The sequence below is a fragment of the Mesorhizobium sp. M2E.F.Ca.ET.209.01.1.1 genome (genome assembly GCF_004010375.2).
Taxonomy (GTDB): domain Bacteria; phylum Pseudomonadota; class Alphaproteobacteria; order Rhizobiales; family Rhizobiaceae; genus Mesorhizobium.
Window position 1 is genome coordinate 1 of record NZ_SADP02000011.1, and the last position, 56838, is coordinate 56838.

Consider the following 56838-nt stretch of genomic DNA (forward strand, 5'->3'; position numbering starts at 1 on the left):
TCGGCCAGCGCTCACCCAAGGCGATCGCCGCGCTCGTCGGCCTTGCCCCGTTCGACAACAAGAGCGGCAAGCTCAACCGCAGGAGCCAGATCCAGGGCGGGCGATCACGCGTGCGCCGCGCCCTCTACATGGCAGCCCTCACCGCCATCAGAACCTGTGAGCGCTTCAAGACATTCTACACAGCGCTTGCTGCCCGCTCGGGGTCCAAGAAACTGGCCATCATCGCCGTCGCAAGGAAGCTCCTGGTCGTCCTCAACGCCATCATTCGCGACAAAACCGCATTCGCGTGAACACAGTTGCCATTCCGTGACCTTGGTCGAAGAATGCAGCGGAGCAGAATTCTGCACCGCGGCGACGCCTCAACTTCACGGAATGGATTCTAGGGTCTGCGCGCGTCGCTTCGCTCCTTGCTCCGCCCTAAAATGACGAGGTTTGGAGGGCTTAAGCCAATTCCGGACGTTTGTGACGGTTCACCGAAATAGCTGCGACCTATTTGCCGTTGCGCGCCGAGCCGAGGATCATCTCGGAAGCCTTCTGGCCGATCATCATGCTTGGCGCGTTGGTGTTGCCGCCGATCAGTTTCGGCATGACCGAAGCATCCGCGACGCGAAGCCCTTCGACGCCCCGCACCTTGAGCGTCGCCGGATCGACGACGGCCATATCGTCGGTTCCCATCTTGCAGGTTCCGACCGGGTGATAGACGGTCAGCGCCTCGGCGCACAGATAGGCCAGGATCTCGTCGTCGCTGCTTACATCCTTGCCCGGAAGCATCTCCTTGCCGCGCACGCTGTCGAACTCGGGCGAGGCAAAAATCCGGCGCGCGATCTTGATGCCTTCAACCAGCACCATGGCGTCGTCTTCATGCGTGAAGAAGCGGTGGTCGATGAGGACGTCGCGGCGGGAATTGTCGCGCGACAGCCTGATCTCGCCCACGCTTTTCGGCCTCAGAACGCAGGTGTGAATGGCGTAGCCGTGACCGTATTCGATCAGCCTGCCGCGATGGCTGCGATATCCAGGCACGAAGTGGAACTGGATGTCGGGCAGGCCATTCGTGTACCTGGTTTTGGCAAAGGCCGGCTTCGACATAGTTGGTGGTGAGCATGCCCTTGCGGCGCGCGAAATACTGGAAAGGCGCCGCCGCGATGCGCGGCAGATTGGCAAGCGACAGGCCGAGCGTCCTGGTGCTCCTGGAGCGCACGGTGATCATGCCGTCGACATGATCCTGCAGGTTCTTGCCGACGCCCGGCAGGTCGAGCACCGGCGCGATGCCGATCGCTTGGAGTTCGGCAGCGGAACCGATCCCCGAGGCCATCAATATCCTGGGCGAGTTGATGGCACCGGCCGAAAGCACGATCTCGCGGCTGGCCGAGAGCGTCTTCTGCTGGCCCTGATGCCGAATGCGCAGTCCCGTGGCGCGACCCTCGGCGATGACCAGATCGATCACCTCGCATTGGCTGAGCAATGTCAGATTCTTGCGATGAAGCACCGGACGCATAAAGGCGCTGAAGCTGCTGAAGCGCTGCCCGCGATCCTGCGTGACGTTGTAGATGCCAAGGCCAAACTGGCTTTCGGCGTTGAAGTCGGCGTTGGCGGGGAGGTCGGCGTTCTTGCCAGCCTTGACGAACATGCTTGAAAGCACGTTCGGATCGCGCGGATTGTCGACCAGCAATTCGCCGTCGCTGCCGTGATAGCGCGAGTCCTGGCCAAGCAGGTTGCGCTCCAGCTTCCTGAACACGGGCAGCACGTCGCGGTAGGCCCAGCCGGCGCAGCCGAGACCGGCCCATTCGTCATAATCCTCGGCGGCGCCGCGGATATAGACCATCGAGTTGATCGAGCTCGATCCGCCCAGCGCCTTGCCGCGGTTGACTGGAATGCTGCGGTTGTTGAGCTGCGGTTGCGGCACGCCGACGAAACAATAGTCGTAGTTTGGGTTTCCATAGAGCGAATGCCCGCCGGCACCTTGACCCGCAGGCTGTTGTCGCTGCCGCCGGCCTCGATCAGGCACACTTTGACCGATGGGTCGGCGCTCAGCCGATTGGCCACCACGCAACCGGCCGAACCGGCGCCCACGACAATGTAGTCAAAGCTCTCAGTCTGCATCCCAGCCCCTCGAGAATGCCGGAACTCTAGGTGCGTCCATGGGGGCGAGAAATTCGGAAATGGTTACGCGTGACTTCGGAGATTCGTTATGGGCTCGCGCCGGCACGTGCTGCTACTTGTGAGCGCCAGTAAGAAGCGGTCGGATGGCGCAGCCTATCTGCATCCACCCACTGCCCAAGATCGGGTTTCATCCCGCGCAGCGGAAGCTGTCGGATGATCAAAAAAGGACTGAGCATGTCGGTTGAAACGGTAGACACGCTTGTCGTCGGTGGAGGCCAGGCCGGGGTGGCCATGAGCGAGCACCTGAGCAAATGCGGCGTGCCTCATCTGGTTCTCGAGCGCGGCCGGATTGCCGAGCGCTGGCGCTCGCAGCGCTGGGACTCGCTGGTCGCCAACGGTCCGGCCTGGCATGACCGATTCCCGGGCCTGGAGTTTCCTGTGACCGGCCCCGACGGCTTTCCGTCGAAGGAGGAGGTCGCCGACTATTTCGTCGCCTACGCAAAGCAGATCAACGCGCCGATCCGCTGCGGCGTCGAGGTCAAGCTCGTGCAGAGAAATGTCGGCCGTCCGGGATTTCGCGTCGAGACGTCGGATGGCGTGATCGAAGCCAACAGCGTCGTCGCCGCGACCGGACCTTTCCAGGTCCCCGTCATCCCATCTCTCGTTCCTGCCGATGCCGGTCTCCTGCAAATCCACTCCAGCGCGTACCGCAATCCGGCGCAATTGCCAAAGGGCGCGGTGCTGGTGGTCGGCGCGGGATCTTCGGGCGTGCAAATTGCCGATGAGCTCCAGCGCGCCGGACGGCGCGTCTATCTTTCCGTCGGCGCGCATGACCGTCCGCCGCGCTCCTATCGCGGGCGCGACTTCTGCTGGTGGCTAGGCGTGCTCGGCAAATGGGACCTCGAAACGCCAGGACCCGGCACGGAACATGTCACGATCGCTGTCAGCGGCGCGCGCGGCGGCGAGACGATCGATTTCCGTCGCCTGGCCGCGCAGGGGCTCACGCTGGTCGGCATGACCAAGGCGTACCAGGATGGCGTGATGCGTTTCGCGCCGGATCTTGCAAAGAACATTGCCCGAGGCGACGCCAATCTGATGTCGCTGCTGGACGAAGCCGACGCCTATGTCGCGCGCAACGGCCTCGACCTTCCGGAAGAGCCCGCCCTCCGCAAAATCGGCCCGGACCCTGACTGCGTGACCAATCCGATCCTCGAGCTCGATCTGGCCGAGGCCGGGATCGCGACGATCCTGTGGGCGACAGGCTTCGCCGTCGACTACAGCTGGCTGAAGGTCGATGCCTTCGACGAGAAGGGCCGGCCAAGGCACCAGCGCGGCGTCTCGACCGAACCCGGGATCTATTTCCTGGGACTGCCCTGGCAGTCGCGCAGGGGGTCGAGCTTTATCTGGGGCGTCTGGCATGATGCCAAGCATGTGGCAGACCGTATTTCGACGCAGCGTAAATATCTCGCCTACCACGCCGCCGCACAACGCGAGCCCGTGGACGCCTGACCAAAGCTGCGAGCCCGATCCAATTGGAGACCAAGATGGCGCATACGCGAATTCGCAAATTCAACACCAAGGAAACCTATCCCGAGCAGAAGCTCGACAACGACCTCTGCCAAGCCGTCGTCACGCGTGGCGGCCGCACCGTCTATCTGCGCGGCCAGTGCCCGCAGGATCTCGACACGGCCAAGAACATCGACAGCCACGATCCGGCCGAGCAGACGCACAAGGTCATGCAGAACATCAGGCAGCTCATCGAGGAGTGCGGCGGCACGATGGAGCATCTTGTGAAGGTGGTCGTCTACATCACCGACGTCCGCCATCGCGAGGCCGTCTATCGGACGATGGGCGAATACATCAAGGGCGTGCATCCGGTGTCGACCGGGCTGGTCGTGTCGGCGCTGGCGCGGCCGGAATGGCTGGTCGAAATCGACGGCACCGCCGTCATTCCGGACTGAGCGTCATGACCTTTTCCATCGTCGCGCGCTGCAGGCGCACGGGCATGTTCGGGGTGGCGGTGTCCTCGTCGTCCCCCGCGGTCGCGGCGCGCTGCGCCTATGCGCAGGCCGGCGTCGGCGCGGTCGCCAGCCAGAACGTCACCGACCCGACGCTCGGGGTCCGGGCGCTGGAGCTGATGGCGCGCGGCGCCTCCGCCGCCGAGGCGGTCGCGATCATCAAGCGCACGGCCGCCTTCAGCGAATACCGGCAGGTGCTGGCGGTCGACGCGGCCGGCGGCAGCGCGATCCATTCCGGGCCGAAGGCGCTCGGCATCTGGGCCGAGGCGCGCGGCGAGGCCGTCGCGTGCGGTGGCAACCTGCTCGCGAACGCCGGCGTTCCGCAAGCTATGGTCGACGCATTCCTTGCCTCCGAGGGCGACCTCGGTGACCGGCTGATTGCCACGATGCGCGCCGCGCTCAAGGCGGGCGGGGAGGCGGGACCTGTCCGCTCCGCCGGCATGAAGCTGGTGCGCGATGTGTCCTGGCCCGTCGCCGATCTGCGCTGCGACTGGACCGAGGATTGCCCGATCGAGCAGCTGGCTGCGCTGTGGGAGATCTACAAGCCTCAGCTCGATGCCTACGTCACCCGCGCCCTCAATCCGTCCGACGCGCCGAGCTACGGCGTGCCCGGTGACGAGTAATACCGGCAGTCTGGAGCAAGTCTGCGCGAACTCAGCCACAAGGAGTGGGTCGGCAAGGCGTCCGTGATCCGTTTTCGTGACAAAGCTTTCATCGAGGGCAGGAGCGGCCGCGACTTGATTGCAGCGACCAAACGGGCATCATAGCAGCCCATGCCGCTCCGCTTCACGCTCAGACAGCTCGAATATTTCGTCGCCGTTGGCGAAGCCGGCTCGATCGCCAAGGCGGCCGAGCAGGTGAATGTCTCGCCGCCGTCGATCTCGGCGTCGATCGCGCAGCTCGAAGCGGAGTTCGGCGTCCAGCTCTTCGTGCGCAAGCATTCGCATGCGCTGGCGCTGACGGCGGGCGGGCGCCTGTTCCTCAAGGAGGCCGCGCGGCTGCTCAACGATGCGGACGCGCTGCACGACATTGCCGGCGATATCGCCGAAAAGGTGCGCGGACCGCTGGCGGTCGGCTGCCTGCTCACTTTCGCGCAGATCGTGCTGCCGGCGCTGCGCAGAAAGTTCGAGGACGCCTATCCGGATGTGCGGGTCCGCCAGTTCGAGCGCAACCAGGGACAATTGTTCGAGATGCTGCAGCGTGGCGAAATAGACGCAGCGCTGACCTACGATCTCGAATTGTCGCAGGACATGACGTTCGAGCCGCTGATCCAGTTGCCGGCCTATGTGATGCTGCCGGCCGCGCATCGCCTGGCGGGGAGGGCGGGTATCACGCCCGAGGAACTGGTCGACGAGCCGATGGTGCTGCTCGATCTGCCCTACAGCCGGGAATACTTCCTCTCGGCGTTCCAGGGCCTGCGGCCCAGGATCGCCGAGCGCACCGGCGACATCGCCGTGATGCGCTCGATGGTCGCCAACGGCTTCGGCTACGGCATTGCCAATATGCGGCCGCTCAACACCATGTCGCCGGACGGCAAGCTGCTGGTCTTCGTGCCCTTGCTGGGAGACATCAGGCCGCTGACCATGGGCATTGCGCTGCCCAATGCCGAGCATCGCACGCTGACCGTGCAGGCTTTCATCGACCATTGCCGCCGTTTCGTGGTCGAGCAAGGCGTCTTCGGCACCGAGCGCATCGTCAAGTAAGAGTCACGGCCAGCCTTCGGCGAGCCGCGACAGCAGTCGCTCCAGCATCTCGTCGCAGCGCCGGAATTGTTCGACGCTGACATATTCGTCCGGCTTGTGCCCCTGCGCCATGGAGCCCGGTCCGCAGACGACGGAAGGCGTGTCGAGATCACGGCTGAACAATCCGCCTTCCGTGCCGAAGGCGACCTTCATGGTGTCGTTGGCTCCGGTCAGTGATTTGACGAAAGCGACGGCTTCGGACGTCGCCGGCGTATCGAGACCCGGATAGGTGTAGGTGATCTCGATGTCGATCGCCGCTTCGGGGGCGATTGAAGCGGCGTCAGAGGCAATGCGCGCCGCGGCAGCGCGGAGCCTGTCGAGAATGCCGGCGGCATCGTCGGCGGCGACGTTGCGGATCTCGAATTCCACCTCGCAAAGGTTGGGCACGATGTTGAGCGCCACGCCGGCATTGATCTTGCCGACATGCACGGTGGTGTAAGGAATGTCGTAATCGCCGTCGCGCGGGCCTTCGCGGGCGAGCCGCTCCTGTTCGTCGCGCAAGGCGCGCACGAAATCGCAACCGAGATGGATGGCGTTGAGCGCCAGCGGAGCAAGAGCCGAATGGCCCTCGCGTCCCTTGCAGACGGCGCGTGCGGCGAGCTTGCCCTTGTGCCCCGTGGCCACCTGCATGTTGGTCGGCTCGCCGACAATACACAGCAGCGGGCGTTGGGGTGCCGCGCTCAGCATCTCGATCAGGTCTCGCACCCCGAGGCAGCCGACCTCCTCGTCATAGGAGAGCGCCAGATGCAAGGGCGTGCGAAGCGCCATCTTCGAAGCCTTGAGGCAGGCGGCGAGCGCCGAGGCCACGAAACCCTTCATGTCCGCCGCGCCGCGCCCATAAAGCTTGCCGTCGCGTTGGGTCATCGCGAAGGGCGGCAGCGTCCAGTTTTGGCCGTCAACGGGAACGACGTCGGTGTGGCCGGACAGCATGATGCCGGGCTTGTTGGCCGGACCGATCGTGGCAAAGAGATTGGCCTTGTGACCGTCGGCGCTGTGGATGATCTGGCTGGCTATGCCGTTGGCTTCCAGGAGGTTCGCCGCGTAGCCAATGAGGTCGAGGTTCGAGTCACGGCTCACCGTCGGGAAGGCGATCAGCCGTTCGAGGATCCTGATGCTGTCCATATCTCTTGCCTCGTTGCCGCTCTCGGCTGTGTAGCATCGTGGCGTGGCGGCGCTGAAGTCGCATTTGGCTCAGCCCCGGTTCATCGCAGGCTAATCCCAGATGCGCGATTAGGCGTGTCCTAATCCGCACAGAAGAATTCCGTTGTTTTCCTGCGTCTGCGCCAACTTATGAGTAGTCTCCAGAGCATCGGCAGCGCCAGCCGACGGGAAGGGAAGTACCATGCGCGACCCACGCTACGACATTCTGTTCGAGCCGATGAAGATCGGTCCGGTGACCGCCAAGAACCGCTTCTATCAGGTTCCGCATTGCAATGGCGGAGGCTACCGCGATCCGTCGGCCGCGGCCGAGATGCGGCGCATGAAATCCGAAGGCGGATGGGGCGTCATCTTCACCGAGCAGACGGAGATGCACCACACCTCGGAGATCACGCCCTTCATCGAGCTCAGGCTGTGGGACGACGCCGACATTCCGGCGCTCGCCAAGATGGCGAAAGCCATGCACGAATATGGCGCGCTCGCCGGCATCCAGCTTGCCTATTCCGGCATCAACGGCCCCAATCTCTACACGAAAGAGGTTCCGCGCGGGCCGTCGGCCCTGCCGATCCGCACCTTCACCAACGATCCGGTGCAGGCGCGGGCCATGGACAGAGAGGATATACGCGACCTGCGCCGCTGGCACCGCAATGCTTTCAAGCGCGCGAAGCAGGCAGGTTTCGATTTGGTCTGTCTCTACGGCGCGCATGGCTTCGGCATCATCCAGCATTTTCTATCCACCGCCACCAACCAGCGCAGCGACGAATATGGCGGCTCGCTGGAAAACCGCTCGCGGCTGATGCGCGAGCTGATCGAGGAAGGGCGCGAAGCGATCGGCGACACCTGCGGCCTGACACTCAGGCTGTCGCTGGACGAGATGATCGGCGAGCTTGGCTTCGCCAATTCGGAAGTCCGCGACATGATCGAGATGCATGCCGAGCTGCCCGATCTCTGGGACCTCGCCCATGGCGCCTGGGAGGATTGCTCGGGGCCGTCGCGCTTCAAGGAAGAGGCCGCGCAGGAGAGCCTCGTCTCCGGCATCAAGAAGCTCACCTCGAAGCCGGTCGTCGGCGTCGGCCGCTTCACCTCGCCCGACGTGATGGTGCGGATGATCAAGTCGGGCACGCTCGACTTCATCGGTTGCGCCCGCCCGTCGATCGCCGATCCCTTCCTGCCGCGGAAGGTTGAGGAGGGCCGCATCGAAGACATCCGCGAATGTATCGGCTGCAACATCTGCATCACCGGCGACATGACCATGTCGATCTCGCGCTGCACGCAGAACCCGACCTTCATGGAGGAATGGCGCAAGGGCTGGCACCCGGAGCGCATGCAGGCCAAGGGCGGCAGCGACAGCGTGCTGATCGTCGGCGCCGGGCCTGCCGGACTGGAGGCCGCCCGCGCGCTCGGCCTGCGCGGCTATCAGGTGGCCTTGGCGGAAGCAGGCACCGAGCTTGGCGGCCGCGTGGCGCGCGAATGCCTGCTTCCGGGCCTGTCGGCCTGGGGGCGGGTGCGCGACTATCGCCAGTACCAGCTCAGCCAGATGCCGAATGTCGACATCTATTTCGAAAGCCGGTTGTCGGCGGACGACATCCTGTCCTTCGGCTTCCAGCACGTCGCCATTGCGACCGGGTCGACCTGGCGACGCGACGGCGTGGCGCGCGCCCATGTCGTGCCGATGCCGATCGATGCCGCCATGCCGGTCTACACGCCCGACGATCTGATGGACGGCAAGGTGCCTTCCGGCAATGTCGTGCTGTTCGACGATGACCACTATTACATGGGCGGCGTGCTGGCCGAGCTGATGGCGCGGCAGGGCGCGAAGGTGACCTTGGTGACGCCGTCGGCCTATGTCTCGGACTGGACCCGCAACACGCTGGAGCAGGGGGCCATCCACCGCCGTCTGGCGGAGCTGGGCGTCGATATCGTCCTCAACAGAACCGTCACGAGCATCGCGTCGGGCGGCGTCGCCACGGCCTGCGTCTACACAGGCGCGCGTCAGGAATTGGCGGCCGATGCCGTCGTCCTGGTCACGTCGCGCAATCAGGACGACGCCGTCTGGCGCGAGCTGAAAGCCCGGGAGAGCGAGTGGGCCGGCAACGGCATCCGGTCGGTCAAGGTCATCGGTGACGCCGAGGCGCCAGGGCCTATCGCCTGGGCGACCTATGCCGGCCACCGCTTCGCCCGCGAGCTGGACGAAGCCGATATCGGCGACGCGCTGCCTTTCAGGCGCGAGGTGGCGGCGCTGGCGGCGAATTAGAGCCGGTTCAGCTCAATCACATGTCGTCGCAGCCTTGAGCGCTTCGGCACGGGAGGGCGCGGGCAAGGCGCCGATCCGTCGAACAGCGGCGTAGAACCTCGGATAGTCGCCGGAGCACAAGTCGAACAAGCGAAGAAACGCCGGGACCTCTTCGCCGTAGACGGCGGTCGCGGCGAGCTTCGCGTTGTTGATCGGGCTGTCGAACCAGGCGTCGTACCCCCGGTATCCGGCCCAGCGCTTGTCGCGCAATTGCCGGTAGCGCATCCGCAGCCTGTCGATCGTAGCTGCCTTGGCGACCGCCATCTGCTCTGGGCTACGGGGACTTCCATAGACCTGTTTCAGCTCGTCGCGGGTCTTCGAGATCAATCCGAGGAAATCCGCCTTGCGCTTTCGATCGGCTTCGTAGCTGCGCAATCCGGCGCGGTTGCCGGTGGCGCGGAGCCATTTCCGCGTGCCGGTGGTTTCGACGGAAACAGCGAAAGCCTCGTTGAAAGCGGAGTCGCCGTTCACATAGACTTTCTGATGCGCCAGCTCATGGAAGACAAGGCTGGCGAGATAGGTGTCGTTCTGGCGCAGCATGGTGCTGAGCAGCGGGTCGCTGAACCAGCCCAGCGTGGAATAGGCCGTGATGCCTGTCACATAGACGTCCAGCCCTTGCCGCTGCAGCGCGGCGGCATTTTCGAGCGCGTCCTTGCGCGAAAAATACCCCTTGTAGGGAACGCAGCCGAACACCGGAAAGCACCATGTTATCGGCGCGAGCGAGAATTGCGGCGCGGCAAAGACCGCCAAGGTCACATCGTTGCGGCCCACGTCGACATAGCTGCGGTAGCTGCTGTTGTCGGGCAGCGCCAATTCTTTTGTGGCGAAGCGGCGAATGGCGCTGGCCGACGTCAGCTTGGCGCGCAGCGCCTTGGGCGTAGAGGGATCGCGGATCAGTCTTCCAACATTTTTCCGCGCGGCCATGATCTCGACATGGCCCTCCAGCGACTGCGCATAATAGGAAATGCTGGTGCATCCGGTCACGCCGGACGCCATGATCGCAGCGGCAAGCAATCGAAAAACGCGCTTCAAAGCTTGCCCACCGCCTGCTCATCTCCTCGGGAGCGAATGTCCCCTTGCTTCCCGAGTCTCAAACAGGCGCGCCTGTTTTCGTCAAGACCTGGAGCGGGCGGCGTTTGCCGGTCCGTCAAGACTTGACGATTTCCGTCACGCAGTGGACGTAGTCCATGCGGTGGCCTTCGGGAGCTTGTGCGACGTCGGCTTCATAGGCGCCGTAGAAATCGTCGACGATCGCGGAGCGTTCGCTTGGCGGTCGCGCGGGATCCAGCGCGTTGGCGAAAACGGTCTCGGACCAGGAGCGCAGCGTCGGCACATAGGCGCGGGCGAAATCCTTCGCATTGCGGTGGGTGCGGAAGGCTTCCGCATAGGGGCAGGGCGTGACCATGGTGAACATCGTCTCCAGCCTTAGCCCGGCTTGCGACACCGGCGAAGTGGGATCGCGGAACGGCGCGGCAAACTCCTCAGGTGTCTTGTAGAACTGCTGGAACGTCGCGTTGACGTATTCCACCTCGTTGATCCGCCCGGCCCGCAGCAGGCCGCGCCAATGGCGCGCGAAGCTGTCGAACATGTCGGCGCCTGTCGTATGCCCGAGATAGCGGCCTTCCTCGTCGACGCAGAAATTGGCCAGCGCCAGCCGCCCCCCTGATCGCAATTCGCGCGCCCTGGCAAGCAGGATCGTCTCCCAGTCGCGCAGCGCCTGGGCGCGGAACTGCTCGCGCTCGGCATTGCTTGCACCGACCGCCTGGACGTGATCGGCGATCATGCAGGGCCGCTTGCTGATCCAGTGCATCGCCGTCGCGGAGAAGCCGAAGGAGAGCGAATCGTCCGGCAGGATCTGGCGGTAGAAGCTGGTGCCGCTGCCGAAGATGTAGAGCCCTGGCGTCTCGGCCAGCGGGACGTCCGTCGAGGTCCCGAGCAGTCCCTGGCTGAGCCGGAACAGAGTCGAGAAATCATTATGAGGCAGGTCGGTGTAGGTGATCGATATCGCCCGGTTCGGTTCCGCCTCCCGAACGGCACCGACCAGCCGCCGCATCATGTCCATCGAAGTGCCCCCATCGGCGGCGCCGAAATCGGCGATGGCGAAGGGCAGGCCGTCGGCCAGCCGAGGCATCCTGGCGACAGCCTCGACGACGAGATCGCCGACCTTGTCGATGACGTATTTGGCGCCGACGGTGTTGGCCGAATAATAGCCCGCGCCACGCATGGCAATCTTCTGGCCGTCGGCTGCGCTCATTTTGTTCTCCCCTTGTTATTCATCGTCCACCCGGCCGCCGCCGGCACCACGCAGGCGCGATCGTTCGCTTTCCGGCACATAGGTTCTGGCGGCGAAGGAATTGAGCGCCGCAAGCGTCCGGTCGTCGATCGCACCGCGCCGGCTTGTTGCCGGCTGCTCGGTGTCGGCGCGGCGCTCGATGACGACATCGGCGCGCGTCGCCCGCGCCATGGGCCGCGCCACGCCCATCGTCGAGCAGCGCAGCATGGCGTCGAGCCAGACCGGCAGGCCGACATCCAGGATCGTCAGCGGCATCACGTTCGCTGGAAGTGGTTCGTCGAGCAGCAGGGCCGCCGTCCGGATCGGACAGAGCGGCCTTCCAGTCGCGACGTCAATCTTGCCGCTCCGCCAGCGCGCCGCGCGGGCAGGATCGGGCGGCTCGAAGGATTGCGCGCGTTCGGCAAGGTTCAGCATGGCCAGGCCCCAGTTGTCGTCCTCGACCGCGATCCGGCGCGCCGCGCGGCCGATATCCTCGGCCAATCCCCATGAAAATCCGGCGCCCCGCGCCGCCTTGGCGCTCAGCGTTTCCACCTCGTTGAGCGACAGGTCGATCACGCGGCTTCTCCGGCCATCGTGGCGACATCCTCGATCAGCGGCTCGCCGCTGAACAGCGCGATGCGCAGCCAGCGGTCGGAGCGCGGATCGAAGCTGCGCGCGCCGAAGAACGCCAGCTTGGCGCGTAATATGTCGACGGGCCGCAATTCAGCGCCGATCAGATTGTCGTGGATCTCGGCATAGGGAAATTTGGCGACGATCTGGGCGCGTCGCACCGCATGGCGCCATTCCGGCCGGCGCAGCAGGAAGTCCGCGACACTGGCCGAGGCCGGCTCCCGCGCCAGCGCGGCCGCCAGGCCGAGCGCGTCGCGCGCGGTGGCCAAAGGTTGTTCGAGTTCGGCGCCGTCCTCCTCGAAGCGCTCGCCAAGCCTTGGCTCGAGCTTCTCCGCCGAGACGTACCAGAAGCGCGCGTTGGCGGCCGGCTCGGCGAAGTCGATTGCCCTCGCCCAGGAATAGGAGTCGAGAAGCGCCTGGCGCAGCGAACCGCAATTCATGCTGCCGTCGACGGTATGGCCCGGCGTCTCGTCGGCCTTCATCGTGTCGCCGAGCTCGTCGATCAAGGCGCCGTGCGGTTCCAGGATAAGGGAGACGCAGGCTTCCTGCCCCTCCAGCGAGAAGTGATCTTCAGCGAAGCGATAGAGCGCATCCCATGGGCGCGGCTTCGCCAGAAGCTGATCGAGATTTTCGGCCAGCGTGTCGAGGTCGCGGGCCAATATTCGGGTCGCGGCGGCCTGGCGGCTGTCGTCACTGTGCCAGCGGGCAACGCGCCGGCGCAGATCGACGAGCGCGTTCGAGAAGGCGTCTCGTTCCGCTTTCCCGGCTTGTGGTACGGCGCGCACCCGCGCCAGCGCGGTTTCGCGGGCCAGGAACCAGCTATGCGTCAACAGCGGATGGCGCACGAGGAAGGGCGCCATGCCGAGCCCGGTCGCGTTGCCCACACCAAGTGCCCGGCGCAGGTCCTGCGCCAGCCTTGCCGCGCCGGCCGGGTTGCGGCGACGGGCAATGTGATCGACGAGGTCGAGAGTGAAGGAGCGGATCAGCCAGACGGTGAGCATTTCGGCCTGGAAGGATCCGGCAAGCTCCGGACGTGCGGCGATCTCGTCGCGATCGGCGATGCCGAACTTGCCGTTGCCGTAGACCGCCGTGGTGCGAAGCAGATAGCCGACGCCGAGCAACTGCTCCTCATTCGGCTGTCGTCCCTGCGCCAGCACCGTGGCGACGTCCTCAAAGAGCCTGACACTCTTGTTCGCGCGCGCCAGCACCAGTTCGCGGCTGGTGTAGCGGCCGGCCTCCTGCAGCGGCGCATTCGCCTCCAGCCGGGCGATGTCGGCGGCGTCCGGCAAGCCGTCGTAAAGCACGTAGCTCGTGTCCCAGGCCTGCGCGATTACCCGGTCCGAGCGCTTCTCGTCGTCGAGCGGCGTCGAGAACGCGATCAGGCTGTAGGTCCTTGCCGGCGTCTCGACCGCATAGCACGCACGCCCGAACCCATTGTCGTCGAGGTCGAACAGGTGCCTGCGGACACGCCATTTCTCCCTGGTGGCGCGGCGGATCATCTGGCGCAGGAAGCTGAGCCGCGTCGGATGCGCCGCGCCAAGCCGTTGCAGGCGCATGACGACCTCCGGCGGGCGCAGCGCGATCGCCGTCATGCGGCCATCCCGGCGAGTTTTTCCAGCGTGGCGAGCGTCTCGGCCGCCACCTCGATGCCTTGGGCATTGCTCTCGCGCGCGCCGAAGCGCCTCGTGCCGGGAAGCCGCGCCTCGCCGATGAAGGCGCCGGCGACGGTTTCCAGATTGCCTGCGAACGCCCCGGCCGACGTCGCGTCGGGCGAGACCGCCAGGAAGAACTGGCCGGTTCCAGGCGGGCCCCCGGCGGTGCCGGAGAAGGGGCTCGCGACAAGTCCTGGATTCGCCCCTGTCAGGCATGCGGCGAAAATCTCCACCAAAAGCGCCGAGCCGACGCCCTTGTAGCCGCCCGCCGGAGCCATCGTGCCCTTCAGCGCTTCGCCGGCATCGGTGGTCGTCTCGCCGCTCGCGTCGAAGGCCCAGCCGGGCGGGATAGGCTCGCCGGCGCGGGCCCGCTTGATGACCTCGCTTTTGGCGACGACGCTTGCGCTCTGGTCGATGACGAAGCGCGCGCCGCCCTGTCCATCCGGGACCGCGAGCGACCAGGGATTGGTGCCCACTGCCGCCTTGCGGCCGCCCCAGGGCGCGATCGAGGCCGGCGCGTTGGTGAAACCCAGCCCGACCAGGCCGGCCTGGGCGATGCGCTCGGTGTGATAGCCCAACGCGCCGCAATTGTAGGAATTGCGGATGGCGAGCGCGGCGACGCCTTGGGAGCGCGCCGCTTCGATCAGCGGCGGCATGCCGAGGGCGATTGCCGCATGGGCAAAGCCGTTGCCGGCATCGACGGCGACAACGGCCGGCGCAGGCCGGGTCAAGCGCGGCTCGGCCAGTCCCAGCACCTTGTCGCAGGTCAAGTGCTCGCAATAGGTCGGCAGATACATCAGCCCGTGCGACTTCAAGCCGTCGCGTTCCGCCGCCGCGATGCCGGCGGCCAGCGCCACAGCCTGCCGCTCGCTAGCGCCATGCCGCGTCAGCGCTTCCCGGGCGAGCGTTTCGATGCGGGCTTGCGTCAGGCGTGTCATCCGGTCAACCACCAATCATGCCGCGGCATAGCCGAACTCTCCCTCGCTCGTCTGGGTCTGCTGGCGAATGCATTCGATGAAGCGCAGCGACGCGGGCTGCAGGTTCCGGCCTTCCTTGGCGATCCAGCCGACCGTCCGGCTCGAGCGCGGATCGGCAAGCGGGACGAAGCGCACGGCATGGCTGCATTTCCAGCGGCAGAGCCGGGGCAGGATGGTGACGCCGAGCCCGGCCTCCACCATCGCCAGGTTGGAGCTCACATTGGTCGCAGTGAGCTTCGAGCCGGCGGCAAGCGCCTCGGTCTCGGCAAGCCCGAGTGCTTCGGCCGCGCCATTGCGGATGAAGTTCTCGCCTTCCAGCTGCGCCCATTTCAACGGGCGCTTCGATTTCGCCAGGGGATGATCGGCCGGGCAGACGAAATCGAGCGGCTCTTGGAACAGCGGCTCGAAGCTGAGCTGCGGCCGTCTGGTGGCGAGCACGCAAAGGCCAACCTCAACCATGCCGTTTTCCACCGCCTCGACGATCGCGTTGGAATCGCTGTCGCGCACATGGATGTCGAAACTGCTGCCCTCGGCGCGGAGCTGGGCGATCGCGCGCGGCAGTAAGGTGACCGCGACCGAAGGAACGCTTGCAACGTCGCAGCGGCCCTGCAGGTCCGCGGCGTAGCTGGTCATCGCCAGGCAGGCGCGGTCGTAATGGGCGATCATCGCGCGCGCCTCGTCGAGCACGATGCGCCCGACCGGCGAGAGCGCGCCCTTGCGCTCGCTCTCGAACAGTGGCGCGCCGATATCGTCTTCCAGTTGCTTCAGGGTCATCGACACGGCTGACGGCGTTCGGCCGATCTGATCGGCGGCGGCACGCACGCCGCCGGTCTCGCAGACCGCGACGAAGCTGCGCATGCCGGTCAGGCTGATGGTTTTGGTCACTGTTAAGCTTGCCTGAACATTTGTGCCAAAAATTGAGCTTGATTGAAGTTCACAGCATTGCTTAGGTCGTTGTCAACCGAATTGATGCAGGTCGAACAGGATGCTGAACGGTCAGAACTTTGTTGCAGGCGAATGGCGCGACGGCGCCGACTGGATCGAGGATATCAATCCATCCGACGTGACCGATGTCGTCGGGCGCTTTGTCCAGGCGCGGCCGTCCGACATCCATGACGCCGTTGCGGCGGCGCAAGGCGCGCAGCGCGAATGGGCCGCGGCGGGCCTCGAAGCGCGAGCCACTGTTCTCGACGCCATCGGGCGCGAGTTGATGGCCCGCTCGAAGGAGCTTGGCGAACTGCTTTCGCGCGAGGAGGGCAAGACCCTTCCCGAGGGTGTCGGCGAGGTCTATCGCGCCGGGCAGTTCTTCACCTATTTCGCCGCCGAAGCCTTGCGCAATCTCGGTGCCTCCGCCGACTCGGTCCGGGCCGGCGTGGACGTGCTGATCGAGCGCGAGCCGCTTGGCGTCGTCGCGATCATCTCTCCCTGGAATTTCCCCATCGCCACCGCGTCCTGGAAGATCGCGCCGGCGTTGGCCTTCGGCAATGCCGTGGTCTGGAAACCGGCCAGCATCACGCCGGCCAGCGCCTGGGCGCTGACCGAGATCATCAGCCGGCAGGCGATCCCGAAAGGCCTGTTCAGCCTGGTGATGGGATCGGGGTCGACGATCGGCCGCGAGCTTGCCGCCAATGCCGACATCCAGGGCCTGAGCTTCACTGGCTCCGGCGCTGTCGGCTCCGGCATAGCCGCGCTGGCGGCGGCACGCTTCGTGAAGCTCCAGCTCGAAATGGGGTCGAAGAATCCGTTCGTGATCATGGACGACGCAGACCTCGACCGCGCCGTCGACCTTGCCGTGAACGGCGCCTTCGGCGGGACGGGTCAGAAATGCACGGCCTCGTCGCGCCTGATCGTGCACCGGCCGATCCATGACGCCTTCGTCGAGAAGCTGCTGGCGAAAACCCAGGCGCTGAAGGTAGGCCATGCGCTTGAGGCTGGCGTCCAGATGGGGCCGGTGGTGAGCGCAGAGCAGCTCTCGGCCGATCTCGACTATGTGACGCTCGGCATCAGTGAGGGCGCCGAGCTTGCGACCGGCGGCGAGGCGCTCGATCTAGCGCATCGCGGCCACTACATGGCGCCCGCCGTGTTCCTCAACGGCCGCTCGCGCATGCGCATCAACCAGGAGGAGATGTTCGCGCCGATCACCTGCGTCATTCCGGCCGACGATCTCGACGAGGCGATCTTCCTTGCCAACGACACGCCCTATGGGCTGACGGCCGGCATCGCCACGCGCTCGCTGGCGCGCGCGACGAAGTTCCGGCATGCCTCCCGCTCGGGCTGCGTCATGGTCAACCTTGCAACCGCCGGCACCGACTATCACGTGCCGTTCGGCGGCGTTCGTGCCTCGAGCTACGGTCCGCGCGAGCAGGGACGTTCGGCGGCTGAGTTCTACACCCAGGTCAAGACGTCCTACATTCACGCGGGCGCGGCCGAATGACCGCCGTTGCGCCGCAGGTGCTCATCGACGGGCTGCAGTACTGCAACTGGTCGCGCGAAGTTTTTGCCGAGATGCGCCAGGGCGGGCTGACCGCCGTCCATGCCACGGTCGGCTACCACGAAGGTTTTCGCGAGACGGTGCGGCATCTGGTGGATTGGCGTACCCGCTTCCGCGACAATGAGGACCTGATCCTTCTGGCGCGCGATAGCGGTGACCTGGAGCGGGCGCGGGCCACGAACCGGACGGCTATTTTCCTCGGGCTGCAAAATCCGATGCCGATCGAAGACGACATCGGCCTGATCGAAATGCTCTTCGATCTCGGCATCCGCTTCATGCAGCTCACCTACAACAACCAGTCGCTGCTGGGCTGCGGCTGGATGGAAAAGGAAGACAGCGGCGTGACGCGGATGGGCCGCGAGGCGATCGCCGAGATGAACCGGCTCGGCATGATCATCGACCTGTCGCATGCGGGCGAGCGGACCGCGCTCGAAACGATCGCGCTGTCGCAGCGGCCGGTGGTCATCAGCCACGCCAACCCGCGCTGGCTGCGCGACAGCAACCGCAATGTGTCCAAGACCGTCCTGCAGGCGCTGCGCGCAAGAGAGGGTCTGCTCGGCCTTTCGCTCTACCCGCTGCATCTTCCGAAGGGCTCGGACACGACACTCGATCAATTTGGCAAGATGGCCAGGGAAGCGGCTGAAATCATGGGAGCGGAGCATCTCGGCATCGGCTCGGATCTCTGCCAGCACCAGCCCGACAGCGTCGTGCGCTGGATGCGCGAGGGCCGCTGGACTCGCGAGGGCCAGGCCGCTGCAAGCTTCCCGGCTCAGCCGTCCTGGTTCGGATCGAACATCGATTTTCCCGGGCTCTCGCAAGGCCTTCTCGCCGCGGGCTTCGACGAGACGGGAGCATCCCTCGTGCTCGGAGGCGCCTGGCAGCGCTTCATCCGGGACAGCCTGCCTCCCGCTGGCTGAATGCCGCGCTATTCTGCCGGCTTGTCGTCCGGGTGGCCAAGCTCGCAGAACCAGCCGCCGAGATATTTCACCGAGGGCCTCTTCGGATCGGGAACAGGGGTCTTCGCCTCGACGGCGGCGCGGAACGGCTCGGCGCTGTCCTGCGGGATGAAGCCGAGATGGTCGGCGCCGCTGTTGTCGACCATCTTCAGCTTGTTGTCGGAAATGCCGAACGAGATGGTGTGGCCGACGCGCGGCGCCGTCAGCGACGCCTCGACCAACCGCACGCAGTCGGCGAAGGAGAGATAAGACCACAGCATGCGGCGATCGGCCGGTTCGGGGAAGGACGAGAAGATGCGCAGGCACACCGTCTCGATGCCGAACTTGTCCCAATAAAGCCGGCTCAGGCTTTCGACGAAATTCTTCGACACGCCATAGAGGCTGTCGGGGCGCACCGGCGCATCGACGCCGATATGCGCCTCGATCTCGTGATAGCCGATGGCGTGCACCGAAGACGCATAGATGACGCGCTTCACGCCGTGTTTCCGGGCGCCTTCATAGATGTGGTAGGAGCCGCGGATGCTGGAATCCAAGATGGTCTGCCATTCGCATTCGAGCGGAGCGCCGCCGAAATGCACGATCGCGTCGCAATCCTTGGTGGCCGCGATGGTCGCTTCCATGTCGGCGAGGTCGAAGACCGCCTCCTCCTCGTGAGCCGCAAGATCGCCGAGGGGTTCGCGGTCCGCCAGGCGGATCGTCCTGGCGAGCGGGGCCAGCCCCTTGCGCAGCTGCGAGCCGAGCCGGCCGGCGGCGCCGGTGATCAGGATACGTTCATAGTGCGGCATCGCTTACTCCACTTGCGCGACGGAGGCGGTGATCCGCGCGGTCGCCTCGGTCAGCATTCTTCGTTGGTCGCGGTCGAGATGCGGAAATGGGGTGACAGTCCATAGGCGACGCTGGGCACTGACGCCACCCTGCCTTCGTCCTCATCACTCATCCCCCTTGATGTAACCCTTGGACCGGTCATTGGCCCGAGCGGCCGCGCTGCGCCTGGCCGGATCGCCATAGCCGCCGCCGCCCGGCAGTTCCAGGATCAGCCTGCGCCCTGCCGGTACATGCTGCCAGCCTTTCGGGCGCATCTTGGTGCCGTCGTCGAGCGTGACTGAGCCGGCGACGCCAGGCTTGCCGCCCTCGCGGCCATGGGCCGGATGATTGACGCGGTCGAACATCGCCGAGAAATCGAACTCGTGGCCGTCGGTGGCGGCGATCTCGATGACCTGTCCCAGGCCGCCGCGAAATTCGCCGTCGCCACCGGAATTGGGCCGCAGCTCCTTGCGCCAGATGACGATCGGACCCGTATGCTCAGTCGCCTCGATCGGCATCGTGTGCACGCCCGACGGGAAGGCCGTCGCCGACAGGCCGTCGAGCCCGGGTCGGGCGCCCATGCCGCCGGAGTTGAACATCAGCACTTCGGCCCTGCGGCCGGATGCGCCGGCTGCGGGACGCGCCGAGATGTGGATGTTCCACAGCGCGCCGGCGCCTTCGGCGAGGATCTTGCCGGGCAGCGCCTTGGAGAAAGCTCCCAGCACCAGATCGGGAACCATGTGGCCGAGAATGTGCCTGAGCGCCACCGGCGCCGGCCGTACGGCGTTCAGGATATTGATGGGTGACGACACGGTGAAGAAGGCCAGCGACGCGGCGTTGTTCGGAATGTCCGGCGCCACCATGCATTTCAGCGCATAGCAGGCATAGGCCTTGCTGTAGATGATCGGGCAGTTGATGCCCCAGCGGCTCATCGGGTCGCTGCCGGTGAAGTCGACCTCGACATGGTCGTCGCGGACCGAGACCGTCGCCGCCAGTTTCACGGGTTCGTCGTAACCGTCGGTCATAAGCTCGTTCGACCAGCTTCCCTTGGGCAGCGCCTCGATGCGCTCGAGCATGGCGTCGCGGGTGCGCGAGAAGATGAAGTCGCGGAGACCGTCGAGCGAGGCAAGGCTGGTCTCCTTCATCATGTCGATCAGGCGGCGGTGGCCGACCTCGTTGCAGGCGGCCAAAGAGTAGAAATCGCCGACCACCTGGTTCGGCTCGCGGACATTGGCGCGCAGGATGCGGACGAGGTCGAGGTTGACCTTGCCCTTTTCCGCGAACTTCATGATCGGGATCTGGATGCCTTCCTCATAGACCGACTTGCCGTCGGCGCCGAAACCGCGGCCGCCGACATCGACGACATGCGCCGTGCAGGCGAAGAAGGCGACGAGCTCGCCGTTCAGGAAGGATGGCGACACCATGGTGATGTCGTGCAGGTGACCGGTGCCGAGCCAGGGATCGTTGGTGACATAAGTGTCGCCCTCGAACATCTCCTCGCGCGGTATCGCGTTCATGAAATGCAGCACGGCCTCGGCCATGGTGTTGACGTGGCCCGGCGTGCCGGTGACCGCCTGCGCGAGCATCTGGCCGCGCGGGTCGAACACGCCGGCCGACAGGTCGCCGGCTTCGCGCACCGAGGTGGAGAAGGCGGTGCGCAGCAAGGTCAGCGCCTGCTCCTCGACCACCGAGATCAACCGGTTCCACATGACCTGCATGCGGATTTCGCCAATATCGCTCATGCCTGGCTGCCTTTGCGGATCAGGAGGATCGCGCCGTCGCTCTGTATAACGGCGTCGAAGCTGGTGGTGACGACGGTCGATGTCTCGCGCTCCACGATGACCGCAGGGCCTGCCACCCTGTCGCCGGCGAAAAGCGCGTCGCGTTCGACGATGCCATAGGTCTGTGGCGCGCCGGTCGCCGGATCGAACACTGCGCGGGTCGTTGTCGGTTCGCTCGTCTTGCTGCCGGTGGTGAGTTCATGCCGCGTCACGGCCGGACGAACATCCGTCGCCTTCACCGACCAGGTGACGATCTCGATCTCCAGCCCGTTGAGCCCCTCGATGGCGCGGCCGAAGAAGCGCTGGTAGTTCTCTTCGAAGAGGTCTTTGAGCTTGGCCACCGCATCGTCGCCGAACGGCTCGTCCGCCAGCGGCACGGGGATTTCCCAGCCCTGGCCGGCATAGCGCATGAAAGCGGTGATCTCGCAAACGATCCTGCCGCTGGCGCCGGTGCGCACGAAGCCCTCGGCGGAGGCTTTGAGGTTGGCGAGCAGGGCATTCACGTCTGCGGACTTGAAGCGCGACAGGCGCGTCAGCTTCGACGCCAGCGCCTCGTAGCCGAACGGCGCCTTGAGGAAGCCGATCGCGGAGCCTACGCCTGCGCCGCGCGGCACGATGCACTGGTCGATACCGAGCTTTTCGCAGAGCCTTGCCGCATGCAGTGGTGCGGCGCCGCCGAAGGCGATCATCAGATTGTCGGAAATGTTCTTGCCGTTCTCGACGGCATGGACGCGGGCGGCGTTGGCCATGTTCTCGTCCACCACCTCGCAGATGCCGAAGGCTGTCGAGAGGGCGTTGAGCGACAGGCGTTCGCCGACATCGCGCAGGATCGCCTGTTCGGATGCAGCCTTGTCGAGCTTGATCGCGCCGCCGGCGAAATTGTCGGGGTCGACCTTGCTGAGCACGAGGTCGGCGTCGGTGATCGCCGGGCGTCTTCCGCCGCGGCCGTAGCAGGCCGGGCCAGGCTCCGAGCCGGCGCTCTCCGGTCCGGTCTGGATGCGGCCCATGGCGTCGACCCAGGCGATGGAGCCGCCGCCGGCGCCGATCTCGATCATCTCGATCACCGGAATGGAGATCGGCATGCCCGAGCCTTTCGAGAAGCGATAGGTGCGCGCCACCTCGAAGGTCCGCGCCGTGCGCGGCGCAAAATCCTCGATCAGGCAGATTTTGGCGGTGGTGCCGCCCATATCGTAGGAAACGACTTTTTCCAGGCCGAAGCGCCGGGCGATATCGGCGGCGAAGATGGCGCCGCCGGCCGGGCCGGACTCGACCAGCCGCACCGGGAATTCCGAAGCAGTCTCCACGGAGATCAGGCCGCCGCCGGAATGGATCATGAAGACCGGGCAGTCGGCGCCCATGTCCTTCAGCCGCGTCTGCAGGCGGGCGAGATAGTCGGCCATCCGCGGTTGCACATAGGCGTTGGCTGAGACCGTGTTGAAGCGTTCGAACTCGCGCATCTGCGGCGAGACCTCGGCGCTGATCGAGATCGGGATGCTGAGTTTCCTGGAGAGGATTTCGCGCGCCCGGCGCTCGTGGTCCGGGTTGGCGTAAGCATGGATGAAGCCGATCGCCACCGAGCCGAAATTGCCTGCCGCGATCCGGTCGGCGATTTCCTCCAGGGCGGCTTCGTCGAGCGGCTGCAACTCCTGGCCCTCGGCGCCGATGCGGCCCTTGACGGCAAAACGGTCCTCACGCGGGATCAGCGGCGCCGGCAGTTGCAGGTTGAGATCATATTGCTCGAAGCGGTTCTCCGTGCGCATCTCGATCACGTCGCGAAACCCGTCCGTCGTGACCAGGGCGGTCCTGGCGCCGCGCCGTTCGATCAGGGCATTGGTGGCAAGCGTCGTGCCGTGGATGATGATGCCGATCTCGGCCGCCGAAATGCCGGCGTCGCGGATGACGACGTCGATGCCGTCGAGGATCGCCTGCTCGGGCGCGGTATAATTGGTCAGCACCTTGGTCGAGAACATCTCTCCCCTGACATCGAGCGCGATGTCGGTGAAGGTGCCGCCGATGTCCGCGCCGAGGCGGATGTCGTCTGATCTGGAGGTCATGCCTTGGCCTTCCGGGAAGAGAATGCTGCGTCGCGCATTTGGGCGGCAAGCGGACAGACTTGCCTTTCGGCTTATATCTGCACTCCAGCGGGCCGGCGCGAAATCAAGAAATGCGGCTCATTCGAAAGTTTTTCTTTATTGTCTCGCGCGCCAGAACGCTTGTCTCGCAGCCGCTTGTCAGTCTGAAAGCGGGGTCGGTTTCGGCAAGGAGAGCTTGAGGTCGCTCAGCCAATCCTCCTGGGCGAGCCAGCGGTGCAGCGCGGCCACCGCCTTCACGCGCAGATGCCCGCGCGGGACGACGAGATAGAAACCGGGCACTTCCTCCGGCTTCATATCAGTGATGGCGTCGCGGCCGATCGGCGCGACCAGCGCGCCGGAGCGGAAATCCTCCTCAGCGTCAATGACGGAAACCAGGCCGACGCCGATGCCTTGCAGGGTCGCCCGACGCATGGTCGCCGCGTCGTCGAAGCTGATGCTGCGGTCACCGTCGGATAGCTCGACGCCAAGGTGCCGCAATATGTCCGGCCACAGGCGCTTCGACTTCACGGTGTCGAGCAGCGTGAACTTCGTCAGGTCACACGCCGACTTGATCTTCTCGCCGATCGCCGGCGTGCAGCAGATGATCTTCGGGTCCGGCACCAGGAGCGTGGTCTCGTAGTCGGGCCAGTGGCCGTAGCCCCATTGGACAGTCATATCGATGTCGTCGCGACCGAAGTCGGGCAGGTCGACCATCGTCGTCAGGCGCAGATCGGCGCCAGGCAGGATCTCGCGGAACAGCGACAGCCTCGGCAGCAGGTAGTGCGTGGCGAAGTATGGACTGGCGTTGAGGTTGATGCGGTCGCGGTGGTTTGACTTAGTGACGCGACGAACGCCTTCGGAAAATTCGTCGAAGCCGGCCTTCACGTAATGCGAAAGAAGGATCGCCGACTCGGTCAGTTCGATCGAGCGGCCCTTGCGCTTGAAGAGTGTGACCTGCAACGTGTCTTCAAGCAGCTTGATCTGCTGTCCGACCGCTTGCGGCGTGACCAGCAATTCGTCGGCGGCCTGGCGGAAGCTTTTGTGCTGCACGACGGCATGGAAGACGCGCAGCGCGTTGAGCGAGGGCAGGCGAAGCTTGCCGGTCATGGTGAATTCCGCCTCCTTTCGTTCGAGACTCCGTCGATCGTGCACTACCGTACTTCAGCAGCCATCGGCTGCCGAAATAGATTCATGCGTAGATGTAACCTCCTGAAACGATGACGTTTTCGCCGGTCATGTAGGTGTTCTTGGGTCCGCCGGTCATCAGCACCCATTCGGCGATTTCGGTCGGCTCGGCGCCGCGGCCGAGCGGGCTTGCCTTGGCCAGCTCCTCGAGGAAGCCGAGCGCCTTGGCCTTCTCGGTGGCCATGCCGGCGGGCGCGACGGAGTTCACCAGGATGCCGTCCCTGGCGACGTGATGCGCGAAGGACCGGGTCAGGCTGACGACGGCTGCCTTGGTCGCGGCATAATGGGCGTTCTGGGGATGCGCCTTGAAGGCGTCGACCGAGGTCAGATTGACGATGCGGCCGCGCACCTGGGCTTTCGGCTCCTGCGCCTGCATGTGGCGAACCGCGGCCACCATCATGTGGTAGGTGCCCTTGATGTTGATGCCGTTGGAGGCGTCCCAATCGGCGTCGGTGATTTCGAGCAGCGGACGGCGCGGATAGATGGCGGCGCAATTGATCAGCGTGTCGACGCGCCCAAGCTCGGCCGCGATGGAATCGAAGGCGGCGTGGCACTGCGCGCCAACCTGGATGTCGCAAGTCGCGGCCACTGTTGGCAGGCCCTTGGCCTTCGCCGGACCGAGCGCGGCCTCGGCGGCTTCCTGATTGATGTCGATGATGCCGATCTTTGCCGCGCCAGCGTCGACGGCCATCTTGGCGAGAAGGGCGCCGAGGCCGGCGCCTCCGCCGACGATCAAAACGGAAAGGTCTTTCATCCTGGTTTCCTTACTTGGTGCCGCTCGGCGAAGTCGGCCATGTCGGCATGATGTCGAAACGGGTGACGTCGGCCCATGCCGGCAGCGCGAGCACGGCGACGACCATCCTGGCCACGTCATCCGGCTGCACCACTTTGCTGGCGTACATGGCGGCGCGCGCCTTGGCGTCGAGGATGTCGTTGTAGAGCTGCGTCTCGACACGGCCAGCGACGATCTCGGTGACGCGTATGCCGGATGGCGAGAGGTCGGCGCGCAACGCGCTGGCAAAGCCGGAGATCGCCGCCTTGGTGGCCGAATAGACGGCGATGTTGGAAAATGCCGCGTGGCCGGCGATCGAGCCTGTGAACAGGATATGCCCCGACTGCCGCTCACGCATCCGCGGGACGACGAGGCGGGTGAGCAGGATTGTGGCGCTGAGGTTCACCTCCAGCGTGGCGTCGATGTCGGCGATCTTCATGTCGGCGAAATTGCCGAGCGGCGGCATCATGCCGGCATTGTTGATCAAGACGTCGATGGTGAGATCCGCCAGCGCCGACTCCAGCGCCTCGCGATCGGTGACGTCGACAGCGATCGGCATGATGCCCGGACGTTCGGCCTGCAGTTCTTTCAGCGCCGCCTGGCTGCGGCCGACCGCATAGACCTCGTAGCTGGCATCGCTCAAGGCGATTGCGATCGCGCGTCCTATGCCGCTCGTCGCACCTGTGATGAAGGCTGTCGTCACCTGAGCTTCCCCATTTGCCTGGCTTTCAATGTGCGGCGCGGGCCGGCGCCGCAAAACCAAGAAAACCAGCAAAAAGGAAAGATACACTTTCGAAAGCCGGTGCGGCGTTTGAAACGTTCCACGCCGCCTGCGCGATTTTCAAGGCCACAAAGCAAAGGAATACAATGCTTTCGGCGCGCAAGGGAGGGCTCATGCCGGCCGATCGAACAAAAACATAGCTTTCGCAAATCGGATGGCGGATAGCCCTCGGTTTGTGTGTTGAGGCCGCATCTGGCGCGGACCATCCGCCCTTCATCCTGGTGAAGGGCGAAGTCGAGCGGCCTCAGGTCCTCGAACTCAGGCCGCGTAGCGTGCCATTACGGGCTGCCTTGACCACTGGGCGTACCAGGTGTCGAACAGCTTGAGCTGTGCCTCGGCATAGCCGCGCTGGCTGTCGGTCAGAGCATCGGTCTCGTTGAAGTGCAGCCTGTATTCAGGATTACCCTTCAGAACCATCATGTGCTTGAAATAAAGCACCAGGTCGGGCCCCTCGTCGAAGGAGGACAGCACGGCGAGCGCGGCATCCAGTTCCTGCGCCAGCCGGCGCGCCTCGGCGTCGCCCTTCGCCGCCGCCTGGCTTAAGCCGACCAGATGCAGCACTTCCTTCGGCAGCACGTTGCCGATGCCGGTGATGGCGCCCGAAGCACCGCAATTGACGAAACCGTGGAAGACGGCGGTGTCGACGCCGATCATCAGCGCGACCTCGTCGTCGCGGCTGGTGATGTTTTCGGCCGCGTAGCGCAGATCCGACGGGCCGCCGAACTCCTTGAAGCCGACAAGGTTCGGATGTTCGGCCCGCAGCGCGAAGAAGAGATCCGCGCGCGTGGCAAAGCCGTAATAGGGGCTGTTGTAGATGACAGCGGGCAGGTCGGGGGCGGCAGCAAGGATCGCCTTGAAATGGTGGCGCTGCGCGGTGACCGACGGACCGCGCGACAGAACGCGCGGGATCACCATCAGGCCGCGCGCGCCGACCTTCTGGGCATGCGCGGCATGGGCCACGGCGCTGGCGGTGTTGACCGCGCCGGTGCCGACGATCACCGGCACGCCGGCCTTCACCAGGCGCTCGACGCCTTGCATGCGCTGCGCGTCGGTCAGCAACGGCCAGTCGCCCATGGAGCCGCAATAGACGACCGCAGACATGCCGGCGGCGATCAGTTCCTTACCTTTACGCACCAGCGCGTCGAAGTCGGGAAGCCGGTCATTGGTGCAGGGCGTCATCAGCGCCGGCATGCAGCCGGAAAAAACATTGGCGGTCATCTGGGATTCTCCTTGAGGCTGGCACGCAGATTGATCAGTTTGTCCCGAAGCAGCACCGCTTGCCAAGCGGATAGTGGCGGCCGACAGGGAGAAACGAACAATGCGTAGCAGGACCAGCATCCGCGCCGTCGGCTGCCATGCCGAGGGTGAGATCGGCGACGTCATCGTCGGAGGCGTGCTGCCGCCGGCAGGCCGCACGATGATGGAGAAGATGATCACGATGGAGCGCGATCACGATCATATCAGGCGCATGCTGATCTGCGAACCGCGCGGCAGCGTTGCCAGGCATGTCAATCTCCTGGTGCCATCGACGCGCGAGGATTGCGCCGCGGGGGCCATCATCATGGAGCCGACGGAGTACCCGCCGATGTCCGGCTCCAACACGATCTGCGTCGCCACCGTGCTGCTCGAGACCGGCATGGTGCCGATGCAGGAGCCGGAGACGCGCTTCAAGCTGGATATGCCGGGCGGCGTCATCGAGGTGCGCGCCGAATGCCGCGACGGCAAATGCCTGTCGATCACCTTCCGCAACGCCCCCGCCTTCGCCGAACGCCTCGACGCGAATATCGAAGTCGAGGGGCTGGGAACTCTGAAGGTCGATATCGCCTATGGCGGGATGTTCTACGCGATCGTCGACGCGGCCGCGCTGGGCTTCTCGGTCACGCCTGACGAGGCCCGGGAGATTGCTGTGGCCGGCGAGAAGGTCCGCCACGCCGCGCGCGAGCAGCTCAATGTCGTCCATCCTGAGTTCGACAATGTGCGCGGCGTGTCGATCGTGCAGTTCGCCATGCCGTTCCAGGGGCCGGGCAAGGTCACACGCAACACCTGCATCGTCTCGCCCGGGCGCTCGGACCGCAGTCCGACGGGAACCGGCACATCGGCCCGCATGGCCGTGCTGCACGCGCGGGGCCTGATGCGCGTCGGCGACGTTCTGATCCATGAATCGATCATTGGCTCGCGCTTCACCGGCAGAATTGTGGACCTCACCGAAATCGCCGGACGCAAGGCGATCGTTCCCGAGATCACCGGCCGTGCCTGGATCACCGGCGAGCATAACTACTATCTCGATCCAACGGATCCCTATCCGCAAGGCTATGTGCTGTCGGACACCTGGGGCACCTCGACCTCGGTGAAGCAATAGAACTTCCTGCAACGGCGTCGTCTTGGAGCACTCGGGTACCCGGAACCTTTCTGTTCGAACGCAGGGCATCGCGCTGCATATGCTCGGCGGACCTTGCAGGGAGGCGCCCGCTCTGATTCCCTGCGCTTGGTGGGGATCACCTGATTCGTGTGCTCGTCGCTCCGGTTTCGCATCGCTGTGCGGCGGAGCAGCGGGTGCTTTCGCAGAAAGATGAAGAAATGACCGCCAAGCCGGAAATCCTGGAGATGAGACCCAAGATCACCGTCGTCGGGGTCGGCGGCGCCGGCGGAAACGCCGTCAACAACATGATCGCCGAAGGCTTGCAGGGCGTCGAGTTCGTCGTCGCCAACACCGACGCCCAGGCGCTCACCATGTCGAAATCGTCGAGGCTGATTCAGTTGGGCGCGCATGTCACCGAGGGGCTGGGCGCCGGATCGCTGCCGCAGGTTGGAAGTGCGGCCGCGGAGGAATCCATCGACGAGATCATGGATCATCTGGCGGGAACGCATATGTGTTTCATCACCGCCGGCATGGGCGGCGGCACGGGCACGGGCGCCGCGCCGGTGATTGCGCGTGCCGCGCGCGACGCCGGCATTTTGACGGTCGCCGTCGTCACCAAGCCTTTCACGTTCGAAGGCAAGCGCCGGACCCAGGCGGCCGAGGAAGGCATCGAGCGGCTGCGCGAGAGCGCCGACACCGTGATCGTCATCCCGAACCAGAATCTGTTCAGGGTCGCCGACGCCAGGACCACATTCGCCGACGCCTTCGCCATGGCGGACCGCGTTCTCTATGCCGGCGTCGGCTGCATCACGGACCTCATCGTCAAGGAAGGCCTGATCAATCTCGATTTCGCCGACGTGAAGTCGGTGATGCGCGACATGGGCCCGGCGATGATGGGAACCGGCGAGGCCTCAGGTGAGGGACGCGCAAGGACGGCGGCCGAGGCGGCGATCGCCAATCCGCTCCTCGACGAGGCCTCGATGACGGGCGCCAGGGGACTGCTGGTGTCGATCAGCGGCGGCATGGACATGACGCTGTTCGAGGTCGATGAAGCCGCGACGCGGATACGCGAAGAGGTCGACGCCGATGCCGACATCATCGTCGGCGCCATCTTCGACCAGTCCCTGGCCGGGAAGTTCCGTGTGTCGGTCGTCGCGACGGGATTGCGCAAGAGCGCGAGCGTGATGCAGTTCGAACAGAGGATCGCCTGACGCACCGCGATCCTCGGCCGCGCCGATGGCGCGGTGCAATCGGCTGACGCCAGCTTCCGACGGCGAATAGATTCCCAACTGCCGAATATCGGCGGCTAGCGCACTTACGCGCGCGCCTCTTCGTCGCTAATTTTCATGCCACGGCATACAGTCGCGGCAGACGGGGAGAGGCTCACATGAAAAGCTTCGTCTATAACGCCCAGCCGGCACGCGTCGTTTTCGGATCGGGCACGATCGCCAGGCTCCCGGAGGAGATCGACCGTCTGGGGCTGAAACGCGTGCTCGTGCTCGCAACGCCGCCGCGAGAGGCCGATGCCCGGCGTCTCGCCGGGTCGCTCGGCGGCACGGCAGCCGGCGTCTATGCCGGGGCGACGATGCACACGCCGGTGTCCGTGACCGAGGACGCGCTGCGGGTCGTGTCGGAGCTTGAGGTCGACGGGCTGGTCGCGATCGGCGGCGGCTCCACGACCGGCCTCGCCAAGGCGATCGCCTTGCGCACCGACCTGCCGCAGATCGTGGCGCCGACGACCTATGCCGGTTCGGAAATGACGCCGATCCTCGGCGAGACCAAGGATGGCGTGAAAGTCACCCAGTCGAGCCCGAGGGTGCTACCGGAAGTGGTGATCTACGACGTCGACCTGACGATGACGCTTCCCGCTTCCCTGTCGGGAACAAGCGGCATGAACGCCATCGCCCATGCCGTCGAGGCGCTCTATGCCAGGGAAAGCAACCCGGTGATAGACCTGATGGCCACAGAGGCCATCGGCGCGTTGGTGAGCGCCCTGCCGGTCATTGCCGGAAATCCGCATGACCGCGATGCTCGCTCCGAGGCGCTTTACGGCGCCTGGCTCTGTGGCATCTGTCTCGGCTCCGTCGGCATGGCGCTGCACCACAAGCTTTGCCACACGCTCGGCGGCACTTTCGACCTGCCGCATGCCGAGACCCATGCGATCGTGCTGCCGCATGCGCTGGCCTATAACGCGCCTGCCGTTCCGGCCGCCATGGAAACCTTGCGGGCCGTCCTGAAGACGAACGACCCGGCGCGGGCCCTTTACGATCTCGCCGGCCGGATCGGCGCAAAACGCGCGCTGTCCGAGATCGGTATGCCGCCCGACGGGATCGATATCGCGACGGACCGCGCGCTGGCCAATCCCTACTGGAACCCGCGCGCGCTGGAGCGGGAATCGATCCGGGCCCTTATCGCCCGCGCCTATGCCGGCGAACCGCCACGGAGCTGAGACGCCCGGGCAAACTGCACAGCGCATCAGAAAAACGAAATTGTCCGCCGACGCTCCAGCCGTAATTGTCCCAGCCAGGCGAACGGCTGGGTTTCTTGGGAGGATTCCGGAGCAGCTGATCGCCTGACAAAGGCGCCGACCACAGGCTGCCTGGGAGGAGGAAAATGCCTGGTTCGGGCAAATCGGACGACAGGCGCCTTGGCTTCAAGGTGTCGCAGGAAGTCGTCGTCGTCGCGATCTCGATCGCGCTGTTCGTCGTGTTCTCGGCGACGCTCAACAATTTCCTGAGCCAAGGCAACATCATCGCCATCCTCAAGAACGTGTCGATCCTCGGCACGCTGGCCGTCGGCATGGGCTTCGTCGTCGTCGGCCGCGGCATCGACCTCACCATGGTGGCGGTGATGGTTGTCGGCGTCGCCTTCAGCATCTGGATTTCCACCTGGGGCATCGATTTCACGCTTGCCGTGATCTGCGGCGCCATCCTGGTCGCGGCCATCGGCCTGTTCACCGGCGTCATGGTGGCGGTGGCAGAAGTGCCACCGATCTTCGCCACTCTGGCCATCGCCTCCTCGGTCTACGGCTCGGGGCGCATCGTCTTCGCCTCGGACGTGCTCTATGCGCCGCCGGATATCGCCTGGCTGAAATTCGTCGGCAATGGCAACGTGCTTGGCATACCGATGTCCGTCGTCATCTTCGGCGCGGTGGCGGCTCTCATGGGTCTCTTTCTCAGGAAGACGCGCTTTGGCCGGCTGGTCTACGCAACCGGCGACAATCCGAACGCGGCCCGCACCACCGGCCTGCCGACACGCCCGATCATCGTGACGCAATATGTCGTCAGCGCGCTCATCGCGTTCACCGCCGGCATCATCATGACCGGCCTTGTCACCGGCATCGACACGCGCCTCTACAATTCGAGCCTGATCTACGACGTGCTGCTGGTGGTGGTGCTGGGCGGCATCGGCCTGTCGGGCGGGCAGGGCGGCGTGCGCAATGTCATCGCCGGCACCATCCTGGTCGGTATCCTGACCAACGGCATGACGATCCTGAACTTCTCCTACACCAGCCAGAATTTGATCAAGAGCGTGATCCTGCTCGGCGCCCTTGCCATCGACGCCATCATCAATCCGCGCGACGAGCAAACCTCGCAGAGCGGCGACATCTGAACAAGAACTCGAACCATCAAATCAGGGAGGAAACCTATGAAACTATTCAAGAAATGCCTGTTGGCGGGCATGGCCGCGCTCGCGTTTCTAGGCGCCGCGCAGGTTGCGAGCGCGCAGGAAACCGATCAGGTCGGCCGGGCTGCCTATCTCGACGGCGTCAAGGGCAAGAAGGTCATCTTCGTGCCGATCTCGCAGGGCATGGACCTCAACCAGGCCTGGGTGATGGTGTGGCAACGTCACGCCGCCCGCTACGGCTTCACGCTCGAGGTGCGCGATCCGAACGGCGACACCAATGCCGGCATCCGCGCCATGCAGGGCGCGATCGCCGAGAAGCCGGACCTGATCATCGTGCAGAATCCGGACGTGCAGACCTATGCCCGCCTGCTGAAGCAGGCGCAGGCCGCCGGCATCAAGGTGCTGCAGGTCAACATGCAGTCGGCAACCCAGACCGACTCCTATGTCGGCAATGACTGGATCGAGATGGGCCGCCTGGAGATGGGCGAACTGGCCAAGCATTGCACCGGGCCGAACGCCGTCTCGCACAAGGTGGTCTGGCTCGCCGGCGTCCAGACGGGCGCCGCCAACATCTATATGCGCACCGGCATCGACGAGGTGCTGAAGGCCAATCCCGAGCTGCAGCTCGTCTCCGACCAGCCGGCCGACTACATCAGCGAAAAGGCCCGCCAGATCACCGAGACGGTGCTGCAGCAGCATCCCGATCTCTGCGGCATCATGGGCATCTGGGACAATGCCGAAGTCGGCGCGGGCGCTGCCGTCGCGGCCGCCGGCAAGCAGGATCAGGTCACCATCGTCACCAATGGCGCGGGTGCCGCGACGGGCTGCGAGAGCATCAAGAACGGGCTGCTCGACGTGATCTTCAATTTCAACGCGCCGATCCAGGGCGAGATCGCCGCGCAGCAGATCTCCGAGTTGCTGCAGCACCCTGACCGCAAGGCCGGCAGCGAGAAGACCATCTTCTTCGGCCCGATCACCCGCGTCGACAAGACCAATGCGACCGGCCGGAATTGCTGGAAGCCCGAAGACATCAAGTAAACGGACTTTCCGATGAGCATGGCCGAAAGCCTTGTGCGCTGGCGCTACCGTCTGCTCCCCGACCATGTGGTCGGGGAGATCCTGACCAAGAAATGGATCGACAGCGTCATTCCCTTCACGGCGCTGGTGATCCTGTGCGCGATCTTCGGCGCGATCGTGCCGGGCTTCTTCGACGTGACGACGCTGACCAATCTCAGCGGCCAGACCGCCGAGCTCGGCCTTGTCGTGCTCGGCATGACCATCGTGATGGTGTCGGGCGGCATCGATCTCTCGGTCGGCTCGACCTTCGCGCTCGCCGTGCTCGTCACGCTCTACGGCATGAATGTCGAGCAGTGGAGTTTTGGGACCGGCCTGCTGGCCTGCCTCGGCCTCGGCGTCGTCTGCGGCGCCATCAACGGCTTCCTTGTCGGCTTCCTGCGCATGCGGGCGTTCCTGACCACGCTGGTCACGCTCATCATCTACCGGTCCACCTTCGACATCGTCTTCCCGCATGTCTCGACGGCGATCGTCACCAGCGGCCCGGATTCGCCGACCTATGATTTTCTCGGCTTCGGCACGATCTGGGGCGTGCCGACCTCCTTCGCCGTCTTCGTGGTCATTGCCATCGTGATCCACCTGGTGCTGTCGCGCGCCCGCTATGGCTGGCGGCTGTTCGCGGTCGGCGGCGCGCGCCGGTCCGCCTACAATGCCGGCATCAATGTGCGTTTCACCCTGTTCAGCGCCTATGTGCTCTGTTCGGTTCTGGTGGCGCTCTCCGGCTTCTTCTTCTCGGCCCGCATCGGCAGTGCCGCGTCCGATATCGGCACCGGGCTCGAGCTGCAGGTGCTGACCGCGACCGTGCTCGGCGGCATCTCGCTCGGTGGCGGACGCGGCTCGGTCGCCAAGGCGCTGATGGGCACGCTCTTCGTGCTCGTCCTGTCGAACAGCCTGCTCGCGCTCGCCGTGCCCGGCCCGGTCAACTACCTGATCCTTGGCCTCGTGCTGCTGCTCTCGGTCATGCTCGACGTGCGCTGGGTGAAGAACCGCCACAAGATCCTGCGCAGCGTCTATATCTCGCCGACCTTCGCCAAGATGCCGCAGGCGATCTCGACCGCGCCCAGCGCGCCGATGGCGGTGAACGACCGGCTGAAGGATGTCGGCGTCATCGGCCTCGGTTTTCTCGATGGCGCCGAGGATGTGATCTTCGACCGCCAGGACCGCCTCTATACCGGCAGCCGGCAGGGCGACATATTGCGCTTCCAGCCGCCGCACTACACCGAGAGCGAAGTCTTCGCCCATATCGGCGGCTCGCCGCTTGGCATGGCGTTCGACCGCGACGACAATCTCGTCATCTGCGTCGCCGGCATGGGCCTCTACCAGGTCTCGCCGGCGGGCGAGGTGAAGCTGCTCACCGCCGAGACCAACCGCTCGCTGACATCGGTCGTCGACGACTCGACCATGAAGCTTGCTGACGACTGCGACATCCTCCCAGACGGCCGCATCGTCTTTTCCGAAGCTACCGTCCGTTTCGAGATGCACGACTGGTACGCGGACGCGCTGGAGAGCCGCGGCAACGGGCGCATCATCGTCCACGACCCCAAGTCCGGCTCGACCCGCACGCTGCTGTCGAACCTGGTCTTCCCCAATGGCATCTGCACGGCCTTCGACGGCCAGTCGGTGCTGTTCGCGGAAAGCTGGGCCTGCCGCATCAGCCGCTACTATTTCGACGGTCCGAAGAAGGGCAGGGTGGAGCGGGTCATCGAGGGACTGCCCGGCTATCCCGACAACATCAACCGCGCCTCCGACGGCACCTACTGGCTGGCGCTGATGGGCATGCGCACGCCGGCGCTCGACCTGTCGCTGGAAATGCCGGGCTTCCGCCGCCGCATGGCGCGGCGCGTGTCGGAAGACGCCTGGCTGATGCCCAATCTCAACACCGGCTGCGTGCTGCGCTTCGACGAGAAGGGCCAGATCCTCGAAAGCCTATGGGACCAGGCCGGCGAGAAGCATCCGATGATCACCTCGATGCGCGAGCACAAGGGCGTCCTCTATCTCTGCGGCATCTTCAACAACCGCATGGGCACCCTGCCGCTGAGGGGGGTCGACCCCAACTGGTTCAGCTCGGATTCCTACTGGGGCAAAAAGCCATGAGCGCCGTCAGCCGGCTTTTCGATCGCTTCCTTGGCCGTGGCGACTGGGCGGTGACGGTACCGACGCTCGACGGGCCGCTGCTGCCCAACCAGGAACTGGAAGAGGCAGAGACTTTTGCCGGCCTCGTTGACGCCGACAATCTGGTGCGGACTGAAAAGGGCATGCTGGCGAGCAGCGCGAACCTGCTGATGCGTTTCGGCGCCGACGGCAAGGCCGAGGTCCTGCAAGAATTTCCGGGCGAGATCACCGCGCTCGCCCATGCCCGCGGCATGACCGCTTTGGCCATCGACGGCAAGGGCGTCGTCATCCGCGGCGGCCTGCATGACGGGCGCGAGGCGACAGGCGACGAGGACCGCAGCCTGTCCTGCGTCACCGCTCTCACCTTCCTCGACAGCAACACTCTGCTGGTGGCCAACGGCTCGGCCTCCCTGCCGGCGAGCGCCTGGCGCCGCGACCTGATGCAGAAGAACGCCTCCGGCTCGGTCTGGCGGCTCGACCTGAAAAGCGGCCGGCTGGAGCTGATCCGCGACGGCCTTGCCTGGCCGGCCGGCATCGCCACGACGGGTTCGAACCGCGTCTACGTCACCGAAGCCTGGCGCCATCGCGTGCTGGCCATCGATCTCGCCAGCAAGGCCACAGCGCCGGTGCTGGAACATCTGCCGGCCTATCCGGCGCGTATCGCGCCCGCCTTCAACGCCGGCTATTGGCTGACCTTCTACTCGGTGCGCAACCAGCTGGTGGAGTTCATCCTGCGCGAGGAGACCTACCGCAAGCGAATGCTGGCCGAGATCCCGGAAGACTACTGGATGGCGCCGGCGCTCGGCTCTTGGCGCGATTACCGCGAGCCGATGCAGGGCAGCCAGTTGAAGCAGATGAACGTGTTGAAGCCCTACGCGGTCACCAGGTCCTACGGGCTGGTGGTCCATTGCGACCACAACATGAAGCCGCTGTCGAGCTTCCATTCGCGCGCCGACGGCACGGTGCACGGCACGATCAGCGCCTGCGAGGTCGACGACGACCTGCTCGTCGCCTCGCGCGGCGGATCGCGGATCGTGCGTGTGGCCAAGGCCGCCGGCGGCAAGCGGGGTTAAGCGATGTCGGATAACATCATCGAACTCAAGGACGCGACCAAGGCGTTCTCGCGCATCCCGGCCTTCAAGAAGGTCAATTTCAACCTGCGCAGGGGCGAGATCCACGCGCTGCTGGGCGAAAACGGCGCCGGCAAATCGACGCTGACCAAGGTCATGGCGGGCGTGTTCAAGCTGACCGAGGGCAAGCTGTTCTTCGACGGCAAGGAGGTGTCCTTCTCCACCCCCGCCGAAGCGCTGCGCGCCGGCATCGCCATGGTGTTCCAGGAGACCAATCTGGTGCCGGCGATGACGGTGGCGCAGAACCTCTATCTCGGCGAAGAGAAGATGTTCAACCGGCTGCGCGGCCTCTACATCCAGGCGCGCCAGTTCCTCGCCGGCATGGGTTTTCAGGTCGATCCGACCGCGCAGGTGAGCACGCTGGGCGCCGCGCACAAGCAGATGGTCGAGATCGCGCGCGCCGTCCACCACAAGGCGCGCGTCATCATCTTCGACGAGCCGACCGCGACGCTGACCCCGGAAGAGAAACGCCATTTCTTCAACCTGCTGCAGCGGCTGGTGAAGGAAGGCATCGCCATCATCTTCATCACCCATGCGCTGGAAGAGGCGCTCGCCGTCGCCAACCGCATCACCGTCATGCGCGACGGCGAGATCGTGGCGTCGGGCGAGGCCAAGGGCTTCACCCGCGCTTCGATCGTGCAGGCCATGGTCGGCCGCACGCTCACCGAAACGCTGCATGGCGAGGTCAAGCGCACCGCGCGGCCCTATGGCGACAAGGTGCTTTCGGTCGAGAACCTCTCCTGCGCCGGCCTTGTGCGAAACTCGTCCTTCTCGGTGTTTTCGGGCCAGGTCACCGGCATGTTCGGACTGGTCGGCGCCGGCCGCACCGAGATGGCCAAGGTCGTCGCCGGACTGCTGAAGCGTAACATCTTCCATGGCGGCGAAATCCGCTTGCTCGGCAAGTCGGTGCGCTACCGCGTGCCGCGGCCGGCGGTGCGCGACGGCATCGTCTATGTGACGGAGGACCGCAAGTTCGACGGGTTCTTCGAGACGATGACGGCCGGCGAGAACCTGCAGATCGGCGAACTGACCGATAAATCCAACCCGGTGTCGATCGTGTCCCTGGCCCGCGCCAGGGAGCTTGCCAAGCAATGGGGCGAGCGGCTGAGGCTGAAGCAGATCAGCGACCGCGCTCGCATGATCGAGCTCTCCGGCGGCAACCAGCAAAAGGTCGTGATCGCCAAGTCGCTCATCCAAAAGCCCAAGCTGGTGATCTTCGACGAGCCGACGCGCGGCGTCGATGTCGGCGCGATCGTCGAGATCCACCAGCTCATCAGCGACCTTGCCGATCAGGGCATGGCCGTCGTCGTCATCTCGTCCTATCTGCCGGAGATCCTTGCGGTTTCCGATCGCATCCTGGTCGTGAAACGCGGCCGCGTGGTCGAGGAGATGATGCTGTCTGACGCAACTGAGGAACGCGTCATGTTCGCCGCTGTCCACTGAACAGGAACAGATTTGCTGGCTAAGGCCGGGAACGGCCCTATTGCCTTGCAATCACTTCCGCGTCTGAATAGGTCAGGAGGTTCAGATCACCTGCCCGAGCGGACATGTCCAGCATCAACCTCAAACTTCTGCAGACGTTTCTGCTTGCCGCCGAAAATGGCAGCTTCCGGCGCGCGGCCGAAGAGAGCAACCGTTCGCCCTCGGCAGTCTCCATGCAGATACGCGACCTCGAGGAGCAGATCGGCATCTCGCTGTTCATCCGCACGGCGCAGCGCGCCAGCCTGACGCCGGAAGGCCAGGTGCTGTTCGAGGAGATCGCCAACGCGATGTCGCAGGTGCAGACCAGCCTCGACCGGCTGACCGAGATCGCGGCGCGGCGCAAGGGCAAGGTGCAGATCGCCTGCGCGCCGACGCTTGCGGCGAGCCGGCTGGGCGACATACTGGCGACATTCAAGCTGCGCTATCCGCGCTCGATCGTCGAGGTCATCGAGACGCCGCCGCAGGGGGCACTTGCGCTGTTGCAGCAGCAGGAGGTCGAATTCTACATCGGTCCCGAACTGCCGAACCTCAACGACTTCCAATTCGAATCGATCCTCGACGATCCGCTGATGGCCTGCATCCCGACGGAGACCTATGGCGGCGAGAAGAAGCTCAATCTGTCGGACTTGAAACGCTTCCCACTGATCCTGCTCAACCGCAAGACAGCGGTGCGCGGCCTGCTCGACCGGCTGACTGCGGCGGAGGGCATCGAGCTCAAGCCGCAATACGAAGTCGAAAGCGCGCAGACGGCGGTGGCGCTGGTGTCGTCGGGACTGGGCGTGTGCGTGGTGCCGGGCATCGCAATCTCGCGCAATGACGAGCGCATGCGGGTGGTGCCGATCGACCATCGCGACGCGCACCGCGCCGTCGGCATCATCACCGCGCGCGGCTATGTGCACCACTCCTTCTCGGAGCAGCTGATGAACCTGATCCGCACCAATCTGCGCGAGCTGGCGCACTGAGCACGGCGCTTTAAAGACCAGTGCCGAAGCCACTCCGTTCGTCATCCTAGGGCGTAGCAAGGAGCGAAGCGACGCGCGAAGATCCTAGGATCCATGCCGGAATCTCGACCGTGAAGTGCCACGGTGCAGGATGGTCGTTGACAGCAGCACCGATTAGGATCGCCACATGACCGGATACGTCTACATGACCGCGAGCCAGAAAGGCGGTACGATCTACATCGGCGTCACCAATGACCTCGCCCACCGAATTCCAGAGCACAAAGCTGGCCAAGGTTCGAGGAGTTTTTCGATATCGCCGACGCTATTCAGCGCGAGAAATCGCTGAAACGCTGGCCAAGGCAATGGAAGGTCGAACTGATCGAGAAGACCAATCCGACTTGGTCCGAGCTATTTTGCGGGATCAGCTGGTGACTATTCTTCACCCTAGTAGCGTTCGCAAATTCAGGCATGGATCCTAGGGTCTGCGCGCGTCGCTTCGCTCCTTGCTTCGCCCTAGGATGACGAAGCTACGGGCGCCTGCGCAGAACGGTGCAATTCGCAGGCCGGCCTCCTCTGAATATCAATCTGTCTGGATCCAGACCGCCTTCGTCTCCAGATACTCGTGCAGATGCTCGACGCCGCCTTCGCGGCCGTAGCCTGACATCTTCATGCCGCCGAACGGCACGGCAGGATCGATGGCGTGGTACATGTTGACCCAGACCGAGCCAGCCTTGACGCGACGCGCCAGCTTGTGCGCGGTGCCGAGATTGGTGGTGAAGATGCCGGCCGCCAGGCCGTAGGGCGTCGCGTTGGCACGCGCGACGGCCTCGTCCAGCGTGTCGAAGGGCATGGCCGAGATCACCGGCCCGAAGATCTCTTCGCGCGCGATCGTCATCTTGTCCGACACCGCGCCGAAGACGGTCGGCGCGATGAAGTTGCCGCCGTCATAGAGCTCGCCCGTCAGCCTCGAGCCGCCCGCGACCAGCTTGGCGCCTTCGTCGCTGCCGGCCTTGATGTAGCCTTCCACCTTTCCGGCCTGCCTTGCATTGATCAGCGGGCCGATTTCCGTCTCCGCCTCGATGCCGTGGCCGATGCGCAGCTTGCCGGCGAATTCGGCGACCCGGCGCACGAACTCGTCATGGATCTCGCGCGCCACGAACAGGCGCGAGCCGGCGATGCAGATCTGGCCCGAATGCACGAACACCGCCATCGCCGCGACCGGCACGGCCTTGTCGATATCGGCGTCGCGGCAGACGATGATCGGCGACTTGCCGCCGAGCTCCAGCGAGACGCGCTTGAGATTGGCGACGCCGGCCCGCGCGATCGCCTGGCCGGTCAGCGTCGAGCCGGTGAAGACGATCTTGTTGACCTCCGGATGTTCGGCCAGCCGCGCGCCGGCCTCGGCGCCGGTGCCGGTGACGATGTTGACGACGCCGTCGGGCACGCCGGCTTCCTGCATCAGCTTCGCGATCAGGAGCGGTGTCAGCGATGCATCCTCCGACGGCTTCAGCACGATGGTGCAGCCGGTGGCCAAAGCCGGCGCGATCTTCCATACCGAGGCGGCGGTGGGCGCATTCCAGGGAATGATCGCGCCCACGACGCCGACCGGCTCGCGCCGGGTGAAAGTGACGATCTCGCCGGGGATTGAATTGTCGATCGCTTCGCCATGCAGCGCGGTCGCCATGCCGCCATAGAAGCGCAGCATGCCGATGACGCGGCGCCGGTTGGCCAGCGTGCGGGTGATCGGCAATCCCATGTCGAGCGTGTCGGAGACGCTGAGCTCCTCCCAATGCTTCTCGAACAGATCGGCGATCCTGAGCAGCACGCATTGCCGCTCGTAGGGCGAGAATTTGGACCAGGGCCCCTCGAACGCAGCCCGCGCAGCGGCCACCGCCGCGTCGATATCGGCGGCTCCGCCGCGCGGCACCGTCGCCAGCACCTCGCCGGTCGCCGGGTTCAACGCCTGCATGACCTCGCCGGACTGCGCCGCGACCCACTTGCCGCCGATGAACATCGGCCGGAATTCGCCATGATAGAGCGTCGTGGCCTTCGCCCTCGGGTCGAAGTTCAGCGTCATCGTCTCCTCCTCACGAATTCCGAGGCGACTATTACTCCCGCTTCGGGCGACCTCAAACAAGGAAAGCTAAAAGGGCGTTCAGATAATCGGACTGTGCAACGCGCGCGTCTTCCCCGATGTTGCCGGCAACGGAGGAACAGATATGAGACTTGCTGGCAAGGTCGCCATCGTCACGGGTGGCGGGTCGGGGTTTGGCGAAGGCATCGTCAGGAAATTCGTCGAGGAAGGCGCGTCGGTCGTGCTGATGGACCGTGACGAGGCCGCGGCTTCCCGCGTCGCTCGCGAAGTCGGCGACAAGGTGCGGCCGATCACCGGCGACGTCTCGACGCTGGAGAGTTTTGTCGCGGCGGCCGATCTGGCGCGCTCGGCCTTTGGCGGGCTCGACATACTGGTCAACAATGCCGGCGTCGCGCAGCCGCCGCTGCGGCTGGAGACGATGGATGAAGGCCTGTTCGACCGCATCGCCAACGTCAACATGCGCTCGATCTATAACGGCGCCCGTGCCGTGGTGCCGCATTTCAAATCTATAGAGGCCGGCGCCATCCTGAATGTCGCTTCCACGGGCGGCGTCTCGCCACGTCCGAACCTCACCTGGTACAACGCCTCGAAGGGCTGGGCGATCGCAGCCACTCGCGCCATGGCCGTGGAGCTCGCGCCGTTCGGCATCCGCGTCAACGCGATCAATCCGGTCGCCGGCGACACGCCGCTTCTGTCCACCTTCATCGGCTCCGGCGAGGAAAACCGCGCCCGCGTCGTCGCCACCATCCCGATCGGCCGGCTGTCGACGCCGCAGGACATGGGCAATGCCGCGGCGTTCCTGTGCTCCGACGAAGCCAGCATGATCACCGGCGTCGACCTCAATGTCGACGGCGGCAAGTGCATCTGAATATTTGCGGTTCCTGAGGGATTGGCGATGAATGATGTCTACCAGATCGCGGTCGTGCATGGCGACGGCATCGGCCCCGAGGTCTGCGCCGCGGCCGTTGAGGTGGTGAAGGCAGCGCTCGGACCGGGCTGCCCTTTGCGCTTCACCGAATATCCGGCCGGCGCAGAGCATTTTCTGAAGACGGGGCAGAGCTTTCCCCAGCCGACCTTCGAGGCGTGCCGGGCGGCGGATGCGATTCTGCATGGCGCCGGCGGCCTGCCGGGTGTGGTCTATCCGGACGGCACGGAAGCCGGGCTCGACTTCACGCTGAGGCTCCGTTTCGAGCTCGACCTCTACGCCAATATCCGCCCCATCAGGCTCTTCGAAGGGGTGACGAGCCCACTCGCCGGGGTGAAGGCCGGCGACATCGACTACGTCATCCTGCGCGAGAACAGCGAGGGGCTCTACGCCGCGCGCGGGGCAGGGGCGTTGCTGCGCGGCGAGGTGGCGGTCGACACGCTCGTGCAGACGCGCGCCGGCATCGAGCGCATCGTGCGCAAGGCCTTCGAGCTGGCGCGCCAGTCGAACGGCGCGCCGCGCGACGGTGTTCGCCGGGTGACCTGCTGCGACAAGGCCAATGTGCTGCGCAGCTACGCCTTTTTCCGCTCCGTCTTCGACGAGGTGGCGAAGGACTACCCTGACATCGCGACGGAACATGCGCTGGTCGACGCCATGGCCATGCATCTCGTGCTGAAGCCCGGCCATTTCAATGTCATCGTCAGCGAGAACATGTTCGGCGACATTCTCTCCGACCTTGCGGCGGCGACGGTCGGCGGCATGGGCATGGCGCCGTCGGCGGAGGTCGGCGACGCTAAGGGCTTCTTCCAGGCGGCGCACGGCTCCGCGCCGGACATTGCCGGCAAGGGGATCGCCAATCCCTACGGGACGATCCTGTCGGCGGCGGCGATGCTCGAGTGGCTCGGCCGCGGACCTGGCGACGAAAGGCTGCTCCGGGCCGCCGAACAGATCCGTCGCGTGACGGAGGCTTGCCTGGCGAACGGGCTGCTCAGCGCCGATTTGAAGGGAAAGTCATCGACCGCCGAGATCACCGGGAACGTCTGCGACCGGCTCGCGGCCTGAGGCGATGGGGCGGCTCGATCGCTCCGTTTCGGTGGAGGATTTTCGCCAGCTGGCGCGCAGCCGGCTGCCGAAATCGGTCTTCGAATTCGTCGATGGCGGGGCGGGCCAGGAACTGACCTTGCGCGACAACCGCGCCGGCTTCGAACGCATCCGGCTGCTGCCGCGTGTTCTGACCGACGTATCCCGGCCGGATCTGACCACGACGCTGTGGTCCAAGACCTATCCGACGCCGCTGGTGATCAGTCCGATGGGATCCTGCGCGCTAGTGCGGCCCGGCGCTGACATCGCGATCGCCAAAGCGGCGGCGGCGCGCGGCATTCCCTACACGCTGTCGACCATGGCGACGACCGGCATCGAGCGGATGGCAAGGGCGGTCGAGGGCCCGCTCTGGTTCCAGCTCTATGTGCTGAAGGATTTCGATTTCAATCGCCGGCTGGTGCGGCAGGCTGAAGAGTTCGGCTATTCGGCGCTGGTCGTGACCGTCGACCTGCAGACGGGCGGCAAGCGCGAGAAGGACCTGAGGAACGGAATTTCGATCCCGCTCAGGCCTTCTTTGCGACACATGATCGAAGGGATCACGCATCCGGGCTGGTCGTTTCGTCTGCTTCGCGGCGGCTTGCCACAGTTCGAGAATGTCCGCGGCTATCTCGGCGACACCAGCGCGGGACTGACGATCGCCGCGCGCGTCGGCGGCAATCTCCATCCGGGTTTCGACTGGGACGACTTTCGCACGATCCGCGACTGGTGGAAGGGGCCGCTGATCGTCAAGGGCGTCCTGCACCCGGCCGATGCCGTGCGTTTGATCGGGGAGGGCGCGGACGGGATCTGGGTGTCCAATCACGGCGGCCGGCAGCTCGACGGCGCAGTCTCGAGCATCGACGCTATCGGGCCTGTGCATGCAGCCGTTGGCGATGGGGTTCCGGTCCTGATCGATTCCGGCATCCACACGGGCATGGACGTCATCAAGGCAAAAGCCCGCGGAGCGATGGCCTCCGCTATCGGCCGCGCCGCCCTGTTCGGAGCGGTGGCCGGACGGGCCGGTGTCGAACGGGTTCTGGATATTTTGCTCGACGGGATCGCGACCGGCCTGAAGCTTTCCGGGGTGCCGAGTTTCCACGAGATTGGTCCGGACTTGATCGCTCCATCGGGTTAACCGGCACCGTCACGGTTCCGTTGCGCCATCCGTCCAGCTTTGCGAAACGCGAGGTTGCGCGAGCCCCAGCCGGCGGCTATGCCCGTCCAGGATTTTCCAGACAAGAGGCAGCCGATGAAGGTCGTTTCCACCTCCAAGTCGCATGGCGGCATCCAGGGCGTCTATTCGCACGCTTCGGAGGTCTGCGCCTGCGACATGACCTTCGCCGTCTTCGTGCCGCCGCAGGCCAAGGACCGGCCGCTGCCGGTCGTCTGGTATCTGTCGGGCCTGACCTGCACGCACGCCAACGTCATGGACAAAGGCGAGTACCGGCGGATGGCATCCGAGCTCGGGCTCGTCGTCGTGTGTCCCGATACCAGTCCGCGTGGACCGGACGTTCCCGACGAAAAGGACAATTGGCAGTTCGGCTGCGGCGCCGGGTTCTATCTCGACGCGACGCAAGAGCCCTATGCGAAAAACTACCGGATGTATTCCTACATCGCCGAGGAATTGCCAGCGCTCGTTGCCGCGAACTTCCCGGTCGACATGTCACGCCAGGCGATCTTCGGCCATTCGATGGGCGGGCACGGCGCGCTGACGATCGCGCTGAAGAACCCGCAGCGCTACCGGAGCTGCTCGGCCTTCGCGCCGATCGTGCAACCGTCGACGGCCGGCTGGTCGCGCCCCGCTTTCGAAAAATATCTCGGAGCGGACGAAAAGAGCTGGCGCGCCTATGACGCGACGCTGCTGATCGAGGACGGCAAGCGATATCCCGAATTCCTCGTCGATCAAGGCACGGCGGATGGCTTCCTGCGGGATGGCCTTCGCCCATGGCTGCTCGAAGAGGCCTGCAAGAAGGCAGGGATCGACCTCATCCTGCACATGCGGGAAGGCTACGACCATTCCTACAATTTCATGTCGACCTTCATGGACGATCACCTCAAATGGCATGCCAGCCGTCTTAAGTGACATCGTCCGCAGAATGCGCGCCCCGCCGCAATCGAATGGTCTATTCCGGGTCACCGGTGACTGAAGGGATTTCAGCGTTCACCTTCCGGTGAGCGCACGAATTTCCGGCGGAACATTCCTCTTTTCGCGCTGTTACGCCGAAGCAGCAGCGCGGAAAGGAGTTGCCGCATGGACAATCCGCGATCCACGGCAAGCATAGCCGGCCATCCCATCCACCCCATGCTCGTCACCATCCCGATCGCCTGTTTCGTCGGGACCTTGCTCACCGATATCGCCTATTGGCGGACGGCCGAAATGACCTGGGCCAACTTCTCGGCCTGGCTCCTGACCGTTGGTGTCATCGTCGGCATCCTGGCTGCCATAGCGGGGCTTACCGACTTTCTGGGCGGTCGCAGGATACGCGCTCAGCCGACTGCATGGCTGCATATGGCCGGCAACCTCGTGGTGCTTGTTTTGTCCGTCTTCAACATGCTGATCCACACGCGCGATGCCTGGACATCCGTGGTGCCGACCGGGCTGATCCTGTCGGCGCTGGTGGTGATCATCCTGATCTTCACAGGCTGGCTCGGCTGGGGGCTGGTCTACCGCCATCACGTAGGAGTGGCCGATGAGACGGTTTGACAGCACGACAAGATGGATGTCCGCGGCGCTTTGCAGCGCGATGGCCTTGGGCGTTGCCGGCTGCAGCGACGAGAACACCGATCCGAACGCCCAGATCGGTCCCAATCCGAAACTACCGGAGATAAATCAATACCTGTTCCCACCGATGCATCTGGCCTCGGTGGTCGGCTGGAAAAACAACGAAAAGCCGGCCGTCGCGCAAGGCCTGCAGATCGAGGCGCTGGCCAACAACGGACTTCAGCATCCGCGGTCGCTTTACGTGCTGCCCAATGGCGACATTCTGGTGGTGGAGTCCAAGGCGCCGGATGAAGCATCGGTCAAGCGACCGAAAGACATCATCATGGGATTGGTCGAAAGCTGGGTCACCTCCGGCGGCGACACCGGGCCGAGCAACCGCATCACGCTGCTGCGCGACACCAATGGCGACGGCAAGCCGGATTACCAGGGCGTGTTCCTCGACCACCTCAACTCGCCCTTCGGCGTGGCGCTGGTCGGCAACGACCTTTATGTCGCCAACACGGACGCGATTGTGCGCTATCCCTACCAGCCGGGCGACACCAAGATCACGGCGCCAGGCAAGGTGCTGACGGAGCTGCCGGGCGGGCCGATCGACCACCACTGGACGAAGAGCCTGGTGGCGAGCCTGGACGGCTCATTGCTCTATGTCGGAGTCGGCTCGAACAGCAACATCACCGAGAACGGCATCCAGGCCGAGAAGGACCGCGCCGCGATCTGGGAGGTCGACCGCGCCACCGGCCGTTCGCGCATCTTCGCCAGTGGACTGCGCAACCCCAACGGCCTGTCGTTCGAACCTCAGAGCAAGGCACTGTGGACCGTGGTCAACGAGCGCGACGAGCTCGGACCGAACCTCGTTCCGGACTACATGACGTCGGTGAAGGACGGCGCCTTCTATGGCTGGCCCTACAGTTATTATGGCCAGCATGTCGATCCGCGTGTGATGCCGCAGCGGCCGGATATGGTGGCCAAGGCCATCCCGCCGGACTATGCGCTGAGCTCGCATGTCGCGCCGCTCGGGCTTGCCTTCTATACCGCAAGCAACCTGCCGCAATCCTATCGCGGCGGCGCCTTCGTCGGCGAGCATGGCAGCTGGGACCGTTCCCAGTTCAATGGTTACAAGGTGGTTTTCGTGCCGTTCAGCGGCGGGCATCCGAACGGTATGGCGAAGGACGTGGTCACCGGCTTCCTCAACAACAAGGGCGAGGCGAGGGGCCGTCCGGTCGGCGTTGCCGTCGACAAATCCGGCGCGCTGCTGATTGCCGACGATGTCGGCAACACGGTGTGGCGGGTCACCGCGGCGGCGCCGGGATCGACGTAAGGAACAGGCTCAATCCTCTGATTTTCCTAAAACGCCCGCATCAGTTTGTCGTAGCGTTTGATCAGGCGCTCGCGCTTCAGGCGCGATAGCCTGTGTATCCAGAAGAGGCCGTCCAACTGATCGATCTCGTGCTGGTGGCAGACCGCCAGCAGGCCTTCGGCATCTTCGAACTGCTCTTGGCCTTCGAGATCCTGGTAGCGAACCCGGACGCGGGCGTGCCGCTCAACCTCTTCGGTGACACCGGGCATCGAAATGCTGCCTTCCGTATGACGGAGCATTTCGGTCGAGGCCTCGACAATCGCCGGATTCACGTAGATCGCCGGTTTTGCGGCAGGAGGCACCTGGATCACGACCAGGCGTTTGAGGATGCCGATATGCGGGCCGGTTATGCCGATTCCAGGCGCTGCGTGCATGGTGTCGACAAGGTCGTCGGCCAGACCGCGCAGGTCACTGTCGAACAGCTCCACGCGATCCGCGATGGTGCGCAGCAGAGGATCGGGAAATTTTATGATCGGCCGGACCGCCATGTGTCAGGTTACCGGCTTCTGAAGGACATCGAATTGCGGGTTGGTTTCGGAGAAGATCGGCAAGGCGGCCGCGCCGAGAACGGACGTGTCCTTGCCCGCGGCGCCGACCAGGACCCGCGGGGTCGTGCGGGCGCGGGTCGCGCTCACGGAGAGATGGAGCGGCTCCAGCCGGCTGGCCAAGGCCTCGATCACCGGCAGCGGCATGAAGCCGCCGAGCACGACTGTCTCGGGATCGAGCGCCATTTCCAGGATGTCGATCGCCTGGCGCAGCGGTTCGACCGCCTCCGCGAGCCAAGCCTCGAAGCGGCTGTCGCCCTTTGCCAGGAGTTCTTCCAGCAGGCCGGGAGAGGCATGGTCAGGATCCGGCAGATCGAGCCTGTCATAGGCCGCGCGCAGCGAGACGTAGCGCTCCAGGCAGCCGCGCTTGCCGCAGCCGCAGGGAAGGCCGCCAGGCCTGACGATGATGTGGCCGATCTCGCCGGCATTGTGGCGGCTGCCCTTGTAGAGATGCCCGTCGAGGAAAAGCCCGGCGCCGAGGCCGGTGCCGATGAACAGATAGACGAAGCTTCCGAGCTTGCGGGCGACGCCATAGAGCCGCTCGCCTATTGCCGCCGCGGTGGCGTCGTTCTCGACGGTGACGGCGATACCGGTCAGCCGTTCCAATTCGTCGGCCACCGGAAAATCGTGCCAGCCGGGCAGGGCGGTCGGCCCGACCGACGTCATGCCTTCGACGCCGAACGGCCCGGGCATCGCCATCCCTATGCCGAGCAGCCTTTTCCGCTCCAGCCGGGAGGTCGCGATTAGGTCGCTCGAGATCGCGGCCAGCAACGGCAGGGCCTCGGCGGGCGTGGGGCGGTCGACATTTCTCTCGATGCGGGCGCGCATCGTGCCTGAGAGATCGCTGACGACGCCGACGGCAAGCTGGTGATCAAGCTGGAGACCGATCGAATAGCCGCCATCGGGGTTGATGGAATAGGGCACGGCCGGCTGGCCGCGCGCGCCCTTGAGCGTTGCCTCAGGCCGCAGCAGCCCGGCTTCTTCCAGTTCCTCGACGATGTTGGAGATGGTCTGCGACGACAGCGCCGTCAGCCTGGCGATCGCGGCGCGCGAAAGCGCGCCACTGGTACGGATGGCTTCGATCACCACACGCCGGTTGTGCGATTTCGCCTGTTCGAGATTGGTGCCGGAGATGGCTTTCTTGAGGGTCATGCGGTTATGCCAGTCGCCGGAACTGTAGAATGCCACTTCAGAAACTCAAGTTGATTTAATTATAGGGGCTTAGCGCTCAGCAGTCCGAGGCTTGGGCCAGCGTAGGAGGCTGCATTTTAGGAAATACAGGTCGCCCGGCGCGATCACCTGGGCGAAGCGCGGTGCGGCAAAATCGGCGGCCAACGGCACCTCGACCAATTGGGCAGGAACGATCTGGCGGCTGACGCATTTTGCTTCGCGTCAACAGCTGAGGGACCCGATGCGCATTGCCCATGTTGCGCCGCTCTATGAATCGGTGCCGCCGAAATTCTATGGCGGGACCGAGCGGATCGTCTTCTACATCACCGAAGCGCTGGTCGAGCTCGGCCACGATGTGACGCTGTTCGCGAGTGGCGACAGCGAGACGTCGGCCAGGCTGGTGTCCGCGCGTGACCAAGCCATACGCCTCGACCCGCGGCCGAAGAAATCGGAGATCGCCGCGCATCTCGCCATGCTCGCCGATGTGCGAGCGCGCGCCCAAGAGTTCGACATTATCCATTTTCATCTCAGCCACTTCCTGCATTTTCCTTTCTTCGAAGAGATCGCAGGGCGGACGGTGACGACGCCGCATGGCCGGCTCGACTATGTGGATCTGGCGCCGGCCTACAAACGCTTCCCGCGTTTTCCGATGATCTCGATCTCGCACAGCCAGAAGCGCGGCCTGCCGGACGCGAACTGGCTCGCCACGATCCATCACGGATTGCCGCTCGACGCCTACCAGCCGACTTATGAGCCGCGGGCGGAAAAACCATATCTCGCCTTCCTCGGACGCCTGTCGCGCGACAAGCGGCCGGACCGAGCCATCGAGATCGCGCGACGGTCTGGGTTGACGCTGAAGCTGGCGGCCAAGATCGGCGACGACGACCGCGCCTATTTCCGCGACAACATCGAGGCGCTCATCGACGGCGACCGCATCGACTATGTTGGCGAGATCACTGAGGACGAGAAGGCCGAATTCCTCGGCAATGCGGCGGGCCTTTTGTTCCCCATCGACTGGCCGGAGCCGTTCGGCCTTGTCGCGATCGAGGCCATGGCCTGCGGCACGCCGGTGATCGCCTGGGACCAGGGCGCCTTGCCGGAGATCGTCGACGATGGCGTCACCGGCTTCGTCGTGGACAGTGTTGACGCTGCGGTCGCGTCGATGCCGGCGCTTCTCGATCTCGACCGGCGGCGGGTGAGGACGATGTTCGAGAAAAGGTTCTCGGCGGCAAGAATGGCAAGCGACTATGTTGCTGCCTATATGCGTCTGACCGGCATGCCGGAGGCGAAAGCCTCCTGACCTTCACTGCCTAGAGCCGGATGATTTCAGCTCTGTTCGGCCTGAAATCTGAATCCGGCTCTAAATCAAAGAGACAGAGCATAATGTCGTCCGAAAACCGCTTCACACTTTTCGGCATCATGCTCTAGGGCGGGGCAAACGAAGAGGTGACGAATGATGGAGCTCGACGAGCGCAAGCTCGATCCTGCCGTAGCCCTTTCTTCACTCGACGAAACGGCGCCGCGCGAACCGCACCGGCTTTTTGCCCTCAAGCAGGGCGACTGCTTCGCCGTCGCCGACGCTTATGGCGACATCAGGGGAGCGGGCGACGGCTTCTTCCGCGACGACACGCGCGTGCTGTCCGAATTCCGGCTGACCATCGGCGGTAGGCAGATGTCGCTGCTCGGCGCTTCGCTCAGCCAGGACAATGTGCTGTTCACGTCGAACCTCACCAACCTGCCGATCCAAAGCGCGGCCGGCCGCGATATCCCGCAGGGCGCGATCCATATCGAACGCGTGAGGCTGATCTGGCAGGATAGGCTGTTCGAGCGCATCACGCTTTCCAACTACAGCCGCGAGCATTCGACGATCACCGCCTCGCTGCATTTCGCCGCCGATTTTCGCGACATGTTCGAAGTGCGCGGCTCGACTAGGGTGAAGCGCGGCACGACGCATGTCGCCAAGACCGACAAGACCTCGGTGCTGCTCGGCTATGATGGCCTCGACGGCCTGCCGCGGCTTTCCGCAATCTCCTTTTCGCAGGCGCCAGACCAATTGAGCGACAATCGCGCCGATTTTCTCATCGCGGTGACCAAGCGCAGCCAGAAAGTGCTCTATGTCGAAGTCGGTCCCGAGGTCGCCGATGCGCCCGACCGCGACCGCTTCCGCGCGGCTGCGGCACGCGCACGCTTCGGCATGCGCGCCAAGCGCAGGCATGGCGCCACGGTGCACAGTTCGGGCCGCGTCTTCAACGATTGGGTCGAGCGGGCTCGCGCCGACGTGGCACTGCTCACCACCGAGCTTTCGACAGGACCTTATCCCTATGCCGGCATCCCGTGGTTCTCGACGGCGTTCGGCCGCGACGGGGTGATCTCCAGCCTGCAGATGCTTTGGCTCAATCCGGGCCTGGCGCGCGGCGTGCTGGCATTTCTGGCCGAGCACCAGGCGACCGAAACGTCGCCCTTTTCGGATTCCCAGCCGGGCAAGATCATGCATGAGACGCGCAAGGGCGAGATGGCGGCGCTGCGTGAGCTTCCGTTCGGGCGCTACTATGGCGGTGTCGACACCACGCCGCTTTATATTCATCTGGCTTCCGCCTATGCCGACCGCACCGGCGACATGGCCTTCATCGACAAGCTTTGGCCTTCGCTCAAGGCCGCCGCCGAATGGACCGAGGAGGCGAGCCGCGCCACCGGCTTCGTCACCTATCAGCGCGCCGCCGAGTCCGGTCTCGCCAACCAGGGCTGGAAGGACAGTTTCGATTCGGTGTTCCACGCCGACGGCCGCATTCCAAAAGGGCCGATCGCGCTGGTCGAGGTGCAGGGCTATGTCTATGCCGCCTTTCGGGGCCTGGCGGCGCTGGCGCGCCGCCGCGGCGAATTCGCCGACGCCGAGCACTGGGAGAACCGCGCCGAGGAAATGCGGGTCGCCGTGGAACGCGATTTCTGGCTCGACGACATGAATTTCTACGCCCTGGCCATCGATGGCGAAGGCCAGCCCTGCAAGGTCCGGACGTCGAATGCCGGGCATCTGCTTTTCGTCGGGCTGCCGCAGCCGGAGCGCGCCAGGCTGGTCGCCGACCAGTTGCTGTCGGCGTCCTTCCATTCAGGCTGGGGGCTGAGGACGCTTGCCGACGACGCCGTGTTCTTCAATCCGATGTCCTACCACAACGGCTCGATCTGGCCGCATGACACAGCACTTTGCGGCGTCGGCCTGGCGCGTTACGGCGAGCGTGACAGCGTCGTGCGGCTGATGAGCGGCACGTTCGAGTCGGCCGTGCATTTCAACATGCGGTTGCCGGAACTGTTCTGCGGCTTCGCCCGGGCTCCGGGCGAGGCGCCCATCGCCTATCCCGTAGCCTGCCTGCCACAGGCCTGGTCGGCCGGTTCCACCTTCATGCTGATGCAGGCGTGCCTTGGGCTCGAAATCGACGGCTGGGAGGGCGAATTGCATGTCACGCGGCCAAGGCTGCCGATCGGTATCGACACGCTCACGCTCCGGCACCTGACGGTCGGAGACAAAGCGGTCGATCTCACCTTCCAACGGATCGGCGACCGCGTTGCTGCCTTCTTGCCCGACAGGCATGAAGGCCAGGTGCCGCTGATCGTGCGCACGTAAACAAAGCGCCGCAACCCCGCGTCCAACAATCGAAAAGTGTCGGAACTGATCGCTGGTTCGCGCGTTGCAGACCTAAGCCGGTCTGCCCGTCCGCGGCCGGCACGAACGAAAACAATGAACGGACGGCCGGAGGCAACCTGGCATTTCAATGACACAATACGGCGTCGACCTGCTACTGGTCCTTATTCTCGCAAGCCTCGGACTGTCCGCACTAGCGATTTTCATTTCGATATCCCGGTACCGTCGCAATCATCCAAGAGCGTTGGCTGTGCCGACTTCCGGCGACGACTCCGCCACCGAAGCCGCGCGCAAAGTGCTGCGCGAATTCGAGAAGAACGGGCAGTCGGTGGACGCGGCGCTGGTTAGCTGGTCGCCCGATACCCTGCGCAAGATCCTTGCCGAGGACCTGCCGGATGCGCAGGTCATCGTGGTCTCCAATCGCGAGCCCTATATCCACAACGAAACCAAGGACGGCGAGGTCGAGCTCGTTGTGCCGGCGAGTGGACTGGTCTCGGCGCTCGAGCCGATCACGCGCGCCTGTGGCGGCACCTGGATCGCCTATGGCGGCGGCAGCGCCGACCGGACGATGGTCGACGAACATGACCGCGTGCAGGTGCCGCCTGGCCATCCCTCCTACACGCTGCGGCGGGTCTGGCTGAGCGACGACGAATATCAGGGCTACTATCTTGGCTTTGCCAATGAAGGCCTGTGGCCGCTCTGCCATATCGCCTTCACGCGGCCGATTTTTCGCGAGTCGGACTGGGAAGCCTATGAAGCCGTCAACCGCAAGTTTGCCGACACGGTGGTTGCCGAGGCGCGCAACGAGCGACCGATCGTGCTGGTCCAGGACTATCACTTCGCGCTTCTGCCACGCATGATCCGCGAGCGTCTGCCCGATGCGATCGTGATCACCTTCTGGCATATTCCCTGGCCGAATTCTGAAGTGTTCAGCATATGCCCGTGGCGCGAGCGCATCCTGGATGGTCTGCTCGGCAGCTCGATCGTGGGCTTCCATACCCAATATCACGCCAACAACTTCACCGAGAGCGTCGACCGTTTCATGGAAAGCCGCATAGAGCGCGCCGATGCCGCCATTTCCTATGGCGGCCAAGTGACGCTGGTGCATTCCTATCCGATTTCGATCGAATGGCCGGACGATCTCCTGAAAGCCCTGCCCAACGTCGAGGAATGCCGGCTGCGCGTGCGCAAGCGCCACAGGATTGCAGTCGGCGCCAAGCTGTGCGTCGGCGTCGAGCGTCTCGACTATACTAAGGGCATCCTCGACCGCTTCCGTGCATTAGAGGAGCTGTTCATTCGTCATCCTGAAATGGTGGGTAAAGTCGTGTTCCTGCAGGTCGCGGCGCCGAGCCGGGGTACGTTGCCGGCCTACAAACAGCTGCACGAGGAATGTCTGCGCTGTGCCGACGAACTCAACCAGCGTTACGGCAGCGAATCCTACCGGCCGGTCGTCATGGTGGCCGAGCATCATTCGCAAGCGGCAGTCTATGAACTCTATCGCGCCGCTGACATCTGTCTGGTCACCAGCCTGCATGACGGCATGAACCTGGTCGCGAAGGAGTTCGTCGCGTCGCGGGACGACGAGCAGGGCGTTCTTTTGCTCAGCACCTTCGCTGGCGCCTCGCGCGAGCTGCTGGAGGCGCTGATCGTCAATCCTTACGACGCGGCGATGATGAGCGAAGCGATGCTGCAGGCGCTGACCATGGGGCCGGACGAACAGCGTGAGCGCATGCGGCGCATGCGCGAGATCGTGCGCGACAATAATGTCTATCGCTGGGCCGGCAGCATGCTGCTCGACGCAGCGCGGCTGAGGAAGCGCGGCGACCTGGATCGAGTCACGGCCTTATACGAACGGCCGGCAGGCCCGACCGGCGACAATGTCGTTTCCATGTTCGAACGCAAACAGGCAGTGGGATTTAGATGAACATCCAGACAGACCTCACCCCGCCGCTTCCCGCGGGACGGTGGGCGCTTTTCCTCGACATCGACGGCACTTTGCTGGAGCACGCGGAACACCCCGACGCCGTCTCGGTCAGCGAGGAGTTGCGTGATCTCCTGCAGACAATCGAGCGGCGGTTGGACGGTGCGCTCGCCTTCATCACCGGCCGCTCGATCGCGGCCGTCGACCATCTGTTCGCCCCCTTGAAACTCCGGATTGCCGGCCTCTACGGGCTGGAGCACAGGCTTCTCCCGGACGGACCGATCGAGGCCGCGGACGAACCGGCGGATATGGCTGCCCTCGCCGATGAGATTGAACTCGAGCTGGCAAGCCAGGCCGTCTATGTCGAACGTAAGGGGCCGGTGCTCGCCATCCACACGAGAGCCGCGCCGCAGCTTCTGGCACGGGCGACGGAGCTGGTCGAGGCAGCGCTTGAGCGCCTGCCCAAGGGCTACCGCGTGATCGCCGGCAATGCCGGCGTCGAGCTGATGCCGCTCGAAGCCGCCAAGGGCGCCGCGATCCGGCGCTTCATGCAGCTCGATCCTTTCACCGGCAGACGCCCGGTGTTTCTCGGCGACGATACGTCCGACGAGAACGGCTTCGAGACTGTCAATGCCGCGGGCGGGATCTCGATTCGCGTCAAGCCGCAGGGCGAGACGGCTGCCCGCTTCGCGATCGAGGATGTCGCCAGCGCGATCGCTTGGCTCGAAGCCAATTTCGGAGACTCGGCAAGCCATACTGCCAGAGACGACCTTGTCGCCTGACGCAGCAGCCTTAGTTCCTGTCGACGGGTTTCGAGCGCATGCGCGAGACCGTCTCGCGTTCAGCGCGTTTGGAGCGCAGCGGCGGCAGGCCGCGGTCGATGAGGTCCATATCCTCCAGCACCATGTCGCCCATGCGCTTGAAGGCGATGTCGAGGGCGCCGGCGCGATGCGCCGAGCGTAGGAAGCCGGGGAGGTCGCGGACAGGATGGTCCTTGGCCAGCGGCTCTTCCGGAAAGACGTCGCTTGCGGCGACGATGTGGCCGCTCCTCACCGCTTGCATCAACGCGTCGAAATCGACGACGCCGGCGCGGCTGAGCAGGATGAAGGCGGCGCCCTTGCGCATTTTGGCAAAAGAGTCCGCGCCGAGGAAACCCTGGTTCTCGCTGGTGACGGAAGCGACGACGAAGACGAAATCGCTTTGCGACAGCACCTCGTCCAGCGAGGCCGGCTCGACGCCGTTGTCGATGAGGATCGATGGCGGCAGCCACGGGTCATAGACCTTCGTGCGGGTGCGGAAGCCGGTCAACAGGCGGTTGAGCGCGCGGCCGAGGTCGCCGAAGCCGATGATGCCGACATCGGCGCCGGAGAGCAGCCGCGCCGTCTGGTTGCCATCGCCGCCCCACAATTCCTTGCCCTGGCGGAACGCGAGGTCGGCGTCGACGATGTTGCGGGCCAAATTGAGCGCCATGGCAAGACCGAGCTCGGCCACCGGTTCGGCAAAGACCAGGCCGGTGGTGACGACATGGATGCCGCGGGCAAACAGCGTCTCATAAGGCATGTTGTTGATGAGGTTGGTCTCGACATTGAAGATGCAGCGCAGCGCCGTCATTTTTTGCAGCGTTTCCGAGGCGATGGGCGGCTGGCCAACGATATAGCGCGCTTCGGCCAGCGCATCCGCCGGCAACTTTGCGACGCCTTCTGGCGTTGTCTCGACGATGCGATATTTTTTGCGAAATAGCGCCAGCTGCGGCGGCGTGAAGATCAGGTCCAGCGTACGCGGTTCGGGCGCGCTGATAACCAGCGGCAACGTCTTGTCGGACATGTTTTCCTCCCGGGACGCGATTGGATCGCGCCAATCACATCTTTCCAGTCTTACTCCCGGTGAAACGATTTACAAGAACGAAAAATCGATTTATCGATTGGAGTAGCGAGGCAGTAAAACCAGCTGCCTGCCCTCGGGAGGAGGTCAATGGCGCAACACGAGGCCAAGCAGCGGCGCGCGTCGATCCACGACGTGGCAAGCCATGCCGGCGTGTCCGCGGCCACCGTTTCCAAGGTGCTGGCCGGCGTCACCACGGTGAAGCCTGAAAACGCGCAACGCGTCTTCGATGCTGTCGAGCGCCTGGGCTATCGCGTCGACCCCCTTGCTTCCGACATGCGTCGAGCCAAGCGCCGCATCATCGGCGCCATCATGCCGGAATTCGAAAGCGAGTTCTTCGGCCAGATGGTCACCGAGCTGGAGGGCCTTGCCGAGCAGCGCGGCTACACGCTGGTCGCGGCGTCGAGCCGTGAATCGGAAGCGCGCGAAAAGGAGATCCTGGCCCGCATGCATGACTGGCGTGTTGCCGGCGTGGTGCTGGCGCCGGTGCGCAATGAGCACGGGCCGGCGGCTGCCTTCATGAAAGCCAACGGCATGACCGGCGTGCTGATCGACCGCGTCTTGTCCGACGACGCTTTCGATACCGTTTCGGCCGACAGCGCCGCCGCCAGCGCCGAAGTTGCGCGGATGCTGGTCGGCAAGGGCCACAGCCATATCCTGGTCATCGGCCTTGCCGAGCAGGCGGCGACGGTGCGCGCGCGCCTGGAGGGCTTTCGCTCCCAGGCACTGGCGCTCAATCCGGCGATCCGCATCGACGTCATCACGTCGGAGGTGAGCGTCGAGCCACTCAGGTCCTCACTGCGCGACTATTTCGGGCAAGGCGAGCGGCCGACCGCCGTCTATTCGCTGCTCTTGAAGGGCACGCTCGTCGCGCTGTCGGAATTCCGTCGCCGCGGCTGGCACTGCCCGGACGATATCTCGCTGGTCGGCTTCGACGACGCCGAATGGATGCAGGTGACATGGCCGGCGATCGCCGCCGTGGTGCAGCCGGTGCACCGGATCGCCAGCGAGGCGATGAACGTTTTGTTTCGCAGGGTCGAGGGCGCCGTGGGACCACCCACGGCACGGCTCGAGCCCTGCCAGGTGTTGGAGCGGGAAT

Annotated in this window: 49 protein-coding genes and 2 pseudogenes (1 of these 51 only partly in view); 29 read left to right on the top strand and 22 right to left on the bottom strand. The window is 64.8% G+C overall.

The genetic code is table 11. The features are described from left to right. The coding region (locus EN852_RS20140) for a transposase (protein ID WP_135879549.1) at positions 1-290 on the top strand (290 nt) is incomplete at its 5' end. A 199-nt stretch (positions 291-489) separates the two neighbouring features. Here the strand turns inward: EN852_RS20140 and EN852_RS42430 are convergent. The 3 genes and pseudogenes from EN852_RS42430 to EN852_RS43200 form a co-directional block, all read right to left on the bottom strand. Continuing rightward, complete coding sequence (locus tag EN852_RS42430; RefSeq protein WP_246694335.1) at positions 490-933, bottom strand: GMC oxidoreductase; 444 nt, start codon at positions 931-933, stop codon at positions 490-492. Continuing rightward, positions 860-1903 (bottom strand): GMC family oxidoreductase N-terminal domain-containing protein, encoded by a 1044-nt coding sequence (locus EN852_RS20145; RefSeq protein WP_281407797.1) that lies wholly within the window; start codon positions 1901-1903, stop codon positions 860-862. Before EN852_RS20145 ends, EN852_RS42430 begins: the two co-directional genes overlap by 74 nt. Before the next feature lie 92 nt (positions 1904-1995). After that, positions 1996-2100: pseudogene (locus tag EN852_RS43200) on the bottom strand (lycopene cyclase family protein); the annotation flags it as partial. A 234-nt stretch (positions 2101-2334) separates the two neighbouring features. On the opposite strand from EN852_RS43200, the gene EN852_RS20150 reads away from it, so the two are divergent. The 4 genes from EN852_RS20150 to EN852_RS20165 all read left to right on the top strand — a co-directional run bounded on the left by EN852_RS20150 (position 2335) and on the right by EN852_RS20165 (position 5821). Then, positions 2335-3609: an NAD(P)/FAD-dependent oxidoreductase gene (locus EN852_RS20150; RefSeq protein ID WP_127876610.1), complete on the top strand. Its 1275-nt coding sequence runs from the start codon at positions 2335-2337 to the stop codon at positions 3607-3609. Between the two features lie 35 nt (positions 3610-3644). Further along, a complete protein-coding gene (locus EN852_RS20155) occupies positions 3645-4061 on the top strand; it encodes a RidA family protein (protein ID WP_042647582.1) in 417 nt (138 codons plus the stop codon). 5 nt (positions 4062-4066) lie between these two features. Beyond that, positions 4067-4741, top strand: coding sequence for a DUF1028 domain-containing protein (locus tag EN852_RS20160; protein ID WP_127876611.1), 675 nt, complete (start codon positions 4067-4069; stop codon positions 4739-4741). A 150-nt stretch (positions 4742-4891) separates the two neighbouring features. Continuing rightward, complete coding sequence (locus EN852_RS20165; RefSeq protein ID WP_127876612.1) at positions 4892-5821, top strand: LysR family transcriptional regulator; 930 nt, start codon at positions 4892-4894, stop codon at positions 5819-5821. A 3-nt stretch (positions 5822-5824) separates the two neighbouring features. On the opposite strand, the gene argE is transcribed toward EN852_RS20165, so the two are convergent. Next, a complete protein-coding gene (gene argE, locus EN852_RS20170; RefSeq protein ID WP_127876613.1) occupies positions 5825-6982 on the bottom strand; it encodes an acetylornithine deacetylase in 1158 nt (385 codons plus the stop codon). Positions 6983-7202: 220 nt separating this feature from the next. Between argE and EN852_RS20175 the strand changes: the two genes are divergently transcribed. Then, positions 7203-9272 carry an NAD(P)-binding protein gene (locus EN852_RS20175; protein WP_127876614.1) on the top strand — a complete coding sequence of 690 codons (2070 nt, stop codon included), beginning with the start codon at positions 7203-7205 and terminating at the stop codon, positions 9270-9272. A 12-nt stretch (positions 9273-9284) separates the two neighbouring features. On the opposite strand, the gene EN852_RS20180 is transcribed toward EN852_RS20175, so the two are convergent. The 6 genes from EN852_RS20180 to EN852_RS20205 all read right to left on the bottom strand — a co-directional run bounded on the left by EN852_RS20180 (position 9285) and on the right by EN852_RS20205 (position 15727). Beyond that, the gene (locus tag EN852_RS20180; RefSeq protein ID WP_127876782.1) at positions 9285-10307 is read right to left on the bottom strand and encodes an aminopeptidase; all 1023 of its coding nucleotides are present in this window, start codon (positions 10305-10307) and stop codon (positions 9285-9287) included. A 151-nt stretch (positions 10308-10458) separates the two neighbouring features. Beyond that, positions 10459-11565 carry an SAM-dependent methyltransferase gene (locus EN852_RS20185; protein ID WP_127876615.1) on the bottom strand — a complete coding sequence of 369 codons (1107 nt, stop codon included), beginning with the start codon at positions 11563-11565 and terminating at the stop codon, positions 10459-10461. 15 nt (positions 11566-11580) lie between these two features. Then, positions 11581-12159 carry a DUF3726 domain-containing protein gene (locus EN852_RS20190; RefSeq protein ID WP_189546072.1) on the bottom strand — a complete coding sequence of 193 codons (579 nt, stop codon included), beginning with the start codon at positions 12157-12159 and terminating at the stop codon, positions 11581-11583. After that, positions 12156-13805, bottom strand: coding sequence for a hypothetical protein (locus tag EN852_RS20195; RefSeq protein ID WP_127876617.1), 1650 nt, complete (start codon positions 13803-13805; stop codon positions 12156-12158). Before EN852_RS20195 ends, EN852_RS20190 begins: the two co-directional genes overlap by 4 nt. Beyond that, positions 13802-14803, bottom strand: a complete 1002-nt coding sequence (locus EN852_RS20200) for an Ldh family oxidoreductase (protein ID WP_127876618.1) — start codon at positions 14801-14803, stop codon at positions 13802-13804. The genes EN852_RS20195 and EN852_RS20200 overlap by 4 nt, the downstream gene beginning before the upstream one ends. A 15-nt stretch (positions 14804-14818) precedes the next feature. Continuing rightward, the gene (locus EN852_RS20205; RefSeq protein WP_127876619.1) at positions 14819-15727 is read right to left on the bottom strand and encodes a LysR family transcriptional regulator; all 909 of its coding nucleotides are present in this window, start codon (positions 15725-15727) and stop codon (positions 14819-14821) included. 100 nt (positions 15728-15827) lie between these two features. Between EN852_RS20205 and EN852_RS20210 the strand changes: the two genes are divergently transcribed. Together EN852_RS20210 and EN852_RS20215 are read left to right on the top strand one after the other, a co-directional pair. Continuing rightward, the gene (locus EN852_RS20210; protein WP_127876620.1) at positions 15828-17276 is read left to right on the top strand and encodes an aldehyde dehydrogenase family protein; all 1449 of its coding nucleotides are present in this window, start codon (positions 15828-15830) and stop codon (positions 17274-17276) included. After that, positions 17273-18250, top strand: coding sequence for a membrane dipeptidase (locus EN852_RS20215; protein ID WP_127876621.1), 978 nt, complete (start codon positions 17273-17275; stop codon positions 18248-18250). The genes EN852_RS20210 and EN852_RS20215 overlap by 4 nt, the downstream gene beginning before the upstream one ends. 8 nt (positions 18251-18258) lie before the next feature. On the opposite strand, the gene EN852_RS20220 is transcribed toward EN852_RS20215, so the two are convergent. The 8 genes from EN852_RS20220 to EN852_RS20255 all read right to left on the bottom strand — a co-directional run bounded on the left by EN852_RS20220 (position 18259) and on the right by EN852_RS20255 (position 26902). Next, a complete protein-coding gene (locus tag EN852_RS20220) occupies positions 18259-19074 on the bottom strand; it encodes an NAD(P)-dependent oxidoreductase (RefSeq protein WP_127876622.1) in 816 nt (271 codons plus the stop codon). 144 nt (positions 19075-19218) lie between these two features. Next, entirely contained in the window at positions 19219-20835 is a 1617-nt protein-coding gene (locus EN852_RS20230; RefSeq protein WP_127876623.1) for a hydantoinase B/oxoprolinase family protein, read from the bottom strand. Next, positions 20832-22928 (bottom strand): hydantoinase/oxoprolinase family protein, encoded by a 2097-nt coding sequence (locus tag EN852_RS20235; RefSeq protein ID WP_127876624.1) that lies wholly within the window; start codon positions 22926-22928, stop codon positions 20832-20834. The genes EN852_RS20230 and EN852_RS20235 overlap by 4 nt, the downstream gene beginning before the upstream one ends. 177 nt (positions 22929-23105) lie before the next feature. Further along, positions 23106-24053 carry a LysR substrate-binding domain-containing protein gene (locus tag EN852_RS20240; protein WP_127876625.1) on the bottom strand — a complete coding sequence of 316 codons (948 nt, stop codon included), beginning with the start codon at positions 24051-24053 and terminating at the stop codon, positions 23106-23108. A gap of 82 nt (positions 24054-24135) precedes the next feature. Then, on the bottom strand, positions 24136-24885 hold the full coding sequence (locus tag EN852_RS20245; RefSeq protein ID WP_127868626.1) for an SDR family oxidoreductase: 750 nt from the start codon (positions 24883-24885) through the stop codon (positions 24136-24138). A gap of 10 nt (positions 24886-24895) precedes the next feature. After that, on the bottom strand, positions 24896-25606 hold the full coding sequence (locus EN852_RS20250) for an SDR family oxidoreductase (RefSeq protein WP_127868627.1): 711 nt from the start codon (positions 25604-25606) through the stop codon (positions 24896-24898). A 25-nt stretch (positions 25607-25631) separates the two neighbouring features. Beyond that, positions 25632-25787 (bottom strand): hypothetical protein, encoded by a 156-nt coding sequence (locus tag EN852_RS40895; protein ID WP_189400937.1) that lies wholly within the window; start codon positions 25785-25787, stop codon positions 25632-25634. A 155-nt stretch (positions 25788-25942) separates the two neighbouring features. Further along, positions 25943-26902: a dihydrodipicolinate synthase family protein gene (locus tag EN852_RS20255; protein ID WP_127876626.1), complete on the bottom strand. Its 960-nt coding sequence runs from the start codon at positions 26900-26902 to the stop codon at positions 25943-25945. Positions 26903-27002: 100 nt separating this feature from the next. On the opposite strand from EN852_RS20255, the gene EN852_RS20260 reads away from it, so the two are divergent. From EN852_RS20260 to EN852_RS20305, 10 genes and pseudogenes are all read left to right on the top strand, one after another. After that, entirely contained in the window at positions 27003-28043 is a 1041-nt protein-coding gene (locus tag EN852_RS20260; RefSeq protein WP_127876627.1) for a proline racemase family protein, read from the top strand. 218 nt (positions 28044-28261) lie between these two features. Further along, complete coding sequence (gene ftsZ, locus EN852_RS20265; protein ID WP_042647517.1) at positions 28262-29254, top strand: cell division protein FtsZ; 993 nt, start codon at positions 28262-28264, stop codon at positions 29252-29254. A 176-nt stretch (positions 29255-29430) separates the two neighbouring features. Beyond that, a complete protein-coding gene (locus EN852_RS20270) occupies positions 29431-30492 on the top strand; it encodes a maleylacetate reductase (protein ID WP_127876628.1) in 1062 nt (353 codons plus the stop codon). 164 nt (positions 30493-30656) lie between these two features. Next, on the top strand, positions 30657-31655 hold the full coding sequence (locus tag EN852_RS20275) for an ABC transporter permease (RefSeq protein WP_127876629.1): 999 nt from the start codon (positions 30657-30659) through the stop codon (positions 31653-31655). Between the two features lie 36 nt (positions 31656-31691). Continuing rightward, entirely contained in the window at positions 31692-32708 is a 1017-nt protein-coding gene (locus EN852_RS20280; RefSeq protein ID WP_127876630.1) for a sugar ABC transporter substrate-binding protein, read from the top strand. 12 nt (positions 32709-32720) lie between these two features. Continuing rightward, a complete protein-coding gene (locus EN852_RS20285; protein WP_127876631.1) occupies positions 32721-34838 on the top strand; it encodes an SMP-30/gluconolactonase/LRE family protein in 2118 nt (705 codons plus the stop codon). Beyond that, on the top strand, positions 34835-35929 hold the full coding sequence (locus EN852_RS20290) for a strictosidine synthase (protein WP_127876632.1): 1095 nt from the start codon (positions 34835-34837) through the stop codon (positions 35927-35929). The genes EN852_RS20285 and EN852_RS20290 overlap by 4 nt, the downstream gene beginning before the upstream one ends. Before the next feature lie 3 nt (positions 35930-35932). Next, the gene (locus EN852_RS20295; RefSeq protein WP_127876633.1) at positions 35933-37429 is read left to right on the top strand and encodes a sugar ABC transporter ATP-binding protein; all 1497 of its coding nucleotides are present in this window, start codon (positions 35933-35935) and stop codon (positions 37427-37429) included. A 104-nt stretch (positions 37430-37533) separates the two neighbouring features. After that, the gene (locus EN852_RS20300) at positions 37534-38430 is read left to right on the top strand and encodes a LysR family transcriptional regulator (RefSeq protein WP_127876634.1); all 897 of its coding nucleotides are present in this window, start codon (positions 37534-37536) and stop codon (positions 38428-38430) included. Positions 38431-38596: 166 nt separating this feature from the next. Next, positions 38597-38841 (top strand): annotated as a pseudogene (locus EN852_RS20305) (GIY-YIG nuclease family protein). A 148-nt stretch (positions 38842-38989) separates the two neighbouring features. Here the strand turns inward: EN852_RS20305 and EN852_RS20310 are convergent. Beyond that, a complete protein-coding gene (locus tag EN852_RS20310; RefSeq protein ID WP_127876635.1) occupies positions 38990-40486 on the bottom strand; it encodes an aldehyde dehydrogenase family protein in 1497 nt (498 codons plus the stop codon). A gap of 142 nt (positions 40487-40628) precedes the next feature. Here EN852_RS20310 and EN852_RS20315 point away from each other — a divergent pair, with 142 nt between their 5' ends. The 6 genes from EN852_RS20315 to EN852_RS20340 all read left to right on the top strand — a co-directional run bounded on the left by EN852_RS20315 (position 40629) and on the right by EN852_RS20340 (position 46549). Beyond that, entirely contained in the window at positions 40629-41372 is a 744-nt protein-coding gene (locus tag EN852_RS20315; RefSeq protein WP_127876636.1) for a glucose 1-dehydrogenase, read from the top strand. A 27-nt stretch (positions 41373-41399) separates the two neighbouring features. After that, entirely contained in the window at positions 41400-42491 is a 1092-nt protein-coding gene (locus EN852_RS20320; RefSeq protein WP_127876637.1) for an isocitrate/isopropylmalate dehydrogenase family protein, read from the top strand. A 4-nt stretch (positions 42492-42495) separates the two neighbouring features. Beyond that, positions 42496-43644 carry an alpha-hydroxy acid oxidase gene (locus EN852_RS20325; protein ID WP_127876638.1) on the top strand — a complete coding sequence of 383 codons (1149 nt, stop codon included), beginning with the start codon at positions 42496-42498 and terminating at the stop codon, positions 43642-43644. A 114-nt stretch (positions 43645-43758) separates the two neighbouring features. After that, complete coding sequence (gene fghA / locus EN852_RS20330; RefSeq protein WP_127876639.1) at positions 43759-44592, top strand: S-formylglutathione hydrolase; 834 nt, start codon at positions 43759-43761, stop codon at positions 44590-44592. Positions 44593-44760: 168 nt separating this feature from the next. Further along, positions 44761-45213: a DUF2231 domain-containing protein gene (locus EN852_RS20335; RefSeq protein WP_127868643.1), complete on the top strand. Its 453-nt coding sequence runs from the start codon at positions 44761-44763 to the stop codon at positions 45211-45213. Positions 45214-45229: 16 nt separating this feature from the next. Beyond that, complete coding sequence (locus EN852_RS20340) at positions 45230-46549, top strand: sorbosone dehydrogenase family protein (protein ID WP_127876784.1); 1320 nt, start codon at positions 45230-45232, stop codon at positions 46547-46549. A gap of 26 nt (positions 46550-46575) precedes the next feature. Here the strand turns inward: EN852_RS20340 and EN852_RS20345 are convergent, their stop codons facing one another. Further along, positions 46576-47076: a peptide deformylase gene (locus EN852_RS20345; RefSeq protein ID WP_127876640.1), complete on the bottom strand. Its 501-nt coding sequence runs from the start codon at positions 47074-47076 to the stop codon at positions 46576-46578. Between the two features lie 3 nt (positions 47077-47079). Further along, a complete protein-coding gene (locus EN852_RS20350) occupies positions 47080-48285 on the bottom strand; it encodes an ROK family transcriptional regulator (RefSeq protein WP_127876641.1) in 1206 nt (401 codons plus the stop codon). 259 nt (positions 48286-48544) lie between these two features. Between EN852_RS20350 and EN852_RS20355 the strand changes: the two genes are divergently transcribed. From EN852_RS20355 to otsB, 4 genes are all read left to right on the top strand, one after another. Further along, positions 48545-49603, top strand: a complete 1059-nt coding sequence (locus EN852_RS20355) for a glycosyltransferase family 4 protein (protein WP_127876785.1) — start codon at positions 48545-48547, stop codon at positions 49601-49603. 153 nt (positions 49604-49756) lie between these two features. Beyond that, the gene (locus EN852_RS20360; RefSeq protein WP_127876642.1) at positions 49757-51919 is read left to right on the top strand and encodes an amylo-alpha-1,6-glucosidase; all 2163 of its coding nucleotides are present in this window, start codon (positions 49757-49759) and stop codon (positions 51917-51919) included. Between the two features lie 148 nt (positions 51920-52067). Beyond that, positions 52068-53861 (top strand): trehalose-6-phosphate synthase, encoded by a 1794-nt coding sequence (locus EN852_RS20365; protein ID WP_127876643.1) that lies wholly within the window; start codon positions 52068-52070, stop codon positions 53859-53861. After that, positions 53858-54640, top strand: a complete 783-nt coding sequence (gene otsB / locus EN852_RS20370; protein WP_127876644.1) for a trehalose-phosphatase — start codon at positions 53858-53860, stop codon at positions 54638-54640. The genes EN852_RS20365 and otsB overlap by 4 nt, the downstream gene beginning before the upstream one ends. A gap of 10 nt (positions 54641-54650) precedes the next feature. Here otsB and EN852_RS20375 read toward each other — a convergent pair whose 3' ends face one another. After that, positions 54651-55682, bottom strand: coding sequence for a hydroxyacid dehydrogenase (locus EN852_RS20375; RefSeq protein WP_127876645.1), 1032 nt, complete (start codon positions 55680-55682; stop codon positions 54651-54653). Positions 55683-55829: 147 nt separating this feature from the next. On the opposite strand from EN852_RS20375, the gene EN852_RS20380 reads away from it, so the two are divergent. Beyond that, a protein-coding gene (locus tag EN852_RS20380; RefSeq protein ID WP_127876646.1) for a LacI family DNA-binding transcriptional regulator crosses the window boundary here: on the top strand, positions 55830-56838 show its 5' portion. Its footprint extends 53 nt past the window's final position; 1009 of the gene's 1062 nt are visible here — the first part of the coding sequence; the start codon lies at positions 55830-55832; the stop codon falls past the right edge of the window.

What these genes read in the sequence shown, in the direction of transcription:
- EN852_RS20260 (WP_127876627.1), top strand. Translation starts at nt 27,003, where the DNA reads ATGCGTAGCAGGACCAGCATCCGCGCCGTCGGCTGCCATGCCGAGGGT.
- EN852_RS20365 (WP_127876643.1), top strand. Translation starts at nt 52,068, where the DNA reads ATGACACAATACGGCGTCGACCTGCTACTGGTCCTTATTCTCGCAAGC.
- ftsZ (WP_042647517.1), top strand. Translation starts at nt 28,262, where the DNA reads ATGACCGCCAAGCCGGAAATCCTGGAGATGAGACCCAAGATCACCGTC.
- EN852_RS20165 (WP_127876612.1), top strand. Translation starts at nt 4,892, where the DNA reads ATGCCGCTCCGCTTCACGCTCAGACAGCTCGAATATTTCGTCGCCGTT.
- EN852_RS20245 (WP_127868626.1), bottom strand. Translation starts at nt 24,885, where the DNA reads ATGAAAGACCTTTCCGTTTTGATCGTCGGCGGAGGCGCCGGCCTCGGC.
- EN852_RS20285 (WP_127876631.1), top strand. Translation starts at nt 32,721, where the DNA reads ATGAGCATGGCCGAAAGCCTTGTGCGCTGGCGCTACCGTCTGCTCCCC.
- EN852_RS20175 (WP_127876614.1), top strand. Translation starts at nt 7,203, where the DNA reads ATGCGCGACCCACGCTACGACATTCTGTTCGAGCCGATGAAGATCGGT.
- EN852_RS20295 (WP_127876633.1), top strand. Translation starts at nt 35,933, where the DNA reads ATGTCGGATAACATCATCGAACTCAAGGACGCGACCAAGGCGTTCTCG.
- EN852_RS20290 (WP_127876632.1), top strand. Translation starts at nt 34,835, where the DNA reads ATGAGCGCCGTCAGCCGGCTTTTCGATCGCTTCCTTGGCCGTGGCGAC.
- EN852_RS20340 (WP_127876784.1), top strand. Translation starts at nt 45,230, where the DNA reads ATGTCCGCGGCGCTTTGCAGCGCGATGGCCTTGGGCGTTGCCGGCTGC.
- EN852_RS20180 (WP_127876782.1), bottom strand. Translation starts at nt 10,307, where the DNA reads ATGGCGTCCGGCGTGACCGGATGCACCAGCATTTCCTATTATGCGCAG.
- EN852_RS20360 (WP_127876642.1), top strand. Translation starts at nt 49,757, where the DNA reads ATGATGGAGCTCGACGAGCGCAAGCTCGATCCTGCCGTAGCCCTTTCT.
- EN852_RS20220 (WP_127876622.1), bottom strand. Translation starts at nt 19,074, where the DNA reads ATGCCGCACTATGAACGTATCCTGATCACCGGCGCCGCCGGCCGGCTC.
- EN852_RS20320 (WP_127876637.1), top strand. Translation starts at nt 41,400, where the DNA reads ATGAATGATGTCTACCAGATCGCGGTCGTGCATGGCGACGGCATCGGC.
- EN852_RS20325 (WP_127876638.1), top strand. Translation starts at nt 42,496, where the DNA reads ATGGGGCGGCTCGATCGCTCCGTTTCGGTGGAGGATTTTCGCCAGCTG.
- EN852_RS20310 (WP_127876635.1), bottom strand. Translation starts at nt 40,486, where the DNA reads ATGACGCTGAACTTCGACCCGAGGGCGAAGGCCACGACGCTCTATCAT.
- EN852_RS20160 (WP_127876611.1), top strand. Translation starts at nt 4,067, where the DNA reads ATGACCTTTTCCATCGTCGCGCGCTGCAGGCGCACGGGCATGTTCGGG.
- EN852_RS20240 (WP_127876625.1), bottom strand. Translation starts at nt 24,053, where the DNA reads ATGACCGGCAAGCTTCGCCTGCCCTCGCTCAACGCGCTGCGCGTCTTC.
- EN852_RS20155 (WP_042647582.1), top strand. Translation starts at nt 3,645, where the DNA reads ATGGCGCATACGCGAATTCGCAAATTCAACACCAAGGAAACCTATCCC.
- EN852_RS20235 (WP_127876624.1), bottom strand. Translation starts at nt 22,928, where the DNA reads ATGACCTCCAGATCAGACGACATCCGCCTCGGCGCGGACATCGGCGGC.
- EN852_RS20270 (WP_127876628.1), top strand. Translation starts at nt 29,431, where the DNA reads ATGAAAAGCTTCGTCTATAACGCCCAGCCGGCACGCGTCGTTTTCGGA.
- EN852_RS20215 (WP_127876621.1), top strand. Translation starts at nt 17,273, where the DNA reads ATGACCGCCGTTGCGCCGCAGGTGCTCATCGACGGGCTGCAGTACTGC.
- EN852_RS20275 (WP_127876629.1), top strand. Translation starts at nt 30,657, where the DNA reads ATGCCTGGTTCGGGCAAATCGGACGACAGGCGCCTTGGCTTCAAGGTG.
- EN852_RS20200 (WP_127876618.1), bottom strand. Translation starts at nt 14,803, where the DNA reads ATGACACGCCTGACGCAAGCCCGCATCGAAACGCTCGCCCGGGAAGCG.
- argE (WP_127876613.1), bottom strand. Translation starts at nt 6,982, where the DNA reads ATGGACAGCATCAGGATCCTCGAACGGCTGATCGCCTTCCCGACGGTG.
- EN852_RS20195 (WP_127876617.1), bottom strand. Translation starts at nt 13,805, where the DNA reads ATGACGGCGATCGCGCTGCGCCCGCCGGAGGTCGTCATGCGCCTGCAA.
- EN852_RS20280 (WP_127876630.1), top strand. Translation starts at nt 31,692, where the DNA reads ATGAAACTATTCAAGAAATGCCTGTTGGCGGGCATGGCCGCGCTCGCG.
- EN852_RS20355 (WP_127876785.1), top strand. Translation starts at nt 48,545, where the DNA reads ATGCGCATTGCCCATGTTGCGCCGCTCTATGAATCGGTGCCGCCGAAA.
- EN852_RS20210 (WP_127876620.1), top strand. Translation starts at nt 15,828, where the DNA reads ATGCTGAACGGTCAGAACTTTGTTGCAGGCGAATGGCGCGACGGCGCC.
- EN852_RS20350 (WP_127876641.1), bottom strand. Translation starts at nt 48,285, where the DNA reads ATGACCCTCAAGAAAGCCATCTCCGGCACCAATCTCGAACAGGCGAAA.
- EN852_RS20150 (WP_127876610.1), top strand. Translation starts at nt 2,335, where the DNA reads ATGTCGGTTGAAACGGTAGACACGCTTGTCGTCGGTGGAGGCCAGGCC.
- EN852_RS20255 (WP_127876626.1), bottom strand. Translation starts at nt 26,902, where the DNA reads ATGACCGCCAATGTTTTTTCCGGCTGCATGCCGGCGCTGATGACGCCC.
- otsB (WP_127876644.1), top strand. Translation starts at nt 53,858, where the DNA reads ATGAACATCCAGACAGACCTCACCCCGCCGCTTCCCGCGGGACGGTGG.
- EN852_RS20345 (WP_127876640.1), bottom strand. Translation starts at nt 47,076, where the DNA reads ATGGCGGTCCGGCCGATCATAAAATTTCCCGATCCTCTGCTGCGCACC.
- EN852_RS20230 (WP_127876623.1), bottom strand. Translation starts at nt 20,835, where the DNA reads ATGAGCGATATTGGCGAAATCCGCATGCAGGTCATGTGGAACCGGTTG.
- EN852_RS20375 (WP_127876645.1), bottom strand. Translation starts at nt 55,682, where the DNA reads ATGTCCGACAAGACGTTGCCGCTGGTTATCAGCGCGCCCGAACCGCGT.
- EN852_RS20335 (WP_127868643.1), top strand. Translation starts at nt 44,761, where the DNA reads ATGGACAATCCGCGATCCACGGCAAGCATAGCCGGCCATCCCATCCAC.
- EN852_RS20185 (WP_127876615.1), bottom strand. Translation starts at nt 11,565, where the DNA reads ATGAGCGCAGCCGACGGCCAGAAGATTGCCATGCGTGGCGCGGGCTAT.
- EN852_RS20300 (WP_127876634.1), top strand. Translation starts at nt 37,534, where the DNA reads ATGTCCAGCATCAACCTCAAACTTCTGCAGACGTTTCTGCTTGCCGCC.
- fghA (WP_127876639.1), top strand. Translation starts at nt 43,759, where the DNA reads ATGAAGGTCGTTTCCACCTCCAAGTCGCATGGCGGCATCCAGGGCGTC.
- EN852_RS20315 (WP_127876636.1), top strand. Translation starts at nt 40,629, where the DNA reads ATGAGACTTGCTGGCAAGGTCGCCATCGTCACGGGTGGCGGGTCGGGG.